The organism is Ruegeria sp. BC2 (genome assembly GCF_056539245.1).
This window is the reverse complement of the sequence record NZ_JBQFUQ010000001.1, coordinates 2,021,422-2,076,495: the sequence shown is the minus strand read 5'-3', so window position 1 is coordinate 2,076,495 and position 55,074 is coordinate 2,021,422. Positions and strand designations below refer to the sequence as shown.

55 protein-coding genes and 1 tRNA gene (2 of these 56 cut by a window edge) are annotated in these 55,074 nt (G+C 64.0%); 34 read left to right on the top strand and 22 right to left on the bottom strand.

Annotation, left to right across the window (positions count from 1 at the left end):
- The 3 genes in view from ACR0CU_RS10290 to ACR0CU_RS10280 are tightly spaced (at most 10 nt apart) and all read right to left on the bottom strand, a layout consistent with a single transcriptional unit that may run on beyond the window.
- Positions 1–748, bottom strand: partial view of a CobW family GTP-binding protein gene (locus ACR0CU_RS10290; protein WP_170447064.1) — the 5' portion only. It extends 233 nt beyond the left edge of the window; 748 of the gene's 981 nt are visible here — the first part of the coding sequence; its start codon is at positions 746–748; its stop codon lies beyond the left edge, outside the window.
- A 4-nt stretch (positions 749–752) separates the two neighbouring features.
- Complete coding sequence (gntH, locus tag ACR0CU_RS10285) at positions 753–2,225, bottom strand: guanitoxin biosynthesis MBL fold metallo-hydrolase GntH (RefSeq protein WP_217356794.1); 1,473 nt, start codon at positions 2,223–2,225, stop codon at positions 753–755.
- A 10-nt stretch (positions 2,226–2,235) separates the two neighbouring features.
- Entirely contained in the window at positions 2,236–2,469 is a 234-nt protein-coding gene (locus ACR0CU_RS10280; RefSeq protein WP_170447062.1) for a hypothetical protein, read from the bottom strand.
- Between the two features lie 99 nt (positions 2,470–2,568).
- On the opposite strand from ACR0CU_RS10280, the gene ACR0CU_RS10275 reads away from it, so the two are divergent.
- From ACR0CU_RS10275 to ACR0CU_RS10250, 6 genes are all read left to right on the top strand, one after another.
- Complete coding sequence (locus ACR0CU_RS10275) at positions 2,569–3,903, top strand: tetratricopeptide repeat protein (RefSeq protein ID WP_170447060.1); 1,335 nt, start codon at positions 2,569–2,571, stop codon at positions 3,901–3,903.
- Between the two features lie 283 nt (positions 3,904–4,186).
- On the top strand, positions 4,187–4,636 hold the full coding sequence (locus ACR0CU_RS10270; RefSeq protein WP_170337617.1) for a c-type cytochrome: 450 nt from the start codon (positions 4,187–4,189) through the stop codon (positions 4,634–4,636).
- A 24-nt stretch (positions 4,637–4,660) separates the two neighbouring features.
- Complete coding sequence (locus ACR0CU_RS10265) at positions 4,661–4,981, top strand: hypothetical protein (protein WP_170447058.1); 321 nt, start codon at positions 4,661–4,663, stop codon at positions 4,979–4,981.
- Positions 4,982–5,035: 54 nt separating this feature from the next.
- Positions 5,036–5,608 carry a c-type cytochrome gene (locus tag ACR0CU_RS10260; RefSeq protein WP_170447056.1) on the top strand — a complete coding sequence of 191 codons (573 nt, stop codon included), beginning with the start codon at positions 5,036–5,038 and terminating at the stop codon, positions 5,606–5,608.
- A 9-nt stretch (positions 5,609–5,617) separates the two neighbouring features.
- The gene (locus tag ACR0CU_RS10255) at positions 5,618–6,517 is read left to right on the top strand and encodes a c-type cytochrome (RefSeq protein ID WP_170447055.1); all 900 of its coding nucleotides are present in this window, start codon (positions 5,618–5,620) and stop codon (positions 6,515–6,517) included.
- Complete coding sequence (locus ACR0CU_RS10250; RefSeq protein WP_170447112.1) at positions 6,504–7,016, top strand: c-type cytochrome; 513 nt, start codon at positions 6,504–6,506, stop codon at positions 7,014–7,016. Before ACR0CU_RS10255 ends, ACR0CU_RS10250 begins: the two co-directional genes overlap by 14 nt.
- A 98-nt stretch (positions 7,017–7,114) precedes the next feature.
- Here ACR0CU_RS10250 and ACR0CU_RS10245 read toward each other — a convergent pair whose 3' ends face one another.
- From ACR0CU_RS10245 to ACR0CU_RS10230, 4 genes are all read right to left on the bottom strand, one after another.
- The gene (locus tag ACR0CU_RS10245) at positions 7,115–7,894 is read right to left on the bottom strand and encodes an IclR family transcriptional regulator (RefSeq protein ID WP_170337418.1); all 780 of its coding nucleotides are present in this window, start codon (positions 7,892–7,894) and stop codon (positions 7,115–7,117) included.
- An 11-nt stretch (positions 7,895–7,905) separates the two neighbouring features.
- The gene (locus tag ACR0CU_RS10240) at positions 7,906–9,264 is read right to left on the bottom strand and encodes a TRAP transporter large permease (protein WP_093962896.1); all 1,359 of its coding nucleotides are present in this window, start codon (positions 9,262–9,264) and stop codon (positions 7,906–7,908) included.
- Complete coding sequence (locus tag ACR0CU_RS10235) at positions 9,264–9,929, bottom strand: TRAP transporter small permease (RefSeq protein WP_170357982.1); 666 nt, start codon at positions 9,927–9,929, stop codon at positions 9,264–9,266. Before ACR0CU_RS10235 ends, ACR0CU_RS10240 begins: the two co-directional genes overlap by 1 nt.
- Before the next feature lie 66 nt (positions 9,930–9,995).
- On the bottom strand, positions 9,996–11,234 hold the full coding sequence (locus tag ACR0CU_RS10230; protein ID WP_093962894.1) for a TRAP transporter substrate-binding protein: 1,239 nt from the start codon (positions 11,232–11,234) through the stop codon (positions 9,996–9,998).
- A 108-nt stretch (positions 11,235–11,342) separates the two neighbouring features.
- Here ACR0CU_RS10230 and ACR0CU_RS10225 point away from each other — a divergent pair, with 108 nt between their 5' ends.
- Complete coding sequence (locus tag ACR0CU_RS10225) at positions 11,343–12,938, top strand: GMC family oxidoreductase (protein WP_170447053.1); 1,596 nt, start codon at positions 11,343–11,345, stop codon at positions 12,936–12,938.
- A gap of 44 nt (positions 12,939–12,982) precedes the next feature.
- Here ACR0CU_RS10225 and ACR0CU_RS10220 read toward each other — a convergent pair whose 3' ends face one another.
- Positions 12,983–14,185 carry an APC family permease gene (locus ACR0CU_RS10220; protein WP_480642954.1) on the bottom strand — a complete coding sequence of 401 codons (1,203 nt, stop codon included), beginning with the start codon at positions 14,183–14,185 and terminating at the stop codon, positions 12,983–12,985.
- 385 nt (positions 14,186–14,570) lie between these two features.
- Here ACR0CU_RS10220 and ACR0CU_RS10215 point away from each other — a divergent pair, with 385 nt between their 5' ends.
- Together ACR0CU_RS10215 and ACR0CU_RS10210 are read left to right on the top strand one after the other, a co-directional pair.
- Positions 14,571–15,959, top strand: coding sequence for a bifunctional enoyl-CoA hydratase/phosphate acetyltransferase (locus tag ACR0CU_RS10215; protein WP_170447051.1), 1,389 nt, complete (start codon positions 14,571–14,573; stop codon positions 15,957–15,959).
- Positions 15,956–17,203, top strand: a complete 1,248-nt coding sequence (locus ACR0CU_RS10210) for an acetate/propionate family kinase (RefSeq protein ID WP_170447049.1) — start codon at positions 15,956–15,958, stop codon at positions 17,201–17,203. Before ACR0CU_RS10215 ends, ACR0CU_RS10210 begins: the two co-directional genes overlap by 4 nt.
- 224 nt (positions 17,204–17,427) lie before the next feature.
- Here ACR0CU_RS10210 and gph read toward each other — a convergent pair whose 3' ends face one another.
- A complete protein-coding gene (gene gph / locus ACR0CU_RS10205; protein ID WP_170447047.1) occupies positions 17,428–18,102 on the bottom strand; it encodes a phosphoglycolate phosphatase in 675 nt (224 codons plus the stop codon).
- Positions 18,103–18,322: 220 nt separating this feature from the next.
- Between gph and hemP the strand changes: the two genes are divergently transcribed.
- Positions 18,323–18,490 carry a hemin uptake protein HemP gene (hemP, locus tag ACR0CU_RS10200; protein WP_005978533.1) on the top strand — a complete coding sequence of 56 codons (168 nt, stop codon included), beginning with the start codon at positions 18,323–18,325 and terminating at the stop codon, positions 18,488–18,490.
- Positions 18,487–18,963 carry a hypothetical protein gene (locus ACR0CU_RS10195; protein ID WP_170337651.1) on the top strand — a complete coding sequence of 159 codons (477 nt, stop codon included), beginning with the start codon at positions 18,487–18,489 and terminating at the stop codon, positions 18,961–18,963. Before hemP ends, ACR0CU_RS10195 begins: the two co-directional genes overlap by 4 nt.
- 43 nt (positions 18,964–19,006) lie before the next feature.
- On the opposite strand, the gene ACR0CU_RS10190 is transcribed toward ACR0CU_RS10195, so the two are convergent.
- The 6 genes from ACR0CU_RS10190 to ACR0CU_RS10165 form a co-directional block, all read right to left on the bottom strand.
- A complete protein-coding gene (locus ACR0CU_RS10190) occupies positions 19,007–22,072 on the bottom strand; it encodes an aminotransferase class III-fold pyridoxal phosphate-dependent enzyme (RefSeq protein WP_480642951.1) in 3,066 nt (1,021 codons plus the stop codon).
- A 102-nt stretch (positions 22,073–22,174) separates the two neighbouring features.
- A complete protein-coding gene (locus tag ACR0CU_RS10185; RefSeq protein WP_170447043.1) occupies positions 22,175–23,047 on the bottom strand; it encodes an NAD(P)-dependent oxidoreductase in 873 nt (290 codons plus the stop codon).
- A 133-nt stretch (positions 23,048–23,180) separates the two neighbouring features.
- The gene (locus ACR0CU_RS10180) at positions 23,181–23,939 is read right to left on the bottom strand and encodes an SDR family NAD(P)-dependent oxidoreductase (protein WP_170447041.1); all 759 of its coding nucleotides are present in this window, start codon (positions 23,937–23,939) and stop codon (positions 23,181–23,183) included.
- Positions 23,936–24,868 (bottom strand): SDR family oxidoreductase, encoded by a 933-nt coding sequence (locus ACR0CU_RS10175; RefSeq protein ID WP_170447039.1) that lies wholly within the window; start codon positions 24,866–24,868, stop codon positions 23,936–23,938. Before ACR0CU_RS10175 ends, ACR0CU_RS10180 begins: the two co-directional genes overlap by 4 nt.
- Positions 24,865–25,767 carry a bile acid:sodium symporter family protein gene (locus ACR0CU_RS10170; RefSeq protein WP_170443686.1) on the bottom strand — a complete coding sequence of 301 codons (903 nt, stop codon included), beginning with the start codon at positions 25,765–25,767 and terminating at the stop codon, positions 24,865–24,867. The genes ACR0CU_RS10175 and ACR0CU_RS10170 overlap by 4 nt, the downstream gene beginning before the upstream one ends.
- Positions 25,764–27,080, bottom strand: a complete 1,317-nt coding sequence (locus ACR0CU_RS10165) for a flavin-containing monooxygenase (protein WP_170392378.1) — start codon at positions 27,078–27,080, stop codon at positions 25,764–25,766. Before ACR0CU_RS10165 ends, ACR0CU_RS10170 begins: the two co-directional genes overlap by 4 nt.
- 64 nt (positions 27,081–27,144) lie before the next feature.
- On the opposite strand from ACR0CU_RS10165, the gene ACR0CU_RS10160 reads away from it, so the two are divergent.
- Positions 27,145–27,819 (top strand): TetR/AcrR family transcriptional regulator, encoded by a 675-nt coding sequence (locus ACR0CU_RS10160; RefSeq protein WP_170447037.1) that lies wholly within the window; start codon positions 27,145–27,147, stop codon positions 27,817–27,819.
- Positions 27,820–27,870: 51 nt separating this feature from the next.
- On the opposite strand, the gene ACR0CU_RS10155 is transcribed toward ACR0CU_RS10160, so the two are convergent.
- From ACR0CU_RS10155 to ACR0CU_RS10145, 3 genes are read right to left on the bottom strand one after another with little or no spacing between them, the layout of a single operon-like run.
- The gene (locus ACR0CU_RS10155) at positions 27,871–28,119 is read right to left on the bottom strand and encodes a hypothetical protein (protein WP_174819685.1); all 249 of its coding nucleotides are present in this window, start codon (positions 28,117–28,119) and stop codon (positions 27,871–27,873) included.
- A gap of 47 nt (positions 28,120–28,166) precedes the next feature.
- Positions 28,167–28,781 (bottom strand): pyridoxamine 5'-phosphate oxidase family protein, encoded by a 615-nt coding sequence (locus ACR0CU_RS10150; protein WP_480642947.1) that lies wholly within the window; start codon positions 28,779–28,781, stop codon positions 28,167–28,169.
- Between the two features lie 13 nt (positions 28,782–28,794).
- On the bottom strand, positions 28,795–29,259 hold the full coding sequence (locus ACR0CU_RS10145) for a nuclear transport factor 2 family protein (protein WP_170447033.1): 465 nt from the start codon (positions 29,257–29,259) through the stop codon (positions 28,795–28,797).
- Between the two features lie 304 nt (positions 29,260–29,563).
- Between ACR0CU_RS10145 and ACR0CU_RS10140 the strand changes: the two genes are divergently transcribed.
- The 3 genes from ACR0CU_RS10140 to ACR0CU_RS10130 all read left to right on the top strand — a co-directional run bounded on the left by ACR0CU_RS10140 (position 29,564) and on the right by ACR0CU_RS10130 (position 32,232).
- A complete protein-coding gene (locus tag ACR0CU_RS10140; RefSeq protein WP_170358021.1) occupies positions 29,564–30,127 on the top strand; it encodes a TetR/AcrR family transcriptional regulator in 564 nt (187 codons plus the stop codon).
- A 47-nt stretch (positions 30,128–30,174) separates the two neighbouring features.
- Positions 30,175–30,966 carry a TIGR03084 family metal-binding protein gene (locus ACR0CU_RS10135; protein WP_170438398.1) on the top strand — a complete coding sequence of 264 codons (792 nt, stop codon included), beginning with the start codon at positions 30,175–30,177 and terminating at the stop codon, positions 30,964–30,966.
- Positions 30,967–31,074: 108 nt separating this feature from the next.
- A complete protein-coding gene (locus ACR0CU_RS10130; RefSeq protein WP_170447031.1) occupies positions 31,075–32,232 on the top strand; it encodes an acyl-CoA dehydrogenase family protein in 1,158 nt (385 codons plus the stop codon).
- 101 nt (positions 32,233–32,333) lie between these two features.
- Here the strand turns inward: ACR0CU_RS10130 and ACR0CU_RS10125 are convergent, their stop codons facing one another.
- Positions 32,334–33,218, bottom strand: coding sequence for a LysR substrate-binding domain-containing protein (locus ACR0CU_RS10125; protein WP_170447108.1), 885 nt, complete (start codon positions 33,216–33,218; stop codon positions 32,334–32,336).
- Positions 33,219–33,316: 98 nt separating this feature from the next.
- Between ACR0CU_RS10125 and ACR0CU_RS10120 the strand changes: the two genes are divergently transcribed.
- From ACR0CU_RS10120 to ACR0CU_RS10105, 4 genes are read left to right on the top strand one after another with little or no spacing between them, the layout of a single operon-like run.
- Positions 33,317–34,483 carry a pyridoxal phosphate-dependent aminotransferase gene (locus tag ACR0CU_RS10120; RefSeq protein ID WP_170447029.1) on the top strand — a complete coding sequence of 389 codons (1,167 nt, stop codon included), beginning with the start codon at positions 33,317–33,319 and terminating at the stop codon, positions 34,481–34,483.
- An 18-nt stretch (positions 34,484–34,501) separates the two neighbouring features.
- Complete coding sequence (locus tag ACR0CU_RS10115) at positions 34,502–36,691, top strand: dehydrogenase E1 component subunit alpha/beta (RefSeq protein ID WP_170447027.1); 2,190 nt, start codon at positions 34,502–34,504, stop codon at positions 36,689–36,691.
- Positions 36,688–37,722: an ACP S-malonyltransferase gene (locus ACR0CU_RS10110; protein WP_170447025.1), complete on the top strand. Its 1,035-nt coding sequence runs from the start codon at positions 36,688–36,690 to the stop codon at positions 37,720–37,722. The genes ACR0CU_RS10115 and ACR0CU_RS10110 overlap by 4 nt, the downstream gene beginning before the upstream one ends.
- Positions 37,723–37,764: 42 nt before the next feature.
- On the top strand, positions 37,765–39,039 hold the full coding sequence (locus ACR0CU_RS10105; RefSeq protein WP_170447023.1) for an NAD(P)/FAD-dependent oxidoreductase: 1,275 nt from the start codon (positions 37,765–37,767) through the stop codon (positions 39,037–39,039).
- Positions 39,040–39,043: 4 nt separating this feature from the next.
- On the opposite strand, the gene ACR0CU_RS10100 is transcribed toward ACR0CU_RS10105, so the two are convergent.
- On the bottom strand, positions 39,044–39,748 hold the full coding sequence (locus ACR0CU_RS10100) for an SDR family oxidoreductase (protein ID WP_170447021.1): 705 nt from the start codon (positions 39,746–39,748) through the stop codon (positions 39,044–39,046).
- A gap of 104 nt (positions 39,749–39,852) precedes the next feature.
- On the opposite strand from ACR0CU_RS10100, the gene ACR0CU_RS10095 reads away from it, so the two are divergent.
- Positions 39,853–40,704 (top strand): LysR substrate-binding domain-containing protein, encoded by an 852-nt coding sequence (locus tag ACR0CU_RS10095; protein WP_170447019.1) that lies wholly within the window; start codon positions 39,853–39,855, stop codon positions 40,702–40,704.
- Here ACR0CU_RS10095 and ACR0CU_RS10090 read toward each other — a convergent pair.
- Positions 40,695–41,597 (bottom strand): LysR family transcriptional regulator, encoded by a 903-nt coding sequence (locus ACR0CU_RS10090; RefSeq protein WP_170447017.1) that lies wholly within the window; start codon positions 41,595–41,597, stop codon positions 40,695–40,697. The two genes, ACR0CU_RS10095 and ACR0CU_RS10090, sit on opposite strands and share 10 nt — an antisense overlap.
- Before the next feature lie 75 nt (positions 41,598–41,672).
- Between ACR0CU_RS10090 and ACR0CU_RS10085 the strand changes: the two genes are divergently transcribed.
- The 5 genes from ACR0CU_RS10085 (at position 41,673) to ACR0CU_RS10065 (ending at position 48,847) form a co-directional block, all read left to right on the top strand.
- Positions 41,673–44,885, top strand: coding sequence for a reductive dehalogenase (locus tag ACR0CU_RS10085; protein WP_480642942.1), 3,213 nt, complete (start codon positions 41,673–41,675; stop codon positions 44,883–44,885).
- 126 nt (positions 44,886–45,011) lie between these two features.
- A complete protein-coding gene (locus tag ACR0CU_RS10080) occupies positions 45,012–45,878 on the top strand; it encodes an FAD binding domain-containing protein (RefSeq protein WP_480642941.1) in 867 nt (288 codons plus the stop codon).
- Positions 45,875–46,354: a (2Fe-2S)-binding protein gene (locus ACR0CU_RS10075; RefSeq protein ID WP_480642939.1), complete on the top strand. Its 480-nt coding sequence runs from the start codon at positions 45,875–45,877 to the stop codon at positions 46,352–46,354. The genes ACR0CU_RS10080 and ACR0CU_RS10075 overlap by 4 nt, the downstream gene beginning before the upstream one ends.
- A complete protein-coding gene (locus ACR0CU_RS10070) occupies positions 46,354–48,609 on the top strand; it encodes a xanthine dehydrogenase family protein molybdopterin-binding subunit (RefSeq protein WP_480642937.1) in 2,256 nt (751 codons plus the stop codon). Before ACR0CU_RS10075 ends, ACR0CU_RS10070 begins: the two co-directional genes overlap by 1 nt.
- On the top strand, positions 48,602–48,847 hold the full coding sequence (locus ACR0CU_RS10065; RefSeq protein ID WP_040633350.1) for a MoaD/ThiS family protein: 246 nt from the start codon (positions 48,602–48,604) through the stop codon (positions 48,845–48,847). The genes ACR0CU_RS10070 and ACR0CU_RS10065 overlap by 8 nt, the downstream gene beginning before the upstream one ends.
- Before the next feature lie 274 nt (positions 48,848–49,121).
- On the opposite strand, the gene ACR0CU_RS10060 is transcribed toward ACR0CU_RS10065, so the two are convergent.
- Positions 49,122–49,196, bottom strand: a tRNA-Thr gene (locus ACR0CU_RS10060).
- A gap of 83 nt (positions 49,197–49,279) precedes the next feature.
- Between ACR0CU_RS10060 and ACR0CU_RS10055 the strand changes: the two genes are divergently transcribed.
- The 9 genes from ACR0CU_RS10055 to ACR0CU_RS10015 form a co-directional block, all read left to right on the top strand.
- Entirely contained in the window at positions 49,280–49,435 is a 156-nt protein-coding gene (locus ACR0CU_RS10055; RefSeq protein WP_170447007.1) for a hypothetical protein, read from the top strand.
- A 6-nt stretch (positions 49,436–49,441) separates the two neighbouring features.
- A complete protein-coding gene (gene murA / locus ACR0CU_RS10050; protein ID WP_170447005.1) occupies positions 49,442–50,707 on the top strand; it encodes a UDP-N-acetylglucosamine 1-carboxyvinyltransferase in 1,266 nt (421 codons plus the stop codon).
- A complete protein-coding gene (locus ACR0CU_RS10045; protein WP_480642935.1) occupies positions 50,707–51,183 on the top strand; it encodes a DUF2948 family protein in 477 nt (158 codons plus the stop codon). Before murA ends, ACR0CU_RS10045 begins: the two co-directional genes overlap by 1 nt.
- 1 nt (position 51,184) lies before the next feature.
- Positions 51,185–51,706, top strand: a complete 522-nt coding sequence (locus tag ACR0CU_RS10040; protein WP_170453048.1) for a GNAT family N-acetyltransferase — start codon at positions 51,185–51,187, stop codon at positions 51,704–51,706.
- Between the two features lie 58 nt (positions 51,707–51,764).
- A complete protein-coding gene (gene hisD / locus ACR0CU_RS10035) occupies positions 51,765–53,066 on the top strand; it encodes a histidinol dehydrogenase (protein WP_480642933.1) in 1,302 nt (433 codons plus the stop codon).
- A gap of 94 nt (positions 53,067–53,160) precedes the next feature.
- Positions 53,161–53,640, top strand: a complete 480-nt coding sequence (locus tag ACR0CU_RS10030; RefSeq protein WP_093962859.1) for a UPF0262 family protein — start codon at positions 53,161–53,163, stop codon at positions 53,638–53,640.
- Between the two features lie 3 nt (positions 53,641–53,643).
- A complete protein-coding gene (locus ACR0CU_RS10025; protein ID WP_170358064.1) occupies positions 53,644–54,102 on the top strand; it encodes an arsenate-mycothiol transferase ArsC in 459 nt (152 codons plus the stop codon).
- Complete coding sequence (locus tag ACR0CU_RS10020) at positions 54,099–54,497, top strand: ketosteroid isomerase-related protein (protein WP_480642930.1); 399 nt, start codon at positions 54,099–54,101, stop codon at positions 54,495–54,497. The genes ACR0CU_RS10025 and ACR0CU_RS10020 overlap by 4 nt, the downstream gene beginning before the upstream one ends.
- On the top strand, positions 54,490–55,074 hold the 5' portion of the coding sequence (locus tag ACR0CU_RS10015; RefSeq protein ID WP_480642928.1) for a GNAT family N-acetyltransferase. Its footprint extends 9 nt past the window's final position; the window shows 585 of its 594 coding nt (coding positions 1–585); the start codon lies at positions 54,490–54,492; its stop codon lies beyond the right edge, outside the window. The genes ACR0CU_RS10020 and ACR0CU_RS10015 overlap by 8 nt, the downstream gene beginning before the upstream one ends.

Genomic DNA, 55,074 nt, shown 5'->3' with positions numbered 1-55,074 from the left:
GCGATGACAGGCTGATGGGTTGTTCAGCCTTCATCATCGTGGTTGAGAATCCGTCAGAATGATCAGCGTGTTGGCACCCGCAGTCGGGCCCATGCTCATGATGCTCCGGCACTTCTGTCTCAAGCTGTTCGGCAGCAAACCGTCCGACCGAAAGCAATATGTCCAGCGGGACATCCGCATTGACCGCTTCGACCAGGCGATACCTGCGGAAACGCGAGCCGAGCCAGTCGTGCACTTTCTGGACTGTTTCTCTGCTGACCAGGTCCACCTTGTTCAAGATGACCATGTCGGAGAACGCGATTTGCCTGAGTTTCAACTCCATCTGCTCTGGTGCGGCGAACAGCTGCTCGGTGTCGACAAGGCACATGAGGCTGTCGAGCCGGATCATGTCCCGGAACTTCTGATCCGTGAACGTCATCGCAATTGAAGACGGGTCAGATACGCCACTGGCCTCGAGGACGATGTATTCCGGTTTCTCCGGCCGCGCGAGAACGGCCTCGACCGTTTCGATCAGGTCATCCCGGATCGAGCAGCACACACACCCATTCGCCAGGCTCATCACATCGTCTTCCAGGCCAACCACAAGATCAGCATCCACATTGATCGAGCCGAAATCGTTGACCAGAACCGCAACCCGCAGACCATGATTGCCGGTCAGGATGCGGTTCAGTAGGGTTGTTTTCCCCGCCCCGAGAAAGCCGGTCAGAATTGTGACCGGAATTGCCGAAGTCGAACCAAACTCGATCATACTGTCACTCCGTCTTCTTCTTGCGGTTTGGAATGACGTCGTCGGTTTTGATCACGAAGTCGCTGGGCCATTCAGGATTGGGCGCACGGAACACGTCGGAGGGGTAGTATTCCTTGGGATCGATCTCCATGTCGCGGTACTTTTGGTCCTGCTGTTCGGCGCGCGATGACCGCGGGGCAGGTGGCTTGATTTCATCTGGCAAGGTGATCTTGCCTTCGGCTTCCATCTTGCCCAGTTCACGGAACGGTGCGACTGAGCCCGATTTGCCGGGTAGCGTCGCCTTCCGATACCAGATCGCATCCTTTGTGACGTTGACCACGGCGACGTCCAGACCCCAGGCGAACAGCCCATCATAATGGGCCCGGATGCCTGCCAGCATCTCGGCATCAATGTCCTCGTCTTGCGTGTAGTGGGTTACCATCGCAAGCCTTGGGCGTGCCTCAGCCATCATCTTGCCAACCGCATAATGCGAGGTGTGATGAGTATCGATCGTGTAGTTGAACAGCTCCTGCGGCAGGCCGTATTTGTAGGTCATCAACTGGCCGATATCCTGACCGGACATTTCGGTGACAAACACATCAACGCCTTTTCCGTATTCAAGGCTCAATTCATCCGGGCGGCCGTCCCCGGTCCAAACGAAGCTCAGGCCGTTCCAATCCAGGCGATACCCGACCGCGCCGTCCTTGGCGTGGCTGCGTGGCCAAGAGCGCACGGTGACGCCGTCTTCGTCATAGACGATGCCGCCTTCCTGACGGAAATCGAACTCGTTGACCTCGATTTCGTAGCCGTCTCCGATCGGGAATACGTCGAAAGCCTCCAAATGCCATTTCAGCATTTGCTTCATGCCTTCCACCATGCCCGCCGTTCCAAGCTCGGGAGTCCGACCGGACGGGCCGTGGATCCGCAGCGGCGTGTAGCCACCCGACCAAGCTCTGAACGGGTAGATATAGGGGATGTCGGCGTAGTGATCGACATGCAGATGCGTGATGAAGATATCGTTGATCAATTGCGCAGGAACCTGCATCCCGATGATGTTGCGCACACAGCCCGACCCGAAATCGAAGAAGAACCGTTTTCCATTGCCCAGCTCGACCATCACACAGGTGCCTGCCTGATCCTCACGCGGAGGAAACGGCGTTGACCCGCAGAAGGAGATGCGCATCTCGTCGGGTCCCAGTTCCTCGGAAAGCGGGAAATAGTTTGCGTTCGACCCGGTCATGTATTTCGTCGGCCGGAAGTACTCCGGCAGTGTGATGCCGCCGGCAGGCCGGCCGCCATAGGGGTTCTTAAGGCTTTCACCCAGAGGGCCATCCCCCTCATGCGCCTGTGCTTCGCCAGAGCCGTAGCTGACAGCGCCCGTTGCCACCGCACCTGCCGCCAACCCCTGCATGACATGCCGGCGCGAAGGGTTTTCGATTTCATCCGCTGGCTGGTTTTGCTTGTCTTCGTGATCGTTGCTTTGGTCTTTGTCGGTCATTGCGATACCCTCAGTCGGATGCGTTTCGAAGATTGCGCTTCGCCAGGCGACGAAGCTCGTTCACAAGTTCAGATTTGATGTGGGCCCATTCCTCGCGCTCGGACGCGGTGATCGACGTGTCGTTGAGCTTTGCGCAGACTTTGCCGAAGTCCTCGATGGCCTCGCTCAGAAACGCGTCCGGTTCGAACTGGCTGGAAAGCGCAGTCGAAAGCTCGGGTAGCTCGTCTTTGAGGTCGTCCGTCACTGGATAAAGCCCGATTCCCACTATCTATTCTCGCATCAAGATGCGTGCGGTTGACCGGGGCGGCCAAGTGAGTCACCGTGAGTTGGGGGTGAGTTTGCAGTGAACCAAGCCAATGATTTATCGATAGATCAAGATGTTGGGCAACCATCGCCTGACCTGGTTCGGCAGGCGCTGCGTGACGTTGTTGCCAGCGCCGAGTTCCAAACTTCGCCCCGGCTTCAGCAGTTTCTCACCTATGTCGTCGAGGAAACCCTCGCCGGTCGCGGTTCTCAGATCCGCGGCAAGGCCATCGCCGTCGAAGTGTACGGTCGCAGCATTGATGGCAGCGGTGGTCGAAATCTGGTTCGGGTAGAGGCGAGGCGACTACGGCGTTTGCTGCGTGAGTTTTACGAAGACCATTGGGACGGCCAGGGCGTTCGGATCTTCGTCGATCCCGGCGGATACAAGCCGCGGTTTTCGCACCAAGCTTCCCCGGATGATCCGAAGTCAGACCTGGCAAGCCACGGCCCGCCCGGCGGGGCCAGGCACCTGCGTGGACTTCTGTTGGTCGGGCTGGGCGTTGTGGCCATGATCGTAATGCTGGGCATGTGGCTGAGACCCGGCAACGACGAGGTCGGGCAACCCTCTAACACCACCCGGCAGGCCGAACGGGCTGCGCTTGGTCAGCAGTCGCTTGCCCGATTGCAAGCGGCCAACCTGGCGGATCAGGCGCGGGGGATGTTCTTTCCGGTATTCGATGTCAAACGCCAGCAGATCGCCCTGGGAATGTTCCAGCATTCCACCGAGCTCGACCCGGCCTTGCCCGATGGCTATGCGGGAATGGCTCAGGTCTTGGCCACACTGGCTCTGCTGTCTCAAGACGAAGGCACACGAGAGGATCTGTTGCGCCAAGCATCTGAGATGTCAGGAACGGCGCTTGAGTTATCCCCGTCGGGTGCATGGGCCAACGCCTCGAACGGCTGGCGATTGGCGGTTTCGGGCGACGCGGATGAGGCTTTGAACTACGCGCGCCTGTCTGCTGAACTAGCGCCTGAAGATGGCCATGTTCTGGACCTTGTCGGGATTGCCGCCCTGATTGCGAACGAGCCCGAACTTGCGGCCGAGGTCAGCAATCCGTCGCGGGTCAGATCCGGATCCGGCCGATTTGGGGCGAGAAATATCTGGGGCGTATCGCAGCTTGTGCTCGGGAACTACGAAAACGTTGTCGATGCCTTTCAGGGTGCGCCTGCTGCAGGAGCGCCCGTAAGCGGGCCATCACTTTTGTTCCAGGCCGTCGCTCATGATCAGCTGGGCAATTTTGACGAAGCGCAAAGACTTGTTGATGAGTTGGAGGCCACGTGGCCGGATTTTCCGTCCGAATTTCTGGTGCAAAGGATCTTTCCGGGTGACGCCGATATACGGAAGAAGATACTCGGATCTCTGGCGAAGTACTGACAGACCCGTCGCAGCCTGCGCCGCTAAGAAGTCTTCAAGTTCCAACTGATGGCTTCGTGCGCGGCCCAGCTCGGCGTTGACGTTTCGGTGCTGCAGTCCATCGTCGGCTTTGGGGAAACTTGCGGCAAACTTTTCTTGACCTTCCAGCGCGGGAATGGGGCAGACAGTCCCCCCGAAACTGTGCGCAAGGCGGCAAGACCGGCAGGTCAAGCAGGTTTGATCAGTGTCAGACCGTTTTGGTATCGCCCGCGCCAAGCCAAAAACAACCGAGTGAAACGAGCCGATGAACAAACTGACGCTATTGGTAGGCGGCGTTCTGATCGCAGGCGCTGCCGTGTTCGCCTACAACCTCAGCCAACAACCTGCAGGGCACTCGATGGAGGTGCCTGACACCTCGTCGCTGTCGCGGGGGGACCCGATCGCGCAAGTCAGCGTGCCGGCGACGTTCAGTGCGCCGGCCCAGATGGGCAAGGTTGCCTTTGACGTCAAATGCGCTGTCTGCCATGGGGCGAATGCCACGGGTTTGGAAGGCCTGGCTCCGCCCTTGGTGCACAAGATCTATGAGCCCAGCCACCACGGGGACGAGGCCTTTCAGCGGGCGGTTCAATATGGTGTTCAGGCCCACCACTGGCGCTTTGGCGACATGCCACCGGTCGCTGGCTTGACCCGTGCAGACGTGCAGGGCATCGTTGCCTATGTCAGGGAACTGCAGCGCGAGAACGGGATAAACTGAACCTTGCACAGTTGGGCGGACAGGATGATCGGACGGTGGGTTCTGGCCTTGGGCCTGGTTCTGGCCGGTATTCTGGTGTTCTCGGAACCCGCCTTTGCGCATGGGGGCGATGGGGGCACACATGCCGTCGTCGATCTGGAAGCATACGACCCCGACCATGTCGAACAGGGCCACCCGGGCCATTGCCACGGCGGGGCCTTCTGCAACGGCGTGGCCATGACCGTGGCCGCGCCCGTCGTTTCCGCGCTGGTCTCAACGATCAACCGCCGTGCCATCCCGTCGGGCCAATACCGGATGTTGCCGGTGGCCCTGTTCGATCCGCCCCCGCCGCGCGCCGAGTCCTGAGTCAGGTAAGGCCTCTTCTGGGGGCGAGTTGAAGCAGACATACAGGACAAGACGATGACCTTTTTCAAGCTGACGACGGGCGCCGTGCTGGCGTGGATGGTGGCCGTGACCGCCCTGGCGCATGGTGGCGCCACCGGGATCGTGAAGGAACGCATGGACGGCATGTCCGCCATGAAGGACGCCATGAAGACCCTGACGCCGATGATGCAGGGCAAGACGCCCTATGACGCCGGCACCGTCCGAGACGCAGCCGAGACGATCGGCCGCCATGCCGGCGACAGCATGACCCGGCTGTTCCCCGAAGGCAGCGATGGCATGCCCTCCGAGGCCAAACCCGCGATCTGGCAGGACTGGGACGCCTTCGCCGAACTGGCCGAACAGCTGCAGACCTATGCCGAGGGGCTGGCCTTGGCGGCCGACAACGGGCTGATGATGGCCGGTGCCGGGCAGGGGTCCGGCATGATGAGCGGATCGGGCATGATGGGTGGCGCCTCGATGATGGGGGGCGGGGCCATGATGGGCGGAACCCCCAAGCGCGAGGAGCTGTCCGAGATGCCCGCCGATGACGTGTTCATGATGCTGGGCCAGACCTGCTCGGCCTGTCACACGCGGTTTCGGTCGGAATAGGGTGCCACGATGAAACGCATCTATCGTCTGGGCCTTGCCTCTGCCGTTCTGGCAGCGGCGGGGCTGGCCGCCGTGATCGCGTGGCCGATCGGCCTGACGCCGCAACTGCCCGACCTGACAGGCGAGGTTGACCGCGGGGCCTACCTAGCGCGGGCGGGCGGCTGCATCGCCTGCCACACCAACTTCGCCGAGGGCGGCGCGCCTCTGGCCGGCGGCGTCAAGCTCGAGACGCCCTTTGGCACGCTGTATTCCCCGAACCTGACCACCGACCCGGACCACGGCATTGGCGGCTGGACGATCGAGGAATTTGCCAAGGCTGTGCGTCAAGGCGTGGCGCCGGACGGGCAGCCTTATTACCCGGCCTTCCCGTACCCGTTCTACGCCGATTTCACCGATCAGGACATCGCCGACCTGTGGGCGGCGTTCCAGACCGTGCCGCCGGTGGCCACGCCGTCCCGCGTGCAGGAGATGGCCTTTCCCTTCAACCAGCGCTGGGGGCTGAAACTGTGGCGCGCGGCGTTCCTTGAGCCGCCGCACACCGATCCGGTCCCCGGCAAAGGTGATGTGTGGAACCGCGGCCGGCTGCTGGTCGAAGGCGTCACCCACTGTGCCGCCTGCCACACCGGGCGCAATCTGCTGGGCGCCCGCAAGTCGGATACCGAGCACTTCAAGGGCAGTGATGCACTGCCGGGCGGCGACAAGGCGCCGGCCATCGACTCTGAAACCCTGCAGATGCGGGGCTGGACCGTCGACAGCCTGGCCTATGCCCTGCGCACCGGCATCATGCCCGACGGTGACGTATTCGGCGGCGCAATGGGCGAGGTCGTGACCTACGGCACCAGCTTCCTGACGGACGAAGACCGCCGCGCCATGTCAACTTATCTGCTCGATGACCATGACGGAGGGTGAAAAGGTGGAGGTGCTGCGCGGAACGATCTCGCCAATGATGAAATGGGGTACACCGGTGGCCGTTGTGATCATCGTCTTGGCCAGCGCTCAATGGTGGATGTCGAAAGGGGTGCCTGACGGAGCATCCGGCGATCCGCTACGTGGGGCGGCGCTTTATGCCGAGAACTGTGCATCGTGTCACGGGGCCAACCTGGAGGGTCAGCCCGATTGGCAAACGCCTGATGCGGACGGCGTCCTTCCAGCCCCGCCGCATGATCGAACCGGGCACACCTGGCATCATGGCGATGGCCTATTGTTCGACTATACCAAGTTGGGCGGCGAGGAGATGCTCAAGCGAATGGGAGTCTCGGGGGTCAAAAGCGGAATGCCGGGATTTGCCGACAGCCTGTCCGATCAGGATATCTGGGACATTCTCGCGTTCATCAAGAACAGCTGGCCCGAGCGTGAACGCGCGATTCAACGCCAACGCACAGATGCGGAAGCCCGTGAAGGCAACTGATTTTTAGCCGGGGTTGGCGCGTCAATTCTGTGTCTGCTCAAGTCGGTTGGGCGAGATCACTACTCGCCTCCGCTCGGCTCGGTCCCGTGTTCGCCACCCTATGAAGCAAGCAGACCCGACAGTTTGAGTGCCCCGGACTGCAGCAGTGGCAGGAATTGCTTCAGGCTTGTCAGATCGTGCCGCTGCGTGGGGGCGTGCACGGACAGAGTGGCCGCAAGCCGGTCATTCTCGTCAAAGACCGGAACCGCGACGGCGGCCATGCCGGGCATGAACTCCTCGTCGTCGGTCGAGTAACCGTTCTGTGCGATTTTGGCGATCTCGGCACGCATGGCCTTGGGGTCAGTAATGGTTTTCTCGGTGTTCGCGGTCAGTCCGCGGGCCGAGAGAAACCCATCCAAGGTGTTTCGGCGCAGGGTCGAGAGGTACATCTTTCCGCTGGCGGTGCAGTGGAACGGCACCTGGGTTCCGATCGGCAGCTGGATTCTCAGTGGCCATTTGGTCTCGACCCGGTCGAGATAGATCATCCCCTCGCGGTCGGGGATAGCAAGGTTGCAGGTCTCACCAATTTCGTCGGCTACTCCGCGCAGGATGGCCAGTCGAGCCGTGCGCAGGTGTTCGGACGAAACGGTGTTCACGGACATCTGCCGCAACCGGGGGCCGGGCCCATAGGACCGGCCGTCCAGATCACGTTGAAGGAACCCTTCGGCCTCGGCCGTCTGCAGCAGCCGGTGGACCGTCGGCTTTGCCAGACCCAACGCTTCGATCAGGTCTGCCGGTTTGACCGCGACCCCGCGCCGCGCGACCTCTTCCAAGATCAGCAACAGGCGCAGGTTCGTTGGAATCTGGGTGTCCTTGTCTTGTGTATCCGTCGCGGTCATCCGGCTACAGTCTAGTTTTTCGGCAGTAGTATCAAGGCCAGATCAGGCACCAGTGACACCAGAATCCAGACCGAGAGCAACGCCACCAGATAAGGCACCGTATACCGCAGAAGCCGGAAATACGGCACGCCCGTAACTCCCGAGGCGACATACAGGTTCAGCCCGTATGGCGGCGTGATGAAGCCAATGGATGCTCCGACAAGGAAGATCACCGAGAAGTGGATCGGATCAATCCCGACCGAAGCTGCGATCGGAGCCAGAATCGGAGCCAGTATGATGGTCACCGGCAGGCTCTCCAGAACCATGCCCGAGAAAAACACGATCACCATCGAGGTGAACAGAACAGCATGGTAGCCCCCCATCGAGGTCACGAAATTGCCGATCGTTTCCTGGGCCCCCAGCAGGGAAAGGATCTGCTGCATTACCACCGAGATGGCAATCAGAGGCGCCAGGATCCCGGTGATCTGTGCCGAACGGATGACGATTGACGGGATCTCGGGGATCGTGAAGCCCTCGACCACCAGCATTTCGGCAAAGCTCTTGTCCGTTGGGGAAACATCGTCGCGGGCGCCCATGATCCGGTTGATCGGATAACTCACCAGCCCGGCGATGACGCAGAAGCCGACGGTGACCCCGGCGGCCTCGGTCGGAGAGAACTTGCCGGTGTAGATGCCCCACAGCACAAGCCCGATGGCAAAAAAACCCAGCCACGCACCGAAGGCGGTTTTCAGAACGCGGTTCAGCTGCAGCGGGATCAGGTGACCCCAGCCGTTCATGCGGCAGATGATCCAGCAGGCAAACTGCATCCCGATCACCATCAGCGCGCCGGGCAGGATGCCGGCCACGAACAGTTCGGAAATCGGCAGGTTCATCAGGAACCCATAGACGATGAAGATGATCGACGGCGGGATGATGATCCCGACCGTGCCGCCCGCTGCGGCCGTCGCCGCGCTGAAGCGTTCGTCATACCCGCCCTTGACCATCTCGGGGTGCAGCATCGATCCGATCGTGGCTGTCGTGGCCGAGTTGGACCCCGAGATCGCCGCGAACAACCCGCAGGCCCCAAGCGAAGCCATCGCCAGACCGCCGCGTATCCAGCCGAGACAGGCATAGGCGAAGTCGCTGAGCCTTCGGGCGATACCCGACTTGTTGATCAGGTCTCCGGTCAGGATGAACAGGGGCATGGCCAGCAGCGCGAAGCCCTTGTTGAACACGTTCAAAAGCTCGGCGCCCATGTTGTCGAGCGTCAGGCCCAGAACAAACGAGCAGCCGATCACCCAGTAGCCGATGACCAGAAGGACCGGCACGCCCAACATGAACAGGAACGTCACGCCGAGCGAAATCAAAGTAACCCAAGTTCCGTCTGCCATCAGTCTGCCCCGATCACGGCCTGCTTGATCAGCGGCTCGCCTGTTTTGAAGTTGCGCAGATCGTCCGCCAGGTTCTGGAACACTCGGCCGACCATAAGAAAGAATGACAAAGGTGCCGCCAGCAGGAACCACCACTGCATGATGTTGTCCGTGCCCAGAACGATCTGGAAGTTGGACGCTGACAAGGCCACCAGCCGCGACGTGGTCACGATGACTATGACCGCGAAGATGAACCATAGCACCGCGTCCAGGATCAGGCAGGCCAACTGCCCGCCACGTGGCATCGCGGTCCGGAATTCGCTGAAGCTCAGATGCGTTCTGAGGCGCACGTTGTAGGAGGCCCCAAACCACGCCATCACCATGAACAGCAAGGGTGGAATCGTTGTGGACCAGGGTTCCTGGTCATTGAAGACGAACCTGTCGATCACGCCCCAGAAGATGATCAGCGCAATGGCGAGATAAGAATACACCATCACGGATCGTTCCAGATGGCGCTCGATGAAGGGAACCTTGCGATAGATCAGCATGACCAGAAGCCCACCCAGCGCAGCGACGACGGCGCCGACAACCCACGCTGCGTCGGACTCCAACGCTGATTGAATTTCAAAGGAATCCTGGCTGAGAAAGGCGCTGAATATCGCGCCGATGTCTGCCCAAAATGACATGAACCCCGTCCTCCCAGTCGGTCTTCGGTTGAACCGGCCCACGCGGGGCCGGTTCAAATCAGTTTATCAGGCTTGGCCCATCCACCAACGGCGCGGCTCGACATTTTCCGGCAGGGTGTCTGCCGGGATCTCGCGCGCGATGTCGTAGATCTCCTGATAGGTGTCGATGCCGCCGGCCCACTTGTTCAGCCGCTCGCGCCATTCTGCCCAGGGTTCCGGGTTGAAGTTCGGGGCACACATTTCCTCGGCCAGCTTGATCTGGTCGTCCGGCAGGAAGGCCGCACGCACACCGTTCTCGGCGAAGATCGTGTTGGGCAGCTGCGGATCCGAGAAGCCGACCGTGTTCAGCAGCGCGGCTTCGTTTGCACCCTGGATCAGGGCCTGCGTGAAATAGGACGACTCCATGACCGCATCCTGCAGCTCGCCGCCCAGGCTGTCGAAGACCTTGGCCGACATCGACGTGTGTTCGGTGCCGCAGAAGAACTTGAGGTTGACCGACTGGGAAACGACCGGTGCCATGTTCGCGTAGGCCACCGCCGATGCCCAGGTTTCGGCCCCATCGATCAGACCGGTCTTCAGCGCATCCAGCGTTTCTTCCCAAGCCACCGGAACCGGGTTCAGGTTCAGCAGCTGCATCGCGATCCGACCCAGCTGAGTGCCGGTCACGCGGTTCTTGGTGCCAAACAGCTCTTCCAGTTTGGTGACGGTGGGCTTGTCCGCAAAGGTCGACCCCATCTGCAGCCCGCGCAATTCGCAGTGGGTGAACAGGAACTTCAACCCGTGGCGCTTTTCGAGCGGCTCGCGCAGGATCCGCTGGCTGGCGGGGCTGTAGAAGAAATGATACTGCGCCGCGCGGCTTGGGAACATGTAGGCATAGTCCAACACGTTCAGATAGGGTGCGCCACCGGCCGAGTTCTGGGTCGAGGCCGCGTAAATGTCCACGATTCCCTGCTGGGTTTTCTCGACACAGCTCAGCTGACCGCAGATCTGGTTGTCGCCGATGAACTCAATGCGAATCTCACCGTCCGTGCGCTCTTCGAGGTCGCGGGCGAACTCGATGGCGCCGGCCCGTTCGATAAGAAGGTTGCGCGTGTTGAAACCTGCCGCGCCGAATTTCAGCGTATGCTTGGGCTCTTTCGAGAATCGTTTTTCATACGTGGATTCAGCCGCCTGCGCGAGATTGGCAAGGCTCATGGCCCCACCGAAACCCCCCGCTGCCAGCAGAGTGGAACTCATGCCATAGCGTCCGGCAACGCGGAAAAAGTCCCGCCGTGAAATGCCACTTAACTTTCGTCCGATCTCCATTGCTATCCTCCCGTTTCGCAATTATTGAGACGTTTTGTATCAAAAAATGCTAGCTTAATTCATGCATCTTGCATAGGGTTTTTTTAGCAACTTCGGGAGGAGCCGATCATGGAAGTGGACTATGTGATTGTCGGTGCCGGTTCTGCGGGATGTGTCATCGCCAATCGGCTTAGTGCTGACCCCCAAACCAAAGTTGCATTGATCGAGGCGGGCGGACCGGACACCAACCCGTGGATTCACATCCCGGTCGGGTACTTCAAGACCATGCACAACCCCTCGGTCGATTGGTGCTATCGGACCGAGCCTGACCCGGGATTGAATGGGCGTTCCATTGATTGGCCGCGCGGCAAGGTGTTGGGCGGGTCGTCGTCGTTGAACGGGCTTCTCTACGTTCGCGGACAAAAAGAGGACTATGACCGCTGGCGCCAGATGGGAAATGTGGGGTGGGGCTGGGACGATGTTTTGCCCCTGTTCAAACGCAGCGAAGATCAAGAGCGTGGAGAGGATGAGTATCATGGCGTAGGTGGGCCATTGTCCGTCTCCAATATGCGCATACAGCGCCCGATCTGCGATGCCTGGGTCGCTGCGGCACAGGCCGCAGGCTATCCGTTCAATCCCGACTACAACGGCGCCAATCAGGAGGGTGTCGGGTATTTTCAGCTGACCACGCGCAACGGGCGACGTTGCAGTGCGGCCGTTGCCTATCTCAAGCCCATCCGCAACCGTCAGAATCTGATGATCGTCACGCGCGCGTTGGTGACGCGGGTTGCCATGGACGGCAAGCGCGCAACAGGCGTTGTTTACCGCGATCGGTCGGGCGAAACCAAAACGGTGAAGGCCCGGCGCGAGGTCATTCTGTCCGGGGGGGCAATCAACTCTCCGCAGATCCTGATGCTGTCAGGCATTGGTGACCCCGATCATTTGAAGGCAAACGGAGTCGAACCTGTTCACGCCTTGCCGAACGTCGGCAAGGGGCTGCAGGACCACCTGCAGGCGCGTCTGGTATTCAAATGCAACGAGCCGACCCTGAACGATGAGGTGCGGAGCCTGTTCAACCAGGCCCGCATCGCGCTGAAATACGCCTTGTTCCGGGCCGGTCCCATGACCATGGCGGCCAGTCTGGCAACTGGTTTCATGAAGACCCGTCCCGATGTTCAAACCCCGGACATCCAATTTCACGTCCAGCCCTGGTCGGCGGACAGCCCGGGTGAAGGCGTGCACCCGTTTTCGGCCTTCACGATGTCGGTCTGCCAACTCAGGCCGGAAAGCCGTGGAGAGTTGCGGTTGGATGGACCGGACCCCGCCAGCTATGTCAAAATCATCCCGAATTATCTGTCGACAGAGACCGATTGCCGAACGATCGTCGCTGGCGTCAACATCGCTCGCAATATTGCGCGCCACAATCCGTTGGCCTCAAAGATCTCCGAGGAGTTCCGACCGACGGCGGATCTGTCCTGTGATGACTATGAGGGGACGTTGGACTGGGCGCGTTCGAATTCAGTGTCGATCTATCATCCGACCGGAACCTGCGCGATGGGTACGACCGACGCGGCCGTTGTCGGACCTGATTTGAAGGTAAAAGGGATCGAGGGGTTGCGCGTTGCAGATTGCTCGATCATGCCGGAAATCGTCAGCGGAAACACCAATGCGCCCGCCATCATGATCGGTGAGAAGGCCAGCGATCTGATCGCGGGACGCGGCTGACACAGAGTCTGTCGGCCAGTTATTGGCTGGGTAAGGTCAGAGCGTCATTCGACGGGCAATCCGAATACCGCGATTGCTGCGCCAAGAATGCAGAACAGTGCAAACACCAACGCGCGGAAGGGCAGGTTCTGCTGAGACGCCGACCGGGCCGCGATGCCGGCCTGCAGCGCGTAATAGGCTGCAAAGGCGCGCGACGCATAGCTGATGATTTCAAAGACATTCGATGTCCAGGTCAGTATCAACCCGACACCGACCAGAACGGTATAGGCGGTCCGTTCAGAGGCGCGCCCGCCTGAAATCTCGGACAGCAGTCCACCGGACCCGCTGGTATCCGCGACAGCGGCGCTGAACTGGGCCGACAGGGCCGCAATAACCAGAAGAACGGGCAGTATCGGGGCGACGACCTGCATCAGGTCAATGATCGCCGTTTCGTCCAGAACCAAGCCGCCCGGTTCGACCGAATAGGTCAACAGGCAGATATAGATCAGGTAAACCGCGCTTGCGATCAACTGGGCCCACCGCATGGAGCGAATGCGGGTTTCCGCATCATAGGCGTGGCCGAGGTAACGCGAGGTTTCAAATCCCTGCACGGTGACGATCAGCCCGGCCAATAACATGAGCGCGTGCGAGCCGCGCTCGGCCGGCGGGTCAAAGACAAGTGCATCGTGGCTGTATTGCTCGGCAAAATACGTGGCAAGTCCGACAAGCAGCCCGGCGATGATTGCCAGTTTCAGGCCGACTGAAATCTGCTCCAACCGTTCCAGCGCGGAAAACCCCCGGGTGCAGCCAACGAAAAGGATCAGCACAAGCACGCCCGAGGTCACAAGGCGGGCATGAAACGCGTCATCCACCTGGGTCAAGCTCACGCCAAACGAGCCGAACAGGTTCAGGTAGTAGGCGACCGAAATGAAGTAGGCAAAAGACAGGCTTGCCGACGCGACCCTTTCGGCCCGCTCGATACCGGCACCCCGGTCGGATCTGTGCGCAATGTCGCGGATGTTGTATCGAATTGCGCTTCCAAACCCCCAGGCCGCGGCGCAGAGGCCCAGCATGGCAAGCGGGGCCAGATCGCCAAAACTGACGTCCAGGATTGGACCAAGAACAAGGAACCCGCTGCCGATGATCGACGCCAGCGGGGTGATCGAGGCTCTCCACATCCGGGAATTGGCGACACGTGGCCAAACCAGAATGGCCAAGACCACCACGACCGCGGACAGGATCAACGTATTCTGCAACTCGGTCGTCAAGGGAACGGTTCGGCCTCGCTAGTGCTCGTCGGGACGCCGCTGGTGGGGGTTCAATCGCTGAGGGGCGATCATGGTATGTGTACCGGCATCCAAGGTCGCTCAGATTTACCAATCAGCGGTATCCCGTTCAACTCTGGCGCTTGGTTGTGCCGCGTTCCATCGCCTTTCTCAAGCCAGATGGCGGGCGCGTCAAAAAAACCGGGTGGCTGTCAACGTCTTGTTGCGTCGCTCGTGCAAGGTCTTCCTGCGCGCCAAAATGACGTGACGTGCCGGGGTATGAGTTGGACATTTCGCGTGTAATCCATCAGGTTCCGGGCAACACAGCTCCGGTCGCTCGGCCCAGCCATGGCCGCGTTCGGCGCGCAGCATTCGCAGGTTGAACCAGATGCAGTATCACAACAAACCTTACGATCAGCTCAACATCGGGGACACGGCCGAACTGAAACGTCTGTGCACCGAGGATGACTTTTATGCCTTCGCCGCGAATTCGGGCAATCACAACCCGCTGCACCTGGCCCATGAGGACGGGGATGGAGACGACCGGCCCGAGGCGGTGGCGCCATCGCTGTTCGTTGGCGCGCTGATCTCGGCGGTTCTGGGAAACATCCTTCCCGGGGCCGGGACGCTTTACAAATCGCAACAGTTCGACTTCGTGGGCCGTGCCATGGCCGGGGACGAGCTTTTGGCGCGCGTGGTCGTCACGGAAAAGCGTGCAAACCGCGAGGTGGTCCTGGATACCACCGTCACCCGATGCAGGGATGATGCGGTCATCGTCAGCGGCAAAGCCGTGGTAACAGCGCCGGACCGCGCCCTGTCGTTCCGCGAAATCGAGGTTCCCGGCCTGATCGTTCAGCGGCACCGTCACTTCGACGCGTTGCTGGAGAAATCCCGGCCGCTGGATCCCATCCCGACCGCCGTCGTCGCGCCGGAGGACCCGAACTCGCTGGGCGGCGCGATCCTGGCTGCGCGGGAAACGATCATTGAGCCGATACTTGTCGGTCGCCCGGACCTGATCGGGCAGGCGGCGCAGGAACTGGGCGAAAAGCTGGATGGTTTCGAGATTGTCGCCGCGGAAGAGCACAGCGAAGCCGCCCGCATCGCCGTCGACCTTGTGGTCGAAGGCCGGGCCGGGGCGCTGATGAAGGGGCATCTGCACACCGATGATCTGCTGAGGGCCGCATTGCGGAAAGATCAGGGGTTGCGCGCGGGCCGGCGCTTTACCCATGTCTTCGTCATGGACGTGCCCGGGCAACCGCATCCGCTGCTGGTGACCGACGCCGCGATCAATATCGAGCCCGATCTGCAAACCAAGATCGACATCACCCAGAACGCGATTGATCTGGCGATCTCGATCGGGATGGAAACGCCCAAGGTTGGCGTATTGTCGGCGGTCGAGACGGTGAACCCGGCCATTCGGTCCTCGATCGACGCGGCGTTGCTGTCCAAAATGGCTGAACGGGGCCAGATCAAAGGAGGCTTGGTCGACGGTCCGCTGGCCATGGACAATGCGGTCAGCATGGCCGCAGCACGGATAAAGGGGATTGTCTCGCCAGTGGCCGGACAGGCCGACATACTTGTGGTTCCAAATCTGGATGCGGGCAACATGCTGGCCAAACAGCTGACATATATCGCCAACGCCGAAGCGGCAGGGGTGGTTCTGGGGGCGAAGGTGCCGATCATCCTGAACAGCCGCGCGGATGACGACAAGGCGCGTTTGGCATCCTGCGCCGTGGCTGCCCTGCACGCCGCCCGCATTGCCGGGGGGCGGTCATGAGCCATGTCATCACGCTGAACGCAGGCTCGTCGTCTCTGAAGTTCGGGCTGTTTTCGTTGCCATCCGATGACCCGGTTGCAATCTGCACCGGAATCGTGGACCGCATCGGCACCGCTGGCGCGACCATCCGTGCCAAAACCTCGGATGGCCGCACGTTGGGCGGTGATGTGGCAGACGGGATTGCCGATCATAACGAGGCCCTGAACCATGTTCTGGACCTGATCGTCCAGCAATTTCCCGCGGCCAATATTGCAGCCGTCGGCCACCGCATCGTTCACGGTGGTCCTGACCACGATCAACCGATCTTGCTGACACCTGAAAGCCTTGCGGCGCTTGACGAACTCTCGCCGTTCGCGCCGTTGCACCAGCCCTACAACCTCAGCGGCGTTCGTGCCTCGGTCGAGCGGTTCCCCGATGCGGTGCAGGTTGCCTGTTTCGACACCGCCTTTCATCGCAGTCACCCTTGGGTCAACGATACGTTTGCCTTGCCGACCGAGTATTATGACAAGGGCGTTCGCCGTTATGGGTTTCACGGCCTCAGCTACGAATACATCTCGGGCCATCTGGCCAAGACCGCGCCGCTGCTGCATGGCGGCCGGGTCATCGTGGCGCATCTTGGCAACGGCGCGTCGATGTGCGGTATGATCCACGGCCGCTCGGTCGGGTCCAGCATGGGGTTCTCGGCCATAGACGGTCTGCCTATGGGAACCCGATGCGGCCAGTTGGATCCCGGTGTCGTCCTCTACCTCATGGACCAGAAGGGCATGAGCGTGGATGAGATCACCGAACTTCTGTATCGCAAATCCGGTCTGCTGGGTCTGTCCGGTCTGTCCAGCGACATGCGCACGCTGGAAAAGTCCGACAGCGGCAGCGCGCGCCGGGCCATCAGCTATTTCAATTTTCGTGCGCGGCGTGAACTCGGTGCCCTTGCGGCTGTGCTGGGTGGGCTGGATGCGGTGGTGTTCACTGGTGGGATTGGCGAGAATTCTGCGCTGGTGCGCGAAAGGATTTGCGTCAACATGGGGTGGTTGGGGATTGAACTGGACCATGATGCCAATACGGACCACGCCCGGATCATCTCGACACCGCTGTCCCGGGTTCAGGTCATGGTCATCCCCACCAACGAGGAACTGGTGATCGCCCGTGCGGCTGCTCGTTTCGTCTATCCGCACATGTACGAGACGCTATTGGACAAAGCGAGCCCAGCCGCGCCGCCGCCGGCCGATGGTTCGGGGCCTGAGTGATCAGGCGCCGGACGTCAGCGAAGGATTTTCAGCGAATTTTTTGCAAAAAATGTCTCTCTACGGGAAACCCCCAATTTCGGGCATAGGTGGGCTGGGCTATTGTCTGATTAACCAAGGTCAAACTTGGCCTACCACTTTCCCCGAAGAGGGGCTGGCTACCTACCCCCTCAGCCGGCCCCTCAAAAACCCCAGAAAACCAGTTGAATCCCTTGGCAGCCAAAGCCTTAGAGCCCGGTGCCAGATAAGCCTGTGATGCGCATTGCCAGGTCAGGGAGGCGCGCAAAGTCGTCGAAGCTGGCCAAATGGGGAAGTTCCGAGACCGGCGACTTTCGATACCCTTCCGAATACAGAAGAAATGGGACTTGGGCACGTTGGGCCGTTTCTGCGTCCACTTCGCTGTCGCCCACAAAGACACGCGCGTCGTTCGTGCCCAGTGCCTCGAACGTGGCGGTCAGGTGGGCGGGGTCGGGTTTGCGGGATTTCACTGTATCTCCGCCGATCACCACGTCGAAGAACTGCGCCAGATCCAGAACCTCAAGGATATGCCGCGCGGGCGCTTCCGGTTTGTTGGTGCAGACCCCTAGCGCGATATTTGCAGCCCGCAGTCGTCTCAGAGCGTCTTTGACACCTGGATAAGGCCTGGTCATCGCACTTGATGCTTGGCTGTAGTGGTTGAGCGTGACCTTTGTCAGTTCGGAATGGCGCTCAATGTTCAGTCCGCAGTGACGGATCACGCGCTCAACCAGTTTGGGCAAGCCATTGCCGACGAATCCCTGGATCGTTTTGTCGGGCAGGGGCGCATAGCCCTGATCGGCCAGCATCCGGTTCGCTGCTGCCGCAATGTCGGCCAAGCTGTCCACCAGCGTGCCATCCAGATCAAACACGATTGCCGCCGTCATCTCCGCTCCCGTCTCTAAGTGCCGAGACCCGGCCTAACGGGCCTGCCGCAAGGGCGCAATGGTTCGGTGTGCGAATAGCAGGAAACCGGCACTTGACATACCTTAGTATTTTTATCAGATTAAGCATGAAGACACGCAGCCAACCCGGTTCCGGGCCAGCCAGATCCATGAAAGTTGAACGGAAAAGGCGCTTTGCCTGAACACAACCGGAGATGACCCGATGAACGCGCAGAACCCGAATCCGACCCAAGCCTATGCCGTTTCGATGCTGCCGGCCCACAAGGCCGAGGACCTGACGCAGGGCGGCAACCTGGCCCATATCGAACTGGGCGACCAGCTGTATACCCTGCGCATCACCCGCGCGGGTAAATTGATCCTGACAAAATGAGCGGCGCATCGACCCGGGGCGGCGCCCCGGTCGGACGGCTGGCCGATCTGACCCCGATCGAGGCTGGCGCCGTCATGTACCTGCGGATGTGGAGTGACGGGGCCGCCGGCCGTGCCGACGCCGCACATGACTTCGACATCGCGCTGGGCGCCGATCATGGGCAGCTGGCCATGCTGGCGCTGGATCGTCTGTGCAGCCTGTGCGCCCATCACGCCCGCCGCCCCTTGATCCGGCACGGGCTGGGCTGCGCCTGTCTGGGCGCGGACGAAAGCTGTTTCGCGCAGATGATCGCTGCGGCCTCGGAAGGGGCGCGCGAGGATGCGATGATGCTGGCCGCCTTGATCGTACGCCCCGATTTCGCGCCCGCGCTGGCGTCACTGTCCGAAGAGTTCGGGCTGGCCCTGCGGCGCATGACCTCCGCCGTTCCACTGCCGACCACCGGCCATCAGACCCCCTCGGCCGTGCTGCACTGACAGCGCGGTTCAGTGCCCTGGCCGAATTCGGCCGGGGCGTTTCTCAGCAGCAGCCGCACCCGTCATGGTGATGGCTGTGGTCGCACACCGGGGCAGGGGCATAGTCGCCCACCTCGGCCAACACAGACCGCAGCGCCCACAGGATCATGTCCACATCTTCGGCCTCGATGGTCAAAGGCGGGCGGATCTTCAGGATGTTGTCCTTCGGCCCCTCGCTGCCGATCAGGATGCGGTGGTCCCGCATCCGGTTCTTGACGTACCGGCAGATCTCGGTGCCTTCCGAGCCGTCGGGGTTGATCAGTTCGACCCCAAGAAACAGGCCCATCCCCCGCACATCACCCACGCAGGCGAACTCGGCCTCGATCGCGCGCAGACCTTCCATCAGCCGTGCGCCCATCACGCGAGAATTCTCCTGCAGGCCCTCATCATCGACGATGTCCAGCACCTCTTTGCCGATCCGGCAGGACAGGGTCGAGCCGCCGAAGGTCGAGAAGAACTCGATCCCGTTGTCGAAACTGTCGGCGATATCGCGCGTGGTGACCAGCACGCCCAGGGGGTGGCCGTTGCCGATGGGTTTGCCCAGAACCACGATATCAGGGGACGCGCCCTGATGTTCGAAGCCGAAATAGTACTCGCCCAGCCGGCCCAGGCCCGTCTGCACCTCGTCGGCGATGCAGACGCCGCCGGCGGCGCGGATCTTTTCGTAAACCGCTGGCAGATAGCCTTTTGGCGGGATGATCTGCCCTCCGACCGAGGGGAAGGTCTCGGCGATGAAACCGGCCACCCCATGCCCCTTGCGCTGCAGGGTTGCAATCGCGTCGTCGACCAAGTCGGCATATTTCTGCGCCCGGTCGGGGTCGTCACGTTTGAACCGGCCGCGATAATCGTCGGCCACCTCGACCAGTTCGACCCAATCGGCCTGGCCCACGCCGCCGGGCTTGTTGAATTTATAGGCGGAAATGGCCACCGCCGCGTTGGTGTTGCCGTGATAGCCGTGATCGGGCGTCACCATGCCCTTGGCCCCGCTATGCGTCCGCGCCAGGCGCAGGGCCAGCTCGTTGGCCTCGGTGCCCGAGTTGACGAAGAAGCACACCTGCAGGTGATCGGGCAGTTTCGACAGCAGCTTGTCGGCAAACTCGATCTGCGCCGGATGCAGATATCGGGTGTTCGAATTCATCCGCTTCAGCTGATCCGCCGCCACGGCCTGAATGCGCGGATGCGCGTGCCCCACATGCGGCACGTTGTTGTAGGCATCCAGATAGGGCCGTCCCCATTCGTCGAACAGGTGATGTTTCCACCCACGCACCAGCATCACCGGGTCGTCATAGGTCAGGCTCAGGTTGCCGCCGAAATGCGCCCGCCGTTTGTTCAGGATCTCCGCCTTGTCGGTCGGGCGATAGAAGACCTTCTCGTCGGGCAGGTTCAGCAGGGCCGCCGGGTTCGGGCAGACCGCATGCCACAGGTCCAGCTCGTCCGGTTCGGCGACGCCCGGCCAGTCGGCCTGCATGCCGTCCGTGGTCAGCGCCAGCTGGAAATGCACATGTGGCGCCCAGCCGCCGTTCTGGCCGGCATCGCCCAGCCGGGCGAATGCCGCCCCCTGCGCCACCGGATCGCCCGGTTTCAGCCGGTCACAGACCTCGGGGTCCAGATGCCCGTACAGCGTATAGAACGCGTCACCCTCGGGGGTTTCGTGATGCAGGATCACCACGCCGCCATAGTCCAGATGGTTCGCCCGGTTCTCGACCGCCTCGACCCGACCGCTCAGCGGTGCCAGCAAAGGCGTCCCCGCCGGCGCGAACACATCCACCGCCAGATGCACCGTGCGCCGGTCCGACGCCTTCCACGGACCTTTGCGGAACGCAGGCTCGGCATAGATCAGGCGCGGTTCGTTGTAATAGCCCAGCCACAACCCGTCGCCGAATTCCGCGCCCACCCGCGCGGCTTCCTCCAGCGGCATGTGGAACGGGTTCTGCGGCCAGGTCGAGTTTTCGACCGACAGCGAACCCATCGGAACGTCCGACAGATCCTGCCCCAACAACTGCGCAAACTGCCCGCGATGCTCGGCCAAGTATGCGTGTATGCGCTCGGCCCCGTCGGTGACGTGCAGCCCGCAGGCCGCCCGCAGCCGCGCGGGCATCATCTTGCCATTGACCGATGCGTCCTCCAGAAAGCGCCAGGCCGGTGCCTGGCTGATCGTCACATACGGGTCGTCCGGGTTTTCTGCGGCCATCAGCGTGGAGTTGACGACCGAGACCGCCAGCCGCATCCGCAGCAGAGGCCAGATCAAATCCACTTCCTGCGGGCGCAGCCGGTTTGCGGCGTGATAGCCCCGCACCAGCGCGGCCAGCGCCTGTTCGGGGCGCGGGTGGTCCAGCACCACATATGCCCCGGCGATCGCCAGTTCACACACCCGCGGTGCGGCGCACATGTCGCCCAGGTCGATCAGGCCCGAAACCTGCCGGCGCTCCGACAGCTCTCCTTCGACCAGGATGTTGTAGTCATTCACGTCATTGTGGATGGCCTGCCGGGGCAGGTCGGCCAGCATGCCCGAGACGGCATCGAACTGCGCACAAATCTCGCGCAGAAGGGCCGCACGATCCTGGTCGGCAACCGCATCCAACTTGTCAGCGATCCAGCCGGCCTGGGTCAGGTCCCATTTGAACTCCGGCCGCTCTAGGCCGGGATGCGAAAACCGCTCCAGCGCCCGATCGGTTGCTCCCAAGACCCGGCCCAGTTTCAGGATCAGGTCGTCGGATTTCGGCGCCGCCTTGGCATAGCACCGGCCCGGCAGCCGCTCCAACAGCCACGCCAGCCGCGGCCGTCCCGCGTCGTCGTCGATCTGCGGCAGCAAACCGCCGTCCAGCCCGGGGATCACCTTGGGAAACGGCAGCCCGGGGGCCTCGGCCGCGATATCCTCCAACGCTTTGATCTGCAGATCCACCAATTGCGGGTCACACCCGGCCCGCATGACCTTCAGAACATAATCCTGCCCATTGGTGGCTTGCACCAGGAAATTCAGGTCATACTCGCCATCCAGCCGCGAGAGCCGGGCGTCCAGCCCCCAGACCCGCCGCAGCGCGGCCGCCCAAAACTCACTGACATCATTCATTCGAACTTCCGCCCCGTGCGCGCCGGGGCCCTCTTCATCTGGCTGAATATATCCTCGGGGGGAATCGCGCCTGGGCGCGATGGGGGGCAGACAGCCCCCAACTTACCCCATGGCCCGCAGGCGTTTGATCAGTGACGAAGTGTCCCAGCGGGCGCCGCCCATCTTCTGCACATCCTTGTAGAACTGATCGACCAGCGCGGTCACCGGCAGCGATGCCCCGGTCTCTTCCGCCGTGTCCAGGCAGATGCCAAGGTCCTTGCGCATCCAGTCCACCGCAAAGCCGTGGTCGAAATGGTCGTCCAGCATGGTCTCGTACCGGTTCGACATCTGCCAGCTTCCGGCGGCCCCCTGGCTGATCACCTCGACCACTGCGCGCCCGTCCAGCCCGGCCTTCTCTGCAAAATGCAGCGCTTCGCTCAGGCCTTGGACCAGCCCTGCGATGGCGATCTGGTTGCACATCTTGGTCATCTGGCCCGCGCCGCTGTCTCCGATGCGGCGGCAGATCTTGGCATAGACCTGCATCACCGGCTCGGCCCGGTCATAGGCGGCCTGATCGCCGCCGCACATGATCGACAGAACCCCGTTCTCGGCCCCGGCCTGACCGCCCGAGATCGGCGCATCGACAAAAGAGATCCCGCGCGCCTTGGCCGCCGCGTAAAGCTCGCGCGTGACCTTGGCCGAAACGGTGGTGTGGTCAACGAAAACCGAGCCTTCCGCCATGCCGTCGAATGCGCCGTCCTCGCCGGTGCAGACCATGCGCAGATCGTCGTCGTTGCCGACGCAGGCCATCACGAACTCGGCCCCCTCGGCGGCACCGCGCGGCGTGGTCGCCATCTGGCCACCATGCTGCGACACCCATTTCTCCGCCTTGGCCGCGGTGCGGTTGTAGACGGTCACCTCATGCCCGGCCGCCTGCAGATGCTCGGCCATCGGATAGCCCATGACGCCCAGGCCAAGGAATGCAACTTTCGCCATTTTCGAGATCCTCCCTGTGACCGGTCCGGGACATGAAACGCCCACTGGCCGGAATGCTTGCCAGAGACAAAGCAAAGCCGCGGCCAAAGGGCAACCCCGCACCGGGAAACGGGCCGCAAATAATGGCCGCGCGTCACGCGCCGCTGATATTGCGCTCCATCAGGCGCTGGTACAGGCGTGGGGCCAGCCGGTTCAGCCACCAGGCCAGCCGCGCCACCCGGCCCACCGGGATGACGGGCCGCCCGCGATCCATCCCTTGCAGGATCACGCGGGCGGCCGCCTCGGGGGTCATCTCGTCCATGCCGTCGCTGGCCGATCCGGGGCGTGCGGTGCCATCGGGCTGCCGCTCGGCCCGGCCCGGGTTGGTCGCCACGAATGAGGGCGCCGCGATATGCACCCGCACGCCATGGGGCCGTTCTTCGGACCGCAGCGATTTGAAGAAACCGTCCAGCGCGTGTTTCGAGGCCGCATAAGCCGTGCGGTGATACAGGGGCGCAAATCCCGCCACCGACGAGATCGCCAGATGCGCCCCGCGCGACCGGCGCAGCGCGGGCAGAAAGGCGCGGGCCATCGAGACGGCCGCGAAATAGTTGATCTCGAACACCTTGCGGTGGCTGGTGTCGTCGGACTGATCGAACCCGCAGATCTGGGTGATCCCAGCGTTGTAGACAACCAGATCGATGCTGTCGCAATGCGCACGCGTATCGTTCACGGCACGCGCCAGTTGCGCCGGATCGGTCAGATCGCAGGCAATCGCCATCTGCGTAGCGGTGTCCTGCACCCCATCCACCTTCAGATCCAGCAGGACCACGCGCCATCCACGCTCTTGCAGCGCGGCCGAGAGCGCCTGACCCAGCCCGCCGGCCCCGCCCGAGATCACTGCGGTTTTCACAGGCCCACACTCCCTTTCCAAAGGTCGAACACCTCGGCGCTGGTCTTCTGCGGAACATAGCCGAACACGGTTTTCAGCGCGGTATTGTCCAAAACCGGTCGGTACTGCAGGAACCGCACCTGTTCAGGGCCATAGCGCGACAGGCCCAGCGGGTGAGCCACGGCCAGCGCCGCCTTGAGCGCCCAGGCCGGCAGGCGCAGCACGGGTTTTTCCAACGCGCGGGCCAGATCTTCGACGCTCAGCGCGCCGTCCCCGGCGACGTTGTACACTCCCGGCGGCCCATCGGTGGCCGCGCGTTTCAGGATGCGGGCCAGGTCACAGGTCCAGATGAACACGAAGGGGCTGTCGCTGCCCGCCACCGCCAGCAGGCGGGGTTTGCGGAACAGGGCGGTGATCTGGTTGTCGGTGCCGTCGCCCAGCACTGTGCCCACCCGCAGCACCACCTGCTCCAGCTGCGGCGCGGCCGTTCGGGCCTCGGCCAGCATCTCCTCGACCTGCCGCTTGTGGTCGGAATAGGGAAACTCGGGGTTGCCGCGCACCGGATCGGTTTCGCGCAGCGGCACCGGGTTGTCCGCGTGATAGCCATAGGCCGCTCCCGATGAGGTGACGACCAGCCGCCGCACGCCATGGGCCAGCGCGGCATCGATCACCTTTCGCGTGCCGCCCACATCCACCGCATGGGCCTCGGCCCGCGACATGCCCGGCGGCGGCGTGACGATCGAGGCCAGATGCACGATCACCTCGGGCTTCACCTTGGCGATAACCCGGGCGGGGTCGCCCGTGGTGACATCCATGCGCAGAAACGGAACCTCGTCCGGCAGCGTGTCCGGGCGGCGCAGGTCGGTGGCAAACACCTCATGGTCGCTCAGCTCGTCGAGCAGGGCGCAGCCGACCAGGCCCGCGGCGCCGGTGATCAGAATGCGGGTCATCGGGCGGCCTCGGTCCGGGCCATCAGCTGCGCTAGCGCCAGCCCCGAGATGGCATGCCAGATCCCCCAGAAGGCGGCCACCACGGCCATGCCGCCCAGGCCGTTGAAAAAGGCGAAGATCAGCACCAGTCCAAGGCCCGAATTCTGGATGCCGGTCTCGATCGTGATTGCACGCCGGTCAAAGGGGGACAGCCGGGTCAGAGTGGCCACAACCCAACCGCCCCCCAGTGCCAGGGCGTTGTGAAGGATCACAAGCCCGGCGACCGCCCCGGCGTAGCCTAGGAAGAAACTCCAGTTGGCCGCCAGGGCGAGCACGATGAAAGCCACGAAAATGGCCATGGACAGGATCTGCAGCGGCCCGCGCAGCCGCGCCGTCAGGGCGGGGCGCTTCTGGTTCAGGGTCACCCCCAGAACCAGCGGCAGGATCAGCATCAGCCCGACGATGATGGCGATTTGCACCGGGTCGATCTGGGTCTGCTGCAGAATGGCGCGGGTCGGCGGATACAGCCCGCCCCACAGAGCGATGTTGAACGGGGTCATCACGATGGCCCCGATGGTGGCGAAGGCGGTCATCGACACCGAAAGCGCCGCGTTTCCGCCCGCCCGATGGGTGATGAAATTCGAGATATTGCCCCCCGGGCAGGCCGCCACCAGGATCAGCCCCAATGCGATCGAGGGGCGCGGCTCGGTCAGCCAGACCAGCAGGAAGGTCAGCGCCGGCAGCACCAGGAATTGCGAGGCCAGCCCCACCACCACTGGCTTGGGCGCGCGCCGCAGCCGGTCGAAGTCGCGTGGTGACAGGTCGATGGCGATCGAGAACATCACGATCGCCAGAATCGCGTTCAGCAGAGTCAGCGAACCGGGGCTGAAATTCAGCGTGATCTCGTCGATGCCGGTCATGCGCGGGCTTTCCGGAACCGCGCGATCCAATCCGTCACCGCCTTGCGATAGGTCGCCTTGTCCACGTAATAGGCCATGCGGGGCAGGTTCAGGTACTGCATGCCTCCGGTGGCGCGCTGATAGTCTTTTTGTTTTTCCGCCTTCAGCGCCGCGGCCACGGGGCAGCCGGACTGAAGACCCTTGATATAGCGCGCCACCATTTCGGCCTGCTCGTGGCGTCCTTGCCAGCCTAGCCCGGTGGCCTCGATCATGCCCAGCACAAACAGATCGTCGCGTTCGGGATGTATGGCGTTCAGGTACAGATGCGGCGCATCGCCCTGCCAGTTCAGCAGGTTGGGGTCGATGAACGGGTAATGCAGCTTGTAGCCGGTCGCGGCCAGAATCATGTCATAGTCGCTGGCGCTGCCGTCCTTGAAGTGAACGGTGCGGCCCTCGATCCGGTCGATGTCGGGGCGAATGCGCAGGTCGCCGTGGCCCGCGTGGTACAGGACCAGCGAATTCACCACCGGGTGGCTTTCGTACAGTTTGTAGTCGGGCTTGGGAAAGCCGTATTTCTGCGGGTCGCCCACGAACCAGCGCAGGATCATCCCGTCGATCCGGCGCTTTAGCCACATGGGCAGGCGGATCATCCCGCCCAGCGTGTCGGCGGGTTTGCCAAAGACGTATTTCGGCACGAAATAATATCCGCGCCGCATCGACAGGTCGCACTGCGCGGCGTGATGGATGGCGTCCACCGCAATGTCGCACCCGGAATTGCCCGCGCCCACGACCAGCACCCGCTTGCCGTCGAACTGGCTGGGATAGCGGTACTGCGAGGCGTGGATCAACTCGCCGTCGAACTTGCCGGGAAAATCGGGCATGTTGGGCTCCGACAGGGTACCGTTCGCGATCAGCACCCCGGCAAACTCACCGCTATGCGTTCCCTGGTCGTCCCGCCAGGTCAGCCGCCAACCATCGCCCGGCGCGCCCAGTGGCGATGCGTCGATCACTTCGGTATTGAACCTGTAGTGATCGCGTAGTCCGAAATGATCGGCAAAGGCCCGGAAATAGTTGCGCATCTGCCGGTGCGACGGGTATTCGGCCACGTCGTCGCCCATCGGGAAATCGGCAAATTCGGTCATAGACTTGGATGAGATCAGATGCGCGGATTCGTACATGGTCGACCGTGGCGCATCGATATCCCACAGCCCGCCCACATCGGAATGCAACTCGAATCCCTGGAACGGGATGCCCTGTTCCTTCAGCACCTTGGCCGCCGCCAGCCCCATCGGACCCGCGCCGATCAAGGCATATGCCTTGCGCGCTTGTGTCATGAACCCTCCCCTGCTCGTGGCGCTTAACTTGAACGATCGTCCAAAATAAGGCAAGATGAAAAACATGAGCGCGAAATACATTGAAAAACAAAGGCAAAGGGCGCCATCGGCCCGGTCGCTGGAAACCAAGGCGCGGATTCTGGACGCGGCCGAGGCGCTGTTCGCGGAACGGGGATTCGAGGGCGCCTCGATCCGCGACATCGCCACGCGCGCCGGGGTGCAGGTGAGTTTGGTCCACCATCATGGCGGCGGCAAGGAAGAGCTGTTCTTCCAGACCGTCGCACGCCGCGCCGACGAGCTTGCCCGGATCAGGATGCAGGCGCTGGAGGATCGGCGCGCGCAGGACCCGCTGACCCTGCGGGGCATTCTGGACTGTTTCATCCGCCCCTATGTCAGCCTAGCCGAAACCGGCGGTCCGGGCTGGATGGCCTATGGGCGGCTGGTGGCGCATGTTTCGGTCGATCCGCGCTGGCGCCATATTGCCGCCGAGTGTTTCGACCCCACCGCCCAGTTCTTCATCCGTGAGATCGCCGCTCTGTATCCGCAGGCCGACCCGGCGCTGTTGGCCACGGGCCAGGTCTATTCGGTTTCGGCGATGCTGGCGCATCTCAACAGCGCCTGGCGGGTGCAGGCGCTGTCACAGGGCGGCGATCTGTCCGGGATCGACCAATTGGTCGAATTCTGCGCCGCGGGGATCGAGGCAATGGTGCACTCGGGCCGCGCTCGGCTCAGTCGATAGCGCGGGCGGTGCCCGAGACGCGCGGGGATTCAAGATTTCGGTCCTCAATTGTCAGTTTGTCGGCAGCTTGGGTGAAGACTCGGGCTTTGGTTGCGCCTTGGATTCTGTGTAGGGGGTGAGCACGGGATAAGCGCTCTGCATCGCTTCGATGGTCTGTGCCCGGAACTGGGTCTGAAACGGGTCGGGCTCGGCGGCGCGCACGGCCTCGGGCGAGAGGTAGAAGCCGACGGTCACGACCGAAACGGCAAAGACCGATCCGGCGGTCAGGGTGGCGAGGGTGTTGGTAATCGCGCGTAGCATGGCATTGATACTCCTGTTGCTGACGGGTTCGGGGTCTTGGGGGTGGCTCAGGCCTTTCGGGCCAGGGCCTGCTTCAGTTGGTCGTTCTCGGCCTGCAGCTGGGCCAATTGGCGGCCAAGCGCGTTCAGATGCGGGCGCAGCTCGGCCTCGGTGAAGCGAGGGGTGATGTGGCGCGGGCAGTTCCAGTCCAGCGCCGCGACATGGATGATCGCCGCGCGTTCGGCCTCGGCCGCGTCAGGGAAAAGGTCGCGCGCGGCCTCGGCCCCTTCGCGAAAGTCCACGCGGCCCAGAATCTTGAGCCTGCGCTGGTTGGCATAATCTATCAGGATCAGCGCGATCCGGTCATTGCCGTCCAGATTCCCGCGCGAGATATACTGTTTGTTGCCCGTGAAATCGGCATAGCCGATGGTCCGGTCGTCCAGCACCTTCAGAAACCCCGCCGGGCCGCCGCGATACTGGACATAGGGCCATCCGGTCTCGGACACGGTGGATTGATAGAACCCGTCGCGCGCCTCGATGAAGGCCTGCTCGGTGGGGCCGATCAGGTGACCCTGCTGCGGGCCGCCGTCGATGAACTTGGCGTAGGAGGCGGCGGACCCCATCCGCTCTTGATGGGCGCGGACGGCGCGAGTGAAGGTCAGTTCGGAAAAGGCGCGGGGCATGGGGTGCCTCCTTTCACAGGTTCAGATCGGACAGGCCGGGATGGTCGGCGGGCCGTGGCCCCAGGGGCCAGTGAAACAGGCGCTGGGCGTCGGTGATCGGCAGATCGTTCAAGGACGTATGTCGCTGGGCCATCCGGCCATCGGCGGCGAACTCCCAGTTCTCGTTACCGTAGGAGCGGAACCACTGGCCGCTGTCGTCATGCCACTCATAGGCATAGCGCACCGCGATGCGGTTCCCGTCACAGGCCCACAGCTCCTTGATCAGGCGATAGTCCAGTTCCGTGCGCCATTTGCGGGTCAGAAAGGCGTGGATCTGGGCGTGGCCGGTCAGGAACTCGGACCGGTTCCGCCACTGGCTGTCCGGGGTATAGGCCGGGGTCACGACGTCGGGGTTGCGGCTGTTCCAGGCGTCTTCGGCCTTGCGGACCTTTTCGATGGCGGTCTGCGTCGTGAACGGGGGCAGGGGAGGGCGCGGCATGGTCAGGGCCTTCAGGCGAGGGTGGCGGCCAGTAGGGCCACGGTCAGAAGGAAGGGAACATAGCTTGCGGGAAATGGGCTGGCGCGGCGTCGCATCGGTCAAATCCTTTGGGTGTACAGATCAGTAAACTGTGCTGATAAGGTGTACAGATCGGTCAACTATTTCAACCCTTGGGTCAAAAAAAGTTTTTCGTTCTGGCCTTCGTCATGGAAAATAAGAGCTAAAAACAGTGGCTTCATCGGCGTGAATTGCACCTGCGCGGCAAAGGCATTATGTACTGATCTGTACATGAGGGAGCCGAATCATGCGTCCGAACAAACGGGACGAGCTGGTCCGCAAAGCACTGCAGGTGTTTTACCGCGACGGGTTTCACGCCACCGGAATGGACCGGCTGGTGGTCGAAACCGGCGTGTCCAAGACCTCGATGTACAAGCATTTCCGCACCAAGGAGGAGCTGATCCTGGCGGTGCTGCGACTGCGGGACGAGAATTTCCGCAACTGGTTCGTGCGCCGGATCGAGGAGCTGGCCGACACCCCCGCCGATCAATTGCTGGCCGCGTTCGATGCGCTGGGCGAATGGTTCCGCGAGGACAATTTCCGCGGCTGCATGTTCATCAAGGCGGGGGCCGAATACCAGGATCCCGACCACCCGATCCATGTGCAGGCGGGCGAGCACAAGCGCCTGCTGCTGGAATATTTCACCGACCTGTGTCGCAAGGCTGGCGCGCGGGACCCGGACAAGCTGGCCTGCCAGCTGCTGCTGCTGAAAGAGGGCGCGATCGTCACCGCCGTGCTGCTTCGCAACGGCGATCCCGCGCGCGACGCCAAGGAGGCGGCTGCCGTCTTGCTGAAAAACGCGCTGGCTTGACCCAGGAAAACCCGCTTTAGTCCCTGAAGCAGGTAAAAGGGGGGTATATGCAGCAGGCTTCGGATTTTCTGGAAGAATGTCAGGTTCTTGATGATGCACTGACGGGGCTGGGTGCCGCGGACTGGCAGATCGTGACCCAGTTCAAAGACTGGACGATCGACGACGTGTTGGTGCACCTGCATTTCTGGAACCAAATGGCCGACCTGTCACAACGCGACCCGGATGCGTTCCAAGCCCGGGTGCAGCAGGTGATGCCGCGTATCCAGGCCGAGGGATTTCGCGCGACGGAAAACGCTGCAATCACCGAACGAGGACATGATCTGCGCGCCGCATGGTCTGATCTATGCAGCCGAATGGGCCGCGACTGGTCGGGGCTGGACCCCAAGTCGCGGGTCAAATGGGTGGGGCCGGACATGTCGGTGCGGTCCTCGATGACCGCCCGGCAGATGGAGAGCTGGGCGCATGGGCAGGAGGTATTCGACATTCTTGGCCTGACCCGGCCCGAGACCGACCGGATCCGCAACATCGTCGTGCTGGGGGTGAACACCTTTGGTTGGACCTACACGGTACATGGCCGCCCGGTGCCACCGGTGGCACCCTATCTGCGCCTGATCGCGCCGTCGGGGGCGCTGTGGGAATTCGGCGCGCCCGGCGCCGACCTGATCGAAGGGCCTGCCGTCGATTTTGCCCGCGTAGTGACCCAGACCCGAAACGTGGCGGACACTGGTCTGTCGGTGCAGGGGCCGGTCGCGCAGGAGTGGATGGCCATCGCCCAGTGTTTCGCCGGCGCCCCGGAAACGCCGCCGCCGCCCGGTGCCCGGCATCGCGTAGGGCATTGACGCCAAAGGACGTTGCGTAGCAGCGCAAACCGACGCGGCGTCACCCGGATTGGCGGAATCGGCGGCAAAAGCTACCCTTTTCGCCAACAGAATTCCGGAGAACCAATCATGTCGCTTTTTACCTCGACCGCTTCCTGGGTCACTGACGAACACCGCATGTTTGCCGAAATGGCCGGGCGGTTCATGGATGATGAACTGGTGCCCAACATCGAGGCCTGGGCCGAGCAAGGCGTGGTCGACCGTGACTTCTGGCGGAAGGCCGGGGAAACCGGGCTGATGGCCGGGGCCATCCCCGAGGAATTCGGTGGCGTCGGCGGCGGCATGGGTTTTGATGCGGTCACGATCTATGAGCAGACCTCGCGGGGGGATGCGGGCTGGGGCTATGGCATCCAGTCGATCGTGACCCACTACATCACCGCCTATGGCAGCGAGGATCAAAAGAGCAAATGGCTGCCCAAACTGGCCTCGGGCGAGATGGTCGGCGCGCTGGCCATGACCGAACCGGGCACCGGCTCGGACGTCCAGGCGATCCGCACCACAGCCGAAAAGGATGGCAATTCCTACCGGATGAACGGGTCCAAGATCTTCATCACCAACGGCCAGACCGCCGACCTGATCATCGTGGCCGCCAAAACCGACAAGTCGCTGGGCGCCAAGGGCGTGTCGCTGATCGCGGTCGAGACCGAAGGGGCCGAGGGCTTCCGCCGGGGGCGCAACCTCAAGAAGCTGGGGATGAAGGCCAATGACACCGCCGAACTGTTCTTCGAGGACGTAAAGGTGCCGATGACCAACCTGCTGGGCTCCGAGGAGGGGCAGGGTTTCTATCAGCTGATGAAGCAACTGCCATGGGAACGTCTGACCATCGGCATCATGGCGCTGGGCGCGATCGACTTCGCCATCGCCGAGACGTTGAAATACACCCAGGAACGCAAGGCGTTCGGCCAACGGGTGATGGACTTCCAGAACACTCGCTTCAAGCTGGCGGAATGCAAGACCAGGGCCGAGGTGCTGCGCAGCTTCGTCAATGACTGCATCGGCAAGCTGGAGGCCGGTCAGCTGGACGCGGCCACGGCCTCGATGGTGAAATACTGGGGCTCCGAGGTGCAAAACGAGATCATGCACGAATGCCTGCAGCTGTTCGGCGGCTATGGCTTCATGATGGAGTACCCGATCGCGCGGCTTTACGCGGATGCGCGGGTGCAGATGATCTATGGCGGCACCAACGAGGTGATGAAGGAACTCATCGCCCGCTCGATCGACGTCTGACCGGGCGCTCCCGCCCGTCGTCAACGGCCCTTGCGGGCCGCCTCCTCCGGTTGGGCCCGGCCGCGCCCGAGCGATGCTCGGCCGCGGCGGAGGCGGATCGGCTAAGGCAGCTGCCCCTGCAGCCATGCACGGAACGAGACAAGCGGGGCCGGCTCCGTGCGACTTTGCGGCCAGACAAGATAGTAGTCGCCCAGGCTGACCGGCGGAGCTGCACAGGCCGGAACCAACCGGCCGGCTTCCAGCTCGGCCGAAATCAGGTAGCTGGGCAGCAGTGCTGCGCCCAACCCATGGATCGTAGCCTGGATCATGGTCGAGAACTGGTCGAACAGCATGCCTCGGACGCCCTCGACAGGGGTGCTTTGCGCGGCGAACCAGCGTTCCCACGCATCGGGCCGGGTATCCAGATGCAGCAGTGGTGCGTCGACCAGCCATTCAGCGTTCGGGGCTTCGGCTGGCAGCAGGGCTGGCGCGCAGACCGGCAGAACCTCTTCGCACATGATCGGCAGATAGTTCACCCCGGCCCAGTCGCGCTGGCCGAAGTGGATGGCTGCGTCGAAGGGTTCGGTGCCGAAGTCGAATGGCTTGAGCCGTGTGCTGAGGTTCATCGTCACTTCGGGGTGGCGTTGCGCGAAATCCTGAAGCCGTGGCGCCAGCCAGTGCATACCGAAGGCGGGCAGGATCGACAGTTGCAAAGAACCGCCGGAAGGGTTGGCCTTCAGCTTCAGTGAGGCCTGCGCCAGTTGCTGCAGCGCCGTTCGGGCAGTTTCCACGTATTCCTTGCCAGCGGGTGTGAGTTGCAGGCGCATTCGGTCGCGTTGGATCAGTGCGACGCCCAGCTGTTCTTCGACGGCCTTCAACTGGCGACTGACCGCGCTTTGGGTCAGCGAGAGCTCATCGGCAGCTGCCGAGGCGCTGCCCAGGCGGTCGACGGCTTCGAGCGCCAACAGGGAAGAAATAGACGGCAGAAATCGACGCGGCGCCAGCATATGATTTTTCCTCATGGCTTTTGGAGGGAATATCACTGGTGGATCCTCCAACCCAATAGCAAAAAGGCGCAACGGTAGAAAAGTGCAGCGGGGCGATCATGACCATTCAGAACAGTTCGAGCGGATTTCGGCGGGCAGGGAGACTCGACGGGATCGAATTGTCCGAGATCGTCCAAATCTCGGAACGGGCCGCGCAGTTGCGGGCGCAGGGTGTGGACGTGATCGCGCTCAGCACCGGCGAGCCCGACTTTCCCACGCCGCCGCACGTGGTCGAGGCCGCCCACAAGGCGGCGCTGGAAGGCCAGACCCGATACCCCGCCACCGCCGGAACGCTGGCCCTGCGTGCCGCTATCGCGGAACAGGCCGGGGTCGAGCCGGCGCAGGTCATCGTCTCGACCGGGGCCAAGCAGGTGCTGGCCGGCGCGTTCCTCGCGACGCTCGATTCGGGCGATGAGGTCATCACCACCGCGCCTTTCTGGACCAGCTATGCCGACATGGTGAAACTGGCGGGCGGTGTGCCGGTCGTGCTGGATTGTCCGCGCGATCAGGCCTTCAAGCTGACCCCCGAACAGTTGGAGGCGGCGATCACCCCGCGTACCCGCTGGCTGCTGTTGAACACACCGTCGAACCCGACCGGGGCGGTTTACTCTGAGGCCGAATTGCAGGCGCTGGGCGCTGTGTTGGAACAGCACCCGCAGGTCTGGGTAACCTCGGACGAGATCTATCAGCACCTCGCCTATGTGCCCTTCACGCCCTTTACCCAGGCGGTTCCGGCGCTGGCCGACCGCACGCTAACGGTGAATGGCGTGTCCAAGGCCTATTCGATGACCGGCTGGCGCATCGGCTGGGGGATCGGCCCCGCGCCGCTGATCAAGGCGATGGCGGCGGTGCAGGGGCAGATCACCTCGGGTGCCTGTTCCATCGCGCAGGCGGCAGCACTGGCCGCGCTGACCGGCCCGCAGGATCTGTTGGCCGAACGCCGCGAGGCGATGCGTGCGCGCCGCGATCTGGTCGTGGATGGCCTGAAGGCCGCCGGTTTGGACTGCCCAGTGCCCTGCGGCGCCTTCTACGTCTTTCCGCAGACGCCTGCCGCGATGCCGTCGGACCCCGAGTTCTGCCGTCATCTGCTGGATCAGGCGGGCATCGCGGTGGTGCCGGGGCGGGCCTTCGGCATGCCGGGGCATTTTCGGCTTTCCTTTGCCTATGACACCGATAGCCTGACCCAAGGCCTGCGCCGGATTGCCGACGCCACGGCCAAACTCTGACCTGACCGGGGAACCCAGATGGATCGCGCCCAGATCGTTCACGAAAACTTCCTGACCCGCGTTGCCAACCGCGACCTGCCCGCGGGCGCGCCGCCGCGCCCGGGCCTGACTGCGCCCGAGGCGGTCTCGCTGTTCCGCTCTCAGGTCCTCAGCCGGGCGCTGGACCGCACCAGCCGGGCGATGCAGAAGGCGGGGCAGGGGTTCTACACCATCGGCTCGTCCGGGCACGAAGGCATGGCCGCCGTGGCCCATGCCCTGCGCCCGACCGACATCGCCTTTCTGCACTATCGCGACGCCGCCTTTCAGATCGCCCGGGCCGAGCAGGTGCCCGGCCAGCAGATCGCCTGGGACATGCTGCTGAGTTTCGCCTGTTCCAAGGAGGACCCGACCTCGGGCGGGCGGCACAAGGTGCTGGGCTCCAAGGCGCTGATGATCCCGCCGCAGACCTCGACCATCGCCAGCCACCTGTCCAAGGCGGTGGGGGCGGCCTATAGCCTGGGTGCGGCGCGGCGGCATGACCCCGAACACCGGCAACTGCCCGAGGACGGCATCGCGATGTGCTCCTTTGGCGACGCTTCGGCCAACCACTCCACCGCGCAGGGGGCGATCAACACCGCCGGCTGGACCAGCGTGCAGTCGATCCCGCTGCCGCTGCTCTTTGTCTGCGAGGACAACGGCATCGGCATCTCGGTCAAGACGCCCAAGGGCTGGATTCAGGCTTCGATGGAGTATCGTCCGGGCATCAGGTATTTCCAGGCCAACGGGTTGGACATCTATGAAACCTTCGCGGTGGCGCAGCAAGCGGCCGAATACGTCCGCACCCGGCGCAAGCCGGCCTTCCTGCACCTGAAAACCGTGCGGCTGTATGGCCATGCGGGGGCGGATGTGCCCACCACCTATCTCAGCCGCGCCGAGGTCGAGGCCGACGAGGCCAACGACCCGCTGCTGCATTCGGTGCGCCTGCTGGATCAGGCCGGGGCGCTGTCGCCCGAACAGGCGCTGAATATCTATGAACAGACCTGCGCCCGCACCGACCGCATCGCGGCGCAGGCTGCCACCCGCCCACATCTGGCCACCGCCGCCGAGGTCGCGGCCAGCCTCATCCCGCCCAAGCGCCCCTGCAAACCTACCAACGGCCCCAGCGCCGAGGCCCGCGCCGCCGCCTTCGGCAGCGACCTGCGCGCGATGGACGACCCGCAGCCGATGGCCCGCCTGATCAACTGGGCGCTGACCGACCTGATGCTGGAACATGGCGAGATCGTCTGCATGGGCGAGGATGTGGGCCGCAAGGGCGGCGTCTATGGCGTGACGCAGAAGCTGCAGCAGCGCTTTGGACCCGACCGGGTGATCGACACGCTGCTGGACGAACAGTCCATCCTCGGCCTAGCCATCGGCATGGCCCATAACGGCTTTCTCCCGATCCCCGAGATCCAGTTCCTCGCCTATCTGCACAATGCCGAGGACCAGATCCGGGGCGAGGCCGCCACGCTGCCCTTCTTCTCGAACGGGCAGTTCACCAACCCGATGGTCGTGCGGATCGCGGGGCTGGGCTACCAGAAAGGCTTTGGCGGGCATTTCCACAACGACAACTCGCTGGCGGTGCTGCGCGACATTCCGGGCGTCATCATCGCCTGCCCCTCGACCGGGGCGGACGCGGCGCGGATGCTGCGCGAATGCGTGCGCCTTGCGCGCGAGGAGCAGCGGGTGGTGGTGTTCGTGGAACCCATCGCGCTCTACCCGATGCGCGACCTGCATCAGGCGCAGGACGGCGCGTGGATGACCCGCTATCCCGCGTCCGACGAACGCATCGCGCCGGGCGAGGTCGGCGTGCATGGCGACGGCACCGATCTGGCGATCGTGACTTACGGCAACGGCCATTACCTGTCGAAACAGGCGCTGCCCGAACTGGCAGCGGCGGGCCTCAAGACCCGCATCATCGACATGCGCTGGCTGGCGCCGCTGCCGGAACAGGCGCTGCTGGAGGCCACCAAGGGCTGCAAACACGTCCTGATCGTCGATGAATGCCGCCGCACCGGCAGCCAGTCCGAGGCCCTGATGACGCTCTTTGCCGAACAGACCGACCTGCCCACCGCCCGTGTGGTGGCCGAGGATTGCTTCATCGCCACCGGCCCCGCCTATGCCGCGCCGCTGCCCTCGAAGGATGGCATCGTGGCCGCCGCCCTGACCCTGACCGGAGCCAAGAAATGACCCGCACCGCCGTCGTGATCTGCCCCGGCCGGGGCACCTACAACAAGCCCGAGCTGGGCTATCTGCACCGTCACCATTCGAACCGCATGGAACTGTTCCGCGAATTCGACGCGATCCGCGCCGAGACGGGCCAGGAGGCGGTGACCGCACTGGACGGCGCGTCGCGATTCTCGGTCAGCAAGTATTCCCGCGGCGACGTGGCCTCGCCGCTGATCTACGCCGCGGCGCTGGCCGATGCGCAGGCGCTGGCCGAGGGTATCGAGGTGGTGGCCGTCACCGGCAACTCGATGGGCTGGTATATCGCGCTGGCCGCCGCGGGGGCGCTGTCGCCCGAAAACGGGTTCCGGGTGGTCAACACCATGGGCACGCTGATGCAGACCCACCTGATCGGCGGGCAGCTGGTCTATCCCTTCACCGGCGACGACTGGCGCGACGATCCCGCCCGCAAGGCCGAGCTTTTGGCCGAAGTAGCGCGTATCAATGCATTGCTGGAGCATGACCTCGCCCTGTCGATCGACCTGGGTGGGATGCTTGTGCTGGCGGGCAACGAAGCCGGGCTCAAGGCCTTCGAGGCCGCCCAGCCCGTAGTGCAAGAGCGGTTCCCGATGAGGCTGGCCAACCACGCGGCCTTTCACACGCGCCTGCAGGCGCCCGTGGCGCAGGAGGGCCGCCGCCAACTGCCCGCCACGCTGTTCACCCAGCCCGACCTGCCGATGATCGACGGGCGCGGCAAGATCTGGTGGCCCGACGCCACCGACACGGGCGCGCTGTGGGATTATACGCTGGGCCATCAGGTGACCGAGCCCTACGACTTCACCCGCGCGGTGCAGACCGCCGCCCGTGAATTCGCGCCCGACCTGTTCATCGTCACCGGCCCCGGCGCCACGCTGGGCGGCGCGGTGGCGCAATCGCTGGTGCTGGCCAACTGGCGCGGCATGTCCGACAAGCAGAGCTTTCAGGCCCTGCAGGCGCAGGACCCGTTCCTGATCGCTTTGGGGCGCGAGGATCAAAGACCTCTTGCCATCGGCTAAGCGCTCGGGGAATCTGCGCGCGCATTCAAGGACATCCCGCCCATGACCACCGACCCCGAAACCAGCCTGTGGACCAAGACCAGCCGCGAGCGGGTGGATGCCCCGCCCCTGACCGGGCCTGTCACGGTGGACCTTGCCGTGATCGGCGGCGGCTATACGGGCTGCTCGGCGGCGCTGCACGCGGCGCAGGCGGGGGCTTCGGTCTGCCTGCTCGAGGCGCTTGAGATCGGCCATGGCGGGTCGGGCCGCAATGTCGGGCTGGCCAATGCCGGGCTGTGGCTGCCCCCGGCCGAGATCCGCGCCCATCTGGGCCACGAGGCCGGCGACCGGCTGATCACCCTGCTGGCGCAGGCCCCGGCCGAAGTGTTCCGCCTGATCCTTGACCACGCCATCGATTGCGAGCCGGTGCAGGCCGGAACCCTGCACCTGGCCCATTCGCCCAAGGGCCTGCGCGACCTCCAAACCCGCCGCCAACAGTTGTCAGCCGACGGCGCGCCGGTCGAACTGCTGTCGGCGCAGGAAACCGCCCGCCGCACCGGCAGCGAGGCCTTTCACGGCGCCATCTTCGACCCGCGCGCCGGGACGATCCAGCCTCTGGCCTATGTGCAGGGCCTCGCCCGCGCCGCGCGGCAGGCCGGGGCCGCGATCCACGCCAACAGCCCGGTGCAGACCCTGCGCCATGATGGCGATGTCTGGCATCTGGACACACCGCTGGGTTCTGTGCGCGCCAAGGCGCTGATCCAAGCCACCAACGCCTATCACACGGGGCTGCCCGACACCCGACAGGCCTATGTACCGGTCTACTACTTCCAATACGCCACCGACCCGCTGCCCGAGGACATCTGCGCCACCCTGCTGCCGGGGGGCGAGGGCTGTTGGGATACCGGGCTGATCATGACCTCGTTCCGCATGGATCAGGCCGGGCGGCTGGTGATCGGGGCGATGGGCGATCTGGGCCACGCGGGCAGTTTCGCTCATCGCGGCTGGATCACGCGCAAACTGGTGCAGATGTTTCCCGCGCTGACCGGCCAACCGCTTAAGGACAGCTGGCACGGGCGCATCGCCATGACCTCAGACCATATCCCGAAGCTGGTGCAGATCGGGCCGAACGCGCTGTCGGCGCATGGCTATTCCGGGCGCGGGATCGGGCCGGGCACGGTGTTCGGCCGCATGATGGCCGACAGCCTGCTGTCGGGCGACCCCGCCCGCCTGCCGCTGCCGCCGGTGCCTGAGCACAGCGAAAGCTGGACCGGCCTGCGCTGCGCCTTTTTCGAGACCGGCGCGACGCTGACGCATCTGGTCAAGGCAAGGGTCTGACCGGTCAGACCGAGCGGGTGATCCCGCCATCCACTCGGATGTTCTGTCCGGTGATGTAACCGCCGCCCTCGGAGGCCAGGAACGCGATGACCGAGGCGATCTCGTCATAGCTGCGCCCATAGCGGCCCATGGGGATCTTGGCCTTGAACTCCTCCTGTTCCGGCAGGCTGTCGATGAAGCCGGGCAGGACGTTGTTCATGCGGATGTTCTCGGCGGCATACTTGTCGGCGAACAGCTTGGTGAACGCCGCAAGCCCGGCCCGGAACACGCCCGAGGTCGGAAAGACCGGATCGGGCTCAAACGCCGCGAAGGTTGAGATGTTGATGATCGACCCGCCGCCCTGCGCCTGCATGATCGGGGTGACCAGCCTCGTGGGGCGCACGGCGTTCAGGAAATAGACCTCCATGCCGCGGTGCCAGTCCTCGTCGGTCAGCTCCAGCACCGGCGCGCGGGGGCCGTGCCCGGCCGAGTTCACAAGCACGTCGATCCGCCCCCAATGGGTCATCGCCGCATCCACCAGCCTCTGCAGGTCGTCAGTCGACTGGTTCGAGCCGGTCACGCCCACGCCGCCCAGCTCGGCTGCCAGTGCCTCGCCCTTGCCGGACGAGGACAGGATGCCCACCTTGAACCCGTCCGCCGCCAGACGCCGCGCCGCATCCGCGCCCATGCCGCTGCCGCCGGCGGAGATCAATGCCACTTTTTCTGTCATCTTCGTTCTCCGTTTCCATCTGCCGCCAAGATGAAGCGCGGCCGGCCGTTTGACCAATCAGTTCTTCTGCCCTATGACTGTAGAAAATCTACTGTGTGATCGTCATGGTTGCCCCTCCTCCATTGAATGCCCTGCGCGCCTTCGAGGCGTCGGCCCGACACCTGAACTTCAGGCTGGCGGCGCAGGAACTGGGTGTCACCCAAGGCGCCGTGGCACAGCAGGTCCGGGGCCTCGAGGCGCGGCTGGGCACCCCGTTGTTCGACCGCCTGCCGCGCGGTCTGCGGCTGACCGAGGCCGGACGGCGGTTCCACGCGCCCCTGCGTCGCGCTTTCCGTCTGATCGAAGAGGCGGTCGAAGACCTGTCCGGCCAGCGTCAGATTACCCTGTCGGTCACGCCCAGCTTTGCTTCGAAATGGCTGGTGCCGCGGCTGGGCGATTTCACCGCGCGCCACCCGGATGTCTCGGTGCAGGTCGATGCGCGCGAGCGGCTGGCCGATTTCCAGACGGACGGGGTGGATATCGCGGTGCGGCAGGGCCGCGCGCCGTTTGGCGACGGCCTTGTGGCCGAGCCGCTGTTCCCCACCGAATTCGTCGTCGTCGGCAGCCCTGACCTAGCCGCGCAAGTGACATCGGCGCAGGACCTGCTGGCGCATGTGCTGCTGAGCGATTCACACGGTCTGTGGCCCCTGTTTCTGGAACGCGCCGGCGTGCAGGGGCGCCCGAGGATGATGAATTTCAGCCAGACCAGCCTGGCCATCGACGCTGCCGTGACCGGGCAGGGCTTTGCGCTGGCCAATGCGCCACTGGTCGCGGCCGAGCTTATGGCGGGACGGTTGGTGCAACCGCTGGCGCAGGTGCTGCTGGATGATCTGGGGTTCCATATCGTCACCCCGCGCAAGCCACGGCAGCCGGATCTGGTGGCGCTGATGCGCGACTGGCTGCGGGCTCAGGCCTGAAGCGTGGCGGCAATCGCCGCGATCTGGCCCCGCAGCCAGCGATGGGCGGGATCGTTGGCGAACCGCTGGTGCCAGACCATGTAGATCGACACCGGCTGGCAATTGAAGGGCAGGGGCGCACAGTCCAGCGCCGTCAAAGGCCCTTGTTTCATCAGCGCCGTGTCGGTCGAGATCAGGTCGCTGCCCTTCACGAAGGCCGGGATCGCGTTGAAATGCGGCAGAGTCACGGTGGGCGGGCGAATCTGGCTTTGATCCACGCCGCGCATCACCGCCCGCGCGTTGCGCCCATCGGGAAACCGCACCTCGACATGGTCCGAGGCGCAATAGGCGGCCCAGTCGGCGGGCGGGTCGCGCCGTTCGGCGTCGTAAAACACCATCAGCGGGCTGCTCATCAACAGCTTTTGAAAGATGTCGGGACCGTCCGGCGGCAGCGGGGTCAGCATCAGCTGGCACCGGTCGCTGCGCAGCAGTTCCGGGTCGGGCACGCCCGAGGGCATGAACCCCAGCCGCAGCCGCACCCCATCGGCCCGCGCCCTGCGCAGCAACTGCGGAAAGATCAGCTCGCGCGGCATGTCGTTGGTGGCGATCTGCACGGCGATCTCTTCAGACAGCGGGTCAAAGGGCCGCTCGTCGGTCAGGGCGCGCATCCCGTCCAGCACCCTTTGCACCGGGTCTTTCAGCGCCAGCGCTCGCTCGGTTGCGCGCAGCCCCTGGCCCGACCGCACGAACAGCGGGTCGCCCAGCACCTGCCGCAGCTTGGCCAACGTGTGGCTGATGGCCGATTGCGTGACACCCAGCCGGTCGGCGGCCTTGGACACCGAGTTTTCCTCGAGGATCGTCAGGAAGGTGCGCAGGACCTTGCCATCCAGATCCGTGAAATCAATTTTCTTCATACCGTTTATGATCCGCCATGAATGGTATTGCTGTTCATGCCGCGCTAGGGGAAGCTTGGCAACAGGAGGCACGCGATGGGGATCCGCTTTTTCTCGGACAAGAACCGACCCGTTCACATGGGTCCTTATCCGCTTGAGCGGCTGCGGCGACAGGATGCGCTGCCCGATCTGTCGGCGCTGGCGCCCATGCCGGTGCTGAGTTTCGACCGCCCCGAAAAGCCCCACAGCATCGTCAACGCAATGGGCGAGTTTCAGGCGATGCTGGACACCATCCGCGATGGTTTCGTCAATCCGGCCCGGGCCGAGATGCCTCTCGATCCGGCTGAACGCGCCAACCACCTGAAGGCATTCGGCTATTTCAACGATGCATCGATGATGGGCTGCGGGCCTCTGCCGCCGCAGGCGCTGCTGGACCAGCCCCGGCGCAACCCTGATATCGACCGGTTGGCCCATGCGCTGCAGACCCGGCAGACGAAGACCCTGGCCTCGGGGATCGACGTGATCATGGCCGACCTGCGCGACAGCGTCGCGGCCCAGCCGGGGCCGATCACCGCCCATCGCCATGCCATCTTGTTCCTGTACGAACATCACCGCGACCCCGATCCGTCCGAGCCCGGCGCCGAGTGGATCCTGGATGCGCAGGATCACCGCGCCTGCCTGCTGGCCACCGAAAACGCGGTGGTGATCGCCAACTACATCCGTCTGTTGGGGTATGACGCGCGGGCGCATTCGGTGATGTCCTCGGACGTGGACCTGCCGCGCCTTGCCGCCGCAGCCGGGTTGGTCTGGGCCGAAGAAGGCACCGCCGTAGCCCCTTGGTTGGGGCGTCGGTTCGGGCTGGCCGCCGTGACCACCGAGATGGAAATCGCCCATGACCGACCGCTGGCCCCGCGCGACCGGCAGCCGTGGTTCCGAACCCAAGGCCCCGCGTGGTGGCTGGGCGCGGGCTTTGCCAAAAGCGCGCTGAACCGCGACCCTTTCGCCCGCCGCCGCTATGTCGATGGCGCGCACCCGTTCGAGACGCTCAAACGCGTGGACAGCCCGACCACCTATATCGACGAAGCGAACGTGCCCCGCGTGCCCAAACGCGCCGACATGTTTGCGCGGGCGCAGTTCGGCGACATGGGCAAACCTCTGCAGGACGCGGCGAAGGGCGGGCACTACGTCCGAAAATCCGCGCCCAGCTTTGCCCAACGGCGCGCGCTGGGGGCCTTCGTCCTGCTGCAGGACGGCGACAGCGCCGAGGTCGCCAGCCCCACCGATGCCGAGCGCAACGCGGCGAACATCAAGGCGGCCAGCTATTTCCTGGGCGTCGATGCCGTGGGCCTCAGCCGCTGCCCCGAATGGGCGTGGTATTCGCACGACGCCACCGGCGAGGAGATCTTGCCGCCCCACGATCAGGCCATCAGCATGATCATCGACCAAGGTTATGAGACGATGGAGGGCGCCTCCGGCGATGACTGGATCAGCGTCGCCCAGTCGATGCGCGCCTATCTGCGGTTCTCGCTGCTGGGTGGGGTATTGGCCCGTCAGATCCGCAATCTGGGCTACAAGGCCAAGGCGCATACGGTGATGGATGGCGAAGTGCTGCAGCCGCCGCTGCTGTTGCTGTCGGGGCTGGGCGAGGTCAGCCGCATCGGCGAGGTCATTCTGAACCCGTTCCTGGGCCCGCGCCTGAAATCGGGTGTGGTGACCACCGACATGCCCATGACCCACGACAAGCCCATCGACTTTGGCCTGCAGCGGTTCTGCGAAAGCTGCAACAAATGTGCTCGCGAATGCCCCTCGGGGGCGATCACCGCCGGGCCCAAGCTGATGTTCAACGGCTACGAGATCTGGAAATCCGACAGCCAGAAATGCGCCACCTACCGGATCACCACGCCCGGCGGGGCGATGTGCGGGCGCTGCATGAAGACCTGCCCCTGGAACCTGGAAGGGCTGTTCGCCGAACGCCCCTTCCGCTGGGCTGCGATGACCATTCCCGCCGCTGCGCCCGCGCTGGCGAAACTGGACGATGCGCTCGGCAATGGCGGGCTGAACGACACCAAGAAATGGTGGTGGGATCTGGAACTGCAGCCCGACGGCGCCTATCGGCCCACAGCGCACCCGCTGAACCGGCGCGATCTGCAAAAGGATCTTGACCTGAAATACGAGGATCAGACGCTGGCCGTCTATCCCGCCCCGCTGGCCCCGCATCCCTGGCCCTATCCGTTCGCGATGGATCGCGAGGCCGGGATTGCCGCCTATAAGGCGATGGTCACGGCCGAGGACTACAAGACCCGTCTGGCCGCCGGAGACATGTCGGTTATCCACCGCTACACGATCTCGGGCGATGCGCCGGTGATGCAGCTGGTGCTGTCGAAGGTCGAGAAGATGACGGCAGACGTCACCAAATACGAGTTCTCCACACCAGATAGTACGCCCTTGCCGGATTGGACGGCCGGCGCGCATCTGGACGTGTTGGTGGCACCGGAATTTCTGCGGCAATACTCGATGTCCGGGGACCCGGCCGACCGCATGACCTATCAGATCGGGGTCCTGCGCGAGGATCAGGGCCGCGGCGGATCGGCCCTGCTGCACCGGATCTTCACGCCGGGCCGCAAGGTGTTCGTGTCAAAGCCGATCAATCATTTCGAACTGGACGAGACCGCCACCCGCACTCTGCTGATGGGTGGCGGCATCGGCATCACCCCAATGATCGCCTTCGCGTATCGCCTGCACGCGCTGGGCCGCGATTTCGATCTGCATTATTCCGTCCCCTCTCGGAAAAAGGTGGGGTATCTGGCCGATCTGGCCGCCGCGCCCTGGGCGGACCGCGTGCATATGCATGTCTCGGACGAGGGCACCCGCGCCGATCTGGACACGATCCTGGCGGGCTATCGCGACGGCTGGCATGTCTATACCTGCGGCCCGGACCGCTACATGGAGGCGGTGATGCAGGCTGCCGAACGCCAGGGCTGGCCCGAGGAGGCCCGGCATCTGGAGTATTTCTCGGTGCCCGAGCAGCCCGATTTTGAAAACCACCCGTTCACCTTGCGGCTGGCACGGTCAGGGCGTGACCTCGAGGTGCCCGTCGACAAAGACGCGGCGCAGGTGCTGAACGAGGCCGGCATCCATGTCGACGTGAAATGCGCCGACGGCATCTGCGGCGTCTGCAAATGCGGGCTGATTGCGGGCGAGGTCGAGCATCGCGATTTCGTCCTGTCGCGCAATCAGCGGGAATCGGCACTGATTCTGTGCCAGAGCCGCGCGGCCGAGCCGGGCGGGGTGGTCGAGATCGACCTCTGACCCCGGTCGGAAAGCGACATTCTCAGGCGAAAAAATAGGTCGCGCGGGCCATGGACGCCGCCGCGCGGCTGCTCTAACGTCGCCCCAAACCCAGTGAACCCTGACCAACAGGCGCGAGGTACAATCATGCAATATCACCGCCCCGCCAGCTTTGCCGAAGCTTCGGATCTGGCTGCCCATGCTACGGGCATCACGCGGTTTCTGGCCGGCGGCACCGACGTTCTGGTGCAACTGCGGTCCGAGATCGTGACCCCCGACACCCTGATCGACATCAAGGCCATCGACGGGGTGCGCGACATCACCCGCCACGCCGACGGCAGCTGGACGCTGGGCGTGGCCGTCACCGGCGCCGAGATGAGCGAACATCCCCAACTGGGCCGCGAGTGGCCCGGTGTAGTCGAGGCGATGGACCTGATCGGTTCGACCCAGGTTCAGGGCCGTGCCACGCTGACGGGCAACTTGTGCAACGGCTCGCCCGCAGCCGACTCGGTTCCGGCCATTGTGGCCGCAGGGGTTACGGCGACAGTGACCGGCCCGAACGGCGATCGGGTCGTGGCGGTCGAGGACATTCCGACCGGCCCCGGCAAGACATCGCTGGCGCAGGGCGAACTGATCTCGGCTCTGCACATCCCGGCGCGAGGCGCGAGTGGCGGCGACGCCTATCTGCGCTTCATTCCGCGCACCGAGATGGACATCGCCGTGGTCGGCGTGGGCGTGAACCTGCGCGTCGATGGTGACACGATCACCGAGGCCCGCGTTGCGCTGGGGGCCGTGGCACCCACCGTCCTGCTGGTCGAAGACTGCGCCCGGGCATTGATCGGCACCACGCTGGACGATGCCGCGCTGGCGGCGCTGGCCGCCGCCGCCTCGGCCGCGTGCAAACCCATCGACGACAAGCGCGGCACGATCGAATTTCGAACCGAAGTGGCCGGCGTTCTGGCAAAACGCGCCGCGAAAATCGCCTATGCCCGCGCCAAGGGAGAGACCGCATGACCAAGCATCACGTCACCACCACCGTCAACGGCGACACGGTCGAATACCTGTGCGACGCGCGCGAAACCCTACTGGACTGTCTGCGCGACAAGCTGAACCTGACCGGCGCCAAGGAAGGCTGCGGCACCGGCGATTGCGGGGCCTGCTCGGTCACGCTGGACGGGCGGCTCGTCTGTTCCTGCCTGGTGCTGGGGGTCGAGGCCGAGGGCAAGAAGATCGAAACCATCGAAGGCATGGCCCGGGGCGAAACCCTGCACCCGCTGCAGCGCAGGTTCATCGACCATGCCGCGTTGCAATGCGGGGTCTGCACACCAGGCGTTCTGGTCGCCGCCAAGGCGCTGCTGGAAAAGAACCCCGACCCGACCGAGGAAGAGGCCCGCTATTGGCTGGCCGGCAACCTGTGCCGCTGCACGGGGTATGACAAGATCATCCGCGCCGTTCTGGACACGGCCGCCGAGCTGCGGGAGGCTTCGTAATGGCACTCGACGATCGCAAGTCGCATTTCATCTTCGTGGGCACCCGCCCGAACCGTCCCGACGGGTTGGACAAGGTCACCGGCCGCGCCCGGTTCGGGGCTGATGTGACCGCGCCGGGCATGCTGTTCGGCGCCATCCTGCGCTCGCCCCACGCCCATGCGCGGATCGTTCGGATCGACACCTCGAAGGCCGAGGCGCATCGGGACGTGAAAGCCGTGGTCACCCGCGCCGATTTTGCCGATGTCCCGTTCAAGCCCGGGCTCGAGGGCGAGTTCTGGAACGTTCTGGAAAACGTTATGGCCGGGGAAAAGGCGCTTTATGACGGGCACGCGGTGGCGGCGGTTGCGGCCAGCTCGGCGCTGGCGGCGCGGGATGCGCTCAAGCTGATCGAGGTCGAATACGAGGTGCTGCCTCATGTCACCGACGTGGACAAGGCGATGGCGCCCGACGCTCCGGTGATCCGCGAGGGCGCGGCCGACTATTCGGTGCCCGAGGGGATGCACCCCAACGTCGTGCGCTATCACGAAAGCGGGCATGGCGATGTCGAGGCGGGCTTTGCCGAGGCCGATCTGGTGATCGAGGATCACTTCGTCACCGAGGCCACCCACCAGGGCTACATCGAACCGCACGCCTGCCTTGCCTCGCTGGGCGCTGACGGCAAGGGCGAGCTATGGTGCTGCACCCAGGGCCACTGGATCGTGCAGAAAACCTGCGCGGCATTGCTGGGGATCGAAACCGCGCAGCTGCGCGTGACCGCATCGGAAATCGGCGGCGGGTTCGGCGGCAAGACCACCGTGTTCATCGAACCGGTGGCGCTGGCGCTGTCGCGCAAGGCCAACCGTCCGGTCAAGATCGTGATGTCCCGGTCCGAGGTTCTGCGGGCCACTGGGCCGACGGCCTCGGCCTCGATGGACGTCAAGATCGGCATGAAGAAAGACGGCACCATCACCGCCGCCCAGGGCGTGTTCCGCCTGCAAGGCGGTGCCTTTCCGGGTGCGCCGGGCGACATGACCGCGATGTGCGCCTTTGCGCCCTACAACCTGACCAATGTGCGGCAGGTGGGGTATGACGTCATGTCCAACCGCCCGAAACAGGCCGCCTATCGCGCGCCCGGCGCGCCGATGGGGGCGTTTGCGGTAGAATCGGTCATCGACGAACTGTGCAAGAAACTGGTCCTCGACCCGATCGAGGTTCGCCTGAAGAACGCCGCGCGCGAGGGCACCAAGGCCAGCTATGGCCCCACCTATGACCGGATCGGCCTGGTCGAGACGCTCGAGGCCGCCCAGGGCCACCCGCATTATTCCGCGCCGCTGAAGCCGGGGCAGGGGCGGGGCGTCGCCTGCGGGTTCTGGTTCAACCACGGGGGCGAGACCTCGGTGTCGCTGGCCCTGTCCGAGGACGGCTCGGCGCAGCTGATGGTCGGCACGCCCGATATCGGCGGCTCGCGCGCGTCGATGGCGCTGATGGCGGCCGAGGTGCTGGGCATCCCATACGAGAACATCCGCGTGACCATCGCCGACACCGCCACGCTGGGTTACAACGACGTCAGCCACGGCTCGCGCGTGACCTATGCCAGCGGTCTGGCCACGATCAAGGCGGCGCAGCACGCGGTTGAGAAACTGTGCGAACGCGCGGCGGCCAAATGGAGCATCCCCGTGGACGCGGTGAAATGGGAAAACGGCTGCGCGGTGCCGTCCGGCCCCAACGCGGGCGATTTCGACCCGCTGCCGCTGGCCGAGATCACCGCCGACATGGGGCGCACAGGTGGGCCGATCTCGGGCCATTTCGAGGCGACCCCCGAAGGCGCCGGCGTGTCCTTCGGCACCCATATCGTCGATGCCGAGGTCGATCCCGAAACCGGCAAGACCTCGATCGCCCGCTACACCGTCATCCAGGACGCGGGCAAGGCGATCCACCCCGCCTATGTCGAGGGCCAGTTCCAGGGCGGCGCGGCGCAGGGCATCGGCTGGGCGCTGAACGAAGAATACATCTATGGCGAGGATGGCCGGCTGCAGAATCCGGTGTTCCTCGACTATCGCATTCCGGTGGCCAGCGACCTGCCGATGATCGACACGGTGATCGTCGAGGTGCCCAACCCGGGCCACCCGTTCGGCGTGCGTGGCGTGGGTGAAACCGGCATCGTGCCACCGCTGGCGGCCATCGCGAATGCGGTTTCGAACGCAGCGGGCGTGCGGATGCGGCAACTGCCGATGTCGCCGCCGCGCATTCTGGCCGCGCTCAAGGGCAATGGTTGAGGTCCATCTCTGGTCCGGCCTCCGGTCTCTGACCGGGGGCCAGGAAGTGGTGCAGGTTCAGGCTGCGACAACCGGCGAGCTGCTGCGCGAACTGGTGCGCCTTCATCCGCAACTGCAGGCGCCGATCGACGCGGGCGTGTCCGTTGCCGTCAATGGCCGGATCATTGCAGCGGGTCTGTCCGAACCCATTCCCGAAGGTGCCGAAGTCTATCTGATGCAGAGGTTGCGGGGCGGGTAGCCCCGTGAAATCGGCGGGGGAGGACCGGAAGCCCCGGTCTTGAATTCGGCGCTTCGGCCTCACCCCTGGTCCTACCGAAGTACCCCCTCGTTAAAAAAACACCATCAAACGGATCGGCAGGATTGATCCGCTATGTATTGCAATATTGGCATTAGTATTGCGGGAAGGTGTCAGATGTGTGTGATTTCCGGCCATGTCTGGTTGACGTTGGGGAAGTCGTTGCTGCCAAGATAGTGAGGCGTCGTGCAACGGAATCCGGGAAAAAACTGGAAGATGGTGCTGCTGGAGAGAATTGAACTCTCGACCTCTCCCTTACCAAGGGAGTGCTCTACCTCTGAGCTACAGCAGCGCTGTGGGCGGGTGATTAGACTCAAACGAAACGGGGCGCAAGGGTCTCTGGACGGTTTTTTTCGCCTCCTGTAGAGAAAGATCATGGCAGAGAAAAAATCACCCAAAAAACACGGACAATCCGGATCCGCGCGCGAAGATCGGCTCAAGGCTGCCCTCAAGGCAAACCTGGCGCGGCGCAAGGCGCAGGCCAAGGCGCGCAGCGCACAGGATGACCGGCTGGGACAGCACAAGGACTAAGAGCAGATGGATTCGATTCTGGTAACGGGCAACGGGCCGCTTCACGGCCAAATTCCGATCGCGGGGGCCAAAAATGCCTGTCTGACGCTGATGCCGGCCACGTTGCTCAGCGAAGATCCGCTGACGCTGACCAACGCGCCGCGTCTGAGCGACATCAAGACCATGACCGCGCTGCTGCAGTCGCTGGGGGCCGAGGTGTCGGCCCTGCAGGACGGGCAGGTTCTGGCGATGTCCAGCCATGATCTGACCAGTCACACGGCCGATTACGAGATCGTGCGCAAAATGCGGGCCTCGAACCTTGTTCTGGGGCCGCTATTGGCGCGTTTCGGGCAGGCCGTGGTGTCGCTGCCGGGCGGTTGTGCCATCGGGGCGCGGCCGATGGACCTGCATGTCGAGGGGCTGGAAGCACTGGGCGCCGAAATCGAGTTGAAGGACGGCTACCTGCACGCCAAGGCGCCAGGTGGATTGAAGGGCGCGGTGCATGAAATGCGCTTTGCCTCAGTGGGTGCCACCGAGAACATCGTCATGGCCGCGACGCTGGCCAAGGGCACCACGGTTCTGAAAAACGCCGCACGCGAGCCCGAGATCGTGGATCTGGTTCAATGCCTGCGCAGCATGGGCGCGCAGATTGACGGCGAGGGCACCTCGACCATTGAGATCCAGGGTGTCGACCGCCTGCACGGGGCTACGCACCAGGTGGTCACCGACCGGATCGAGCTGGGCACCTACATGCTGGCCCCCGCCATTTGCGGCGGTGAGGTCGAACTGCTGGGCGGCCGTCTGTCACTGGTCGAATCCTTCGTCGAAAAGCTGACGGCCGCAGGGGTGGACGTTGCCGAGACGAAGCAGGGTCTGAAGGTCTCTCGCAAGAATGGCCGGGTGCGCGCCGTGGACGTGGTGACCGAGCCGTTCCCGGGCTTTCCTACCGATCTGCAGGCGCAAATGATGGCGCTGATGTGCACGGCCGAGGGAACCTCGGTGCTGGAGGAGCGGATTTTCGAGAACCGCTTCATGCACGCCCCTGAACTGGTGCGCATGGGCGCGCAGATCGAGGTGCATGGCGGCACCGCGACGGTGACCGGGGTCGAGCGTCTTAAGGGTGCGCCAGTCATGGCCACCGATTTGCGGGCCTCGGTCTCGCTGATCCTGGCCGGGTTGGCGGCCGAGGGCGAAACAACCGTCAGCCGGGTCTATCATCTGGACCGCGGATATGAGCATGTGGTCCGCAAGCTGGAAGGCGTGGGCGCGAAGATAGAACGGATCAAGGGCTGATGGCAGACGCAACATTCGAAGACGGGCGCGAGGCGCCGCTGAACCTTGGCGCATTGGATGCCGAGGACCTCAAGGTGATCGCAACGCTGACGCAGGATGCGGTTTTTCCGGTCAGCGAAATGACCTGGCAACCAACCCGCCGCCGCTTTGCCTTGCTGCTCAACCGGTTCCGGTGGGAGGACAAGGAAGCAGCCGAGCGCCGTGGTCGGGAATTCGAGCGGGTGCAGTCGCTGCTGGTATTCGACTCGGTCCTGTCGGTGTCCAGCCAAGGGGTTGATCGATCCGACAAGGACCTGATCCTCTCGGTTCTTGATATCGAGTTCCACCCTTCGGATGATGGCACGGGCGAGGTGCTGCTTGTGCTGGCCGGGGATGGCGCGATCCGACTGACGGTGGAAGCGGTTGATGCAACGCTCAAGGATGTGACCCGCCCCTATCGTGCGCCTTCGGGCAAGGCGCCTCGGCACGCGGACTGACATGCAGAACAAGCGTGGCATTTCGCAGGCGCTGTCTCCGGGGCAGGCCGGCGTGTCGCTGCGCCGGGCCACCGTGTTCGACGTGTTCGGGTTGAGTCAGGCTCTGGTCCGCTCCATCACCCGACTGTGTGAGGCCGACCACGGAAATCGACCAGACAAGATCGCAGCGTGGACTGCCAACAAGGACCCGCAGTCCGTTCGCAACTGGATCATCTCGGGCACCCAGATCTGGCTGGCCGAGCGGAACGGAAATGTGGCCGCCGTCGGTGGGCTGCGCGCACCGGCCGAGATTTCGCTGCTTTATGTTGATCCGGGCCACGCAGGGCAGGGGGTCGGTGCCGCGTTGCTGTCCCGGCTCGAGGCCGAACTGGCCACATCAGGGGCCCCCGTGGCCCATTTGATGTCCACCCGGACCGCGTTGGGCTTCTATCGCCGGTATGGCTGGGTCGCTGCAGGGGAGCCCGCGGACTGGAACGGTATGCCCCAATTCCCCCTGCGCAAATCGCTGCACCCCCCGGGCTGAGGGTTGAGGCCCGCCCCGGCGGGCGATAAGACCCGTTCAAACGCCCCGGAGTACGCAAATGCCCGTTTTCCTCGACACGACATCCGCCGATTTCGAAACCGGTTTCCAAGCCCTTCTGTCCGCCAAACGCGAAGACAGCCCCGATGTCGACGCCGTCGTGGCGCAGATCATCGCCGACGTGCGGTCGCGCGGCGATGCTGCGGTGATCGAGCTGACGGCGAAATTCGACCGGTTGCAGCTGACGCCGGACACGCTGGCCTTCAGCGCCGACGAGGTGACGCAGGCCATCGCAACCGTCAGCGACGATGACCGCGCGGCGCTGGAACTGGCCGCCGCGCGCATCCGCGCCTATCACGAACGGCAGATGCCGCAGGATCAGGAATGGACCGACGAGGCGGGCGCGACGCTGGGCTGGCGCTGGTCGGCGGTCGCTGCCGCGGGGCTTTACGTGCCGGGCGGGTTGGCCTCCTATCCGTCCTCGGTGCTGATGAATGCCATTCCCGCCAAGGTGGCCGGGGTCGAGCGTCTGGCCATCGTGGTGCCCACGCCGGACGGGCAGGTCAACCCGCTGGTGCTGCTGGCCGCGCGCCTGTCGGGCGTCGACGAGATCTATCGTATCGGCGGCGCGCAGGCGATTGCGGCGCTGGCCTATGGCACGGAAACCATCGCGCCGGTGGACAAGATCACCGGGCCGGGCAACGCCTTCGTGGCGGCGGCCAAACGGCGGGTGTTCGGCAAGGTGGGCATCGACATGATCGCGGGGCCGTCCGAAATTCTGGTGATCGCGGACAAGGACAACGACCCCGACTGGATCGCGCTGGACCTGCTCAGCCAGGCCGAGCATGATGAAAGCGCCCAGTCGATCCTGATCACTGACAACGCCGCTTTCGGCTGCGCGGTGGCCGAGGCGGTGGAAAAACGGCTGGAGACGCTCGAACGACGCGCGATCGCCGGGGCGAGCTGGCGCGACTATGGTGCTGTAATCACCGTGCGCGACCTGGACGAGGCCGCCACGCTGTCGAACCGCATCGCACCCGAGCATCTGGAACTGTGCGTGGCCGATCCGGCGGCGCTGAGCCGCAAGACTACCCATGCCGGCGCGATCTTTCTGGGCCAGTACACGCCCGAGGCCATCGGCGACTATGTCGGCGGCCCGAACCATGTGCTGCCTACCGCACGCTCGGCCCGGTTTTCGTCGGGGCTCAGCGTGATGGATTTCCTCAAACGCACCACGCTCAGCCATATGACCCCCGAGGCTCTGCGCGCCATCGGCCCGGCGGCCGAGCAGCTGGCGCGGTCGGAAAGCCTGGAGGCGCACGGGCTATCCGTGGGTGCTCGGCTCAAGCGGCTGAACGGTTGACGGCCATCTGACCTTGCGTCCGGCCCGTTTCCCGCGTTGTCCCGCGGGCATAGGTGCGCTAGGTCTGGCCTGACCTGAACGGAAGTCGATGACTATGACCCGCATTTCGCATATCGAACTGGACGATCGAAACCTGCCACCGCCCACGCCCGAGATCGAGCAGGAGCGCAAGGTTGCGATCTATGACCTGCTCGAGGAAAACTCGTTTGCCCTGCCCAAACGTGACGACCGGCTGGTGCCCGACGGCCCCTATCATGTGCAACTGTCGATCCGCGACAAGCGGCTGGTGTTCGACGTCACCACCGAAGACAGCCAGAAAGCCGCCGAGTTCCATCTGTCACTGGGTCCGTTCCGGCAGGTGGTCAAGGACTACTTCCAGATCTGCGAAAGCTATTTCGATGCGGTCAAGACCCTGCCGCCCAGCCAGATCGAAACCATCGATATGGCCCGGCGCGGCATTCATAACGAGGGCAGCCGGGTTCTGCAAGAACGGCTCGAGGGCAAGGCCGAGATCGACACCGATACCGCCCGCCGCTTGTTCACGCTGATCTGCGTGTTGCATTTCGGAGGCTGACGGGTGAAGCCTCTGCCGCATTCGGTCCTGTTCTGCTGCGACCACAACGCGGTGCGCTCGCCCATGGCCGAAGGCATAATGAAGAAATTCTATGGCACCGGCACCTACGTGCAGTCGGCCGGGGTACACAACGACCTTGAAATCGACGGGTTCAGCATCGCCGTCTGCCAGGAGATCGACGTGGAACTGTCACGCCACCGGTCGCGGTCGTTCGACGAGATGCAGGAATGGGGGGATGACCTGGGATCATTCGACCTGATCGTGGCCCTGTCGCCTGCCAGCCAGCGCAAAGCGCTGGAGCTGACGCGGGTTTTTCACCTCGATGTCGATTATTGGCCAATAATGGACCCTACCGGACTGGGCGAGACGCGCGAGGAAAAGCTACACCACTACCGTCAGACCCGCGATCAGATCATCAAACACCTGAAGGATCGCTGGGGGGAACCTACGGAGATCGCATGACCCAGACCGTCCAAGCCTATTTCGATGCCTTCAACGCCGGGGATGTGGCCGGCATGCTGGCCTGCCTGTCCGACGACGTGGCCCATCACGTGAACGAAGGCCAGATTCGCGTCGGCAAAGAGAAATTCGCCGAATTCTGCGCGCATATGAACCGCTGCTATCGCGAGACCCTGACCGACATGGTGATCTTCGAGGCCGATAGCGGCACCCGCGCCGCCGCCGAATACATCGTCAACGGCACCTATCTGGAAACCGATGCCGGCTTGCCCGCGGCCTCGGGCCAGTCCTATCGCCTGCCCGCCGGGTCTTTTTTTGACCTCAAGGACGGCAAGATCACCCGCGTGACCACCTATTACAATCTGGCTGACTGGGTGAAACAGGTGTCGGGTGGCTGAGGTCACGCGGGTCCGCGCGCTGACGGGGCCGGCGCTCGAGGCGGCGCTGGACGACGTGGCGCGCATGCGCATCGCGGTGTTCCGCGACTGGCCCTATCTCTATGACGGCGATCTGGCCTACGAGCGCGGATACCTGCAATCCTACCGCGACAGCGACCGGGCGATCGTCGTCGGCGCCTTTGACGGCGAAAGGCTTGTGGGTGCCGCGACCGGCGCGCCGCTGGCCGACCATGCCGAGGATTTCGCCGCCGCTTTCGACGGCACCGGGCTGGACCTTTCGCAGATCTTCTATTGCGCCGAATCCGTGCTGCTGCCCGCCTATCGGGGGCAGGGCGTCGGACATGCGTTCTTTGACCTGCGGGAAAGCCATGCCCGTGCCTTGGGCTTTGCCAAATGCGCCTTCTGCGGCGTGCAGCGTCCGGACGACCACCCGATGCGGCCGGCCGGCTACCGGCCGCTCGACCCGTTCTGGCGCGCGCGGGGCTATGCGCCCCTGCCCGGCGTGATCGCCCGATTTTCGTGGAAGGACCTGGGCGAGGACTCGGAAACCCTCAAACCGTTGCAGTTCTGGATCAGG

What these genes read in the sequence shown, in the direction of transcription:
- ACR0CU_RS10125 (WP_170447108.1), bottom strand. Translation starts at nt 33,218, where the DNA reads ATGCTGGCGCCGCGTCGATTTCTGCCGTCTATTTCTTCCCTGTTGGCG.
- ACR0CU_RS10070 (WP_480642937.1), top strand. Translation starts at nt 46,354, where the DNA reads ATGGCACTCGACGATCGCAAGTCGCATTTCATCTTCGTGGGCACCCGC.
- ACR0CU_RS10195 (WP_170337651.1), top strand. Translation starts at nt 18,487, where the DNA reads ATGAGCGGCGCATCGACCCGGGGCGGCGCCCCGGTCGGACGGCTGGCC.
- ACR0CU_RS10065 (WP_040633350.1), top strand. Translation starts at nt 48,602, where the DNA reads ATGGTTGAGGTCCATCTCTGGTCCGGCCTCCGGTCTCTGACCGGGGGC.
- ACR0CU_RS10155 (WP_174819685.1), bottom strand. Translation starts at nt 28,119, where the DNA reads ATGCTACGCGCGATTACCAACACCCTCGCCACCCTGACCGCCGGATCG.
- ACR0CU_RS10020 (WP_480642930.1), top strand. Translation starts at nt 54,099, where the DNA reads ATGACCCAGACCGTCCAAGCCTATTTCGATGCCTTCAACGCCGGGGAT.
- ACR0CU_RS10105 (WP_170447023.1), top strand. Translation starts at nt 37,765, where the DNA reads ATGACCACCGACCCCGAAACCAGCCTGTGGACCAAGACCAGCCGCGAG.
- ACR0CU_RS10270 (WP_170337617.1), top strand. Translation starts at nt 4,187, where the DNA reads ATGAACAAACTGACGCTATTGGTAGGCGGCGTTCTGATCGCAGGCGCT.
- ACR0CU_RS10235 (WP_170357982.1), bottom strand. Translation starts at nt 9,929, where the DNA reads ATGTCATTTTGGGCAGACATCGGCGCGATATTCAGCGCCTTTCTCAGC.
- gph (WP_170447047.1), bottom strand. Translation starts at nt 18,102, where the DNA reads ATGACGGCGGCAATCGTGTTTGATCTGGATGGCACGCTGGTGGACAGC.
- ACR0CU_RS10190 (WP_480642951.1), bottom strand. Translation starts at nt 22,072, where the DNA reads ATGAATGATGTCAGTGAGTTTTGGGCGGCCGCGCTGCGGCGGGTCTGG.
- ACR0CU_RS10265 (WP_170447058.1), top strand. Translation starts at nt 4,661, where the DNA reads ATGATCGGACGGTGGGTTCTGGCCTTGGGCCTGGTTCTGGCCGGTATT.
- ACR0CU_RS10185 (WP_170447043.1), bottom strand. Translation starts at nt 23,047, where the DNA reads ATGGCGAAAGTTGCATTCCTTGGCCTGGGCGTCATGGGCTATCCGATG.
- ACR0CU_RS10100 (WP_170447021.1), bottom strand. Translation starts at nt 39,748, where the DNA reads ATGACAGAAAAAGTGGCATTGATCTCCGCCGGCGGCAGCGGCATGGGC.
- murA (WP_170447005.1), top strand. Translation starts at nt 49,442, where the DNA reads ATGGATTCGATTCTGGTAACGGGCAACGGGCCGCTTCACGGCCAAATT.
- ACR0CU_RS10170 (WP_170443686.1), bottom strand. Translation starts at nt 25,767, where the DNA reads ATGACCGGCATCGACGAGATCACGCTGAATTTCAGCCCCGGTTCGCTG.
- ACR0CU_RS10260 (WP_170447056.1), top strand. Translation starts at nt 5,036, where the DNA reads ATGACCTTTTTCAAGCTGACGACGGGCGCCGTGCTGGCGTGGATGGTG.
- ACR0CU_RS10085 (WP_480642942.1), top strand. Translation starts at nt 41,673, where the DNA reads ATGGGGATCCGCTTTTTCTCGGACAAGAACCGACCCGTTCACATGGGT.
- ACR0CU_RS10055 (WP_170447007.1), top strand. Translation starts at nt 49,280, where the DNA reads ATGGCAGAGAAAAAATCACCCAAAAAACACGGACAATCCGGATCCGCG.
- ACR0CU_RS10160 (WP_170447037.1), top strand. Translation starts at nt 27,145, where the DNA reads ATGAGCGCGAAATACATTGAAAAACAAAGGCAAAGGGCGCCATCGGCC.
- ACR0CU_RS10240 (WP_093962896.1), bottom strand. Translation starts at nt 9,264, where the DNA reads ATGGCAGACGGAACTTGGGTTACTTTGATTTCGCTCGGCGTGACGTTC.
- ACR0CU_RS10120 (WP_170447029.1), top strand. Translation starts at nt 33,317, where the DNA reads ATGACCATTCAGAACAGTTCGAGCGGATTTCGGCGGGCAGGGAGACTC.
- ACR0CU_RS10230 (WP_093962894.1), bottom strand. Translation starts at nt 11,234, where the DNA reads ATGGAGATCGGACGAAAGTTAAGTGGCATTTCACGGCGGGACTTTTTC.
- ACR0CU_RS10030 (WP_093962859.1), top strand. Translation starts at nt 53,161, where the DNA reads ATGACCCGCATTTCGCATATCGAACTGGACGATCGAAACCTGCCACCG.
- ACR0CU_RS10165 (WP_170392378.1), bottom strand. Translation starts at nt 27,080, where the DNA reads ATGACACAAGCGCGCAAGGCATATGCCTTGATCGGCGCGGGTCCGATG.
- ACR0CU_RS10040 (WP_170453048.1), top strand. Translation starts at nt 51,185, where the DNA reads ATGCAGAACAAGCGTGGCATTTCGCAGGCGCTGTCTCCGGGGCAGGCC.
- ACR0CU_RS10140 (WP_170358021.1), top strand. Translation starts at nt 29,564, where the DNA reads ATGCGTCCGAACAAACGGGACGAGCTGGTCCGCAAAGCACTGCAGGTG.
- ACR0CU_RS10215 (WP_170447051.1), top strand. Translation starts at nt 14,571, where the DNA reads ATGCAGTATCACAACAAACCTTACGATCAGCTCAACATCGGGGACACG.
- ACR0CU_RS10130 (WP_170447031.1), top strand. Translation starts at nt 31,075, where the DNA reads ATGTCGCTTTTTACCTCGACCGCTTCCTGGGTCACTGACGAACACCGC.
- gntH (WP_217356794.1), bottom strand. Translation starts at nt 2,225, where the DNA reads ATGACCGACAAAGACCAAAGCAACGATCACGAAGACAAGCAAAACCAG.
- ACR0CU_RS10245 (WP_170337418.1), bottom strand. Translation starts at nt 7,894, where the DNA reads ATGACCGCGACGGATACACAAGACAAGGACACCCAGATTCCAACGAAC.
- ACR0CU_RS10095 (WP_170447019.1), top strand. Translation starts at nt 39,853, where the DNA reads ATGGTTGCCCCTCCTCCATTGAATGCCCTGCGCGCCTTCGAGGCGTCG.
- ACR0CU_RS10150 (WP_480642947.1), bottom strand. Translation starts at nt 28,781, where the DNA reads ATGCCCCGCGCCTTTTCCGAACTGACCTTCACTCGCGCCGTCCGCGCC.
- ACR0CU_RS10115 (WP_170447027.1), top strand. Translation starts at nt 34,502, where the DNA reads ATGGATCGCGCCCAGATCGTTCACGAAAACTTCCTGACCCGCGTTGCC.
- ACR0CU_RS10225 (WP_170447053.1), top strand. Translation starts at nt 11,343, where the DNA reads ATGGAAGTGGACTATGTGATTGTCGGTGCCGGTTCTGCGGGATGTGTC.
- ACR0CU_RS10075 (WP_480642939.1), top strand. Translation starts at nt 45,875, where the DNA reads ATGACCAAGCATCACGTCACCACCACCGTCAACGGCGACACGGTCGAA.
- ACR0CU_RS10090 (WP_170447017.1), bottom strand. Translation starts at nt 41,597, where the DNA reads ATGAAGAAAATTGATTTCACGGATCTGGATGGCAAGGTCCTGCGCACC.
- ACR0CU_RS10145 (WP_170447033.1), bottom strand. Translation starts at nt 29,259, where the DNA reads ATGCCGCGCCCTCCCCTGCCCCCGTTCACGACGCAGACCGCCATCGAA.
- ACR0CU_RS10250 (WP_170447112.1), top strand. Translation starts at nt 6,504, where the DNA reads ATGACGGAGGGTGAAAAGGTGGAGGTGCTGCGCGGAACGATCTCGCCA.
- ACR0CU_RS10110 (WP_170447025.1), top strand. Translation starts at nt 36,688, where the DNA reads ATGACCCGCACCGCCGTCGTGATCTGCCCCGGCCGGGGCACCTACAAC.
- ACR0CU_RS10045 (WP_480642935.1), top strand. Translation starts at nt 50,707, where the DNA reads ATGGCAGACGCAACATTCGAAGACGGGCGCGAGGCGCCGCTGAACCTT.
- ACR0CU_RS10135 (WP_170438398.1), top strand. Translation starts at nt 30,175, where the DNA reads ATGCAGCAGGCTTCGGATTTTCTGGAAGAATGTCAGGTTCTTGATGAT.
- hisD (WP_480642933.1), top strand. Translation starts at nt 51,765, where the DNA reads ATGCCCGTTTTCCTCGACACGACATCCGCCGATTTCGAAACCGGTTTC.
- hemP (WP_005978533.1), top strand. Translation starts at nt 18,323, where the DNA reads ATGAACGCGCAGAACCCGAATCCGACCCAAGCCTATGCCGTTTCGATG.
- ACR0CU_RS10080 (WP_480642941.1), top strand. Translation starts at nt 45,012, where the DNA reads ATGCAATATCACCGCCCCGCCAGCTTTGCCGAAGCTTCGGATCTGGCT.
- ACR0CU_RS10175 (WP_170447039.1), bottom strand. Translation starts at nt 24,868, where the DNA reads ATGACCCGCATTCTGATCACCGGCGCCGCGGGCCTGGTCGGCTGCGCC.
- ACR0CU_RS10255 (WP_170447055.1), top strand. Translation starts at nt 5,618, where the DNA reads ATGAAACGCATCTATCGTCTGGGCCTTGCCTCTGCCGTTCTGGCAGCG.
- ACR0CU_RS10210 (WP_170447049.1), top strand. Translation starts at nt 15,956, where the DNA reads ATGAGCCATGTCATCACGCTGAACGCAGGCTCGTCGTCTCTGAAGTTC.